General features: G+C 69.0%; 35 protein-coding genes and 2 pseudogenes. 28 read left to right on the top strand and 9 right to left on the bottom strand.

Going from position 1 to position 41,043, the window contains the following annotated elements; translation table 11 throughout:
• The first annotated feature begins 246 nt into the window (after nt 1–246).
• The 13 genes from HZB86_03365 (at nt 247) to HZB86_03305 (ending at nt 14,764) form a co-directional block, all read left to right on the top strand.
• The gene (locus HZB86_03365; protein MBI5904577.1) at nt 247–585 is read left to right on the top strand and encodes a phage holin family protein; all 339 of its coding nucleotides are present in this window, start codon (nt 247–249) and stop codon (nt 583–585) included.
• On the top strand, nt 582–1,982 hold the full coding sequence (locus tag HZB86_03360; protein MBI5904576.1) for an MBL fold metallo-hydrolase: 1,401 nt from the start codon (nt 582–584) through the stop codon (nt 1,980–1,982). Before HZB86_03365 ends, HZB86_03360 begins: the two co-directional genes overlap by 4 nt.
• Nucleotides 1,979–2,797, top strand: a complete 819-nt coding sequence (locus HZB86_03355; GenBank protein ID MBI5904575.1) for an SCO family protein — start codon at nt 1,979–1,981, stop codon at nt 2,795–2,797. Before HZB86_03360 ends, HZB86_03355 begins: the two co-directional genes overlap by 4 nt.
• Nucleotides 2,794–3,735 carry a cytochrome c oxidase subunit II gene (gene coxB / locus HZB86_03350; protein ID MBI5904574.1) on the top strand — a complete coding sequence of 314 codons (942 nt, stop codon included), beginning with the start codon at nt 2,794–2,796 and terminating at the stop codon, nt 3,733–3,735. The genes HZB86_03355 and coxB overlap by 4 nt, the downstream gene beginning before the upstream one ends.
• A 13-nt stretch (nt 3,736–3,748) precedes the next feature.
• Nucleotides 3,749–5,338, top strand: coding sequence for a cytochrome c oxidase subunit I (ctaD, locus tag HZB86_03345; protein ID MBI5904573.1), 1,590 nt, complete (start codon nt 3,749–3,751; stop codon nt 5,336–5,338).
• An 11-nt stretch (nt 5,339–5,349) separates the two neighbouring features.
• On the top strand, nt 5,350–5,943 hold the full coding sequence (locus tag HZB86_03340; GenBank protein ID MBI5904572.1) for a cytochrome c oxidase subunit 3 family protein: 594 nt from the start codon (nt 5,350–5,352) through the stop codon (nt 5,941–5,943).
• Nucleotides 5,944–5,951: 8 nt separating this feature from the next.
• Nucleotides 5,952–6,230 (top strand): cytochrome C oxidase subunit IV family protein, encoded by a 279-nt coding sequence (locus tag HZB86_03335; protein MBI5904571.1) that lies wholly within the window; start codon nt 5,952–5,954, stop codon nt 6,228–6,230.
• A gap of 57 nt (nt 6,231–6,287) precedes the next feature.
• Entirely contained in the window at nt 6,288–7,163 is an 876-nt protein-coding gene (locus HZB86_03330; GenBank protein MBI5904570.1) for a heme A synthase, read from the top strand.
• Nucleotides 7,109–8,017, top strand: coding sequence for a protoheme IX farnesyltransferase (gene cyoE, locus HZB86_03325; GenBank protein MBI5904569.1), 909 nt, complete (start codon nt 7,109–7,111; stop codon nt 8,015–8,017). Before HZB86_03330 ends, cyoE begins: the two co-directional genes overlap by 55 nt.
• A 28-nt stretch (nt 8,018–8,045) precedes the next feature.
• A complete protein-coding gene (gene msrA / locus HZB86_03320; GenBank protein ID MBI5904568.1) occupies nt 8,046–8,669 on the top strand; it encodes a peptide-methionine (S)-S-oxide reductase MsrA in 624 nt (207 codons plus the stop codon).
• 67 nt (nt 8,670–8,736) lie between these two features.
• Nucleotides 8,737–9,648, top strand: coding sequence for a sugar kinase (locus tag HZB86_03315; GenBank protein ID MBI5904567.1), 912 nt, complete (start codon nt 8,737–8,739; stop codon nt 9,646–9,648).
• Between the two features lie 2 nt (nt 9,649–9,650).
• Nucleotides 9,651–12,032 carry an ATP-dependent Clp protease ATP-binding subunit gene (locus tag HZB86_03310; GenBank protein ID MBI5904566.1) on the top strand — a complete coding sequence of 794 codons (2,382 nt, stop codon included), beginning with the start codon at nt 9,651–9,653 and terminating at the stop codon, nt 12,030–12,032.
• 128 nt (nt 12,033–12,160) lie between these two features.
• Nucleotides 12,161–14,764 carry a response regulator gene (locus HZB86_03305; GenBank protein ID MBI5904565.1) on the top strand — a complete coding sequence of 868 codons (2,604 nt, stop codon included), beginning with the start codon at nt 12,161–12,163 and terminating at the stop codon, nt 14,762–14,764.
• A 3-nt stretch (nt 14,765–14,767) separates the two neighbouring features.
• Here the strand turns inward: HZB86_03305 and HZB86_03300 are convergent, their stop codons facing one another.
• Complete coding sequence (locus HZB86_03300) at nt 14,768–15,682, bottom strand: crotonase/enoyl-CoA hydratase family protein (protein MBI5904564.1); 915 nt, start codon at nt 15,680–15,682, stop codon at nt 14,768–14,770.
• 216 nt (nt 15,683–15,898) lie between these two features.
• Here HZB86_03300 and HZB86_03295 point away from each other — a divergent pair, with 216 nt between their 5' ends.
• From HZB86_03295 to HZB86_03280, 4 genes and pseudogenes are all read left to right on the top strand, one after another.
• Entirely contained in the window at nt 15,899–16,318 is a 420-nt protein-coding gene (locus HZB86_03295) for a thioesterase family protein (protein ID MBI5904563.1), read from the top strand.
• A 108-nt stretch (nt 16,319–16,426) separates the two neighbouring features.
• Entirely contained in the window at nt 16,427–17,068 is a 642-nt protein-coding gene (locus HZB86_03290; protein MBI5904562.1) for a TetR/AcrR family transcriptional regulator, read from the top strand.
• Nucleotides 17,065–18,222 carry an efflux RND transporter periplasmic adaptor subunit gene (locus HZB86_03285; GenBank protein MBI5904561.1) on the top strand — a complete coding sequence of 386 codons (1,158 nt, stop codon included), beginning with the start codon at nt 17,065–17,067 and terminating at the stop codon, nt 18,220–18,222. The genes HZB86_03290 and HZB86_03285 overlap by 4 nt, the downstream gene beginning before the upstream one ends.
• Before the next feature lie 3 nt (nt 18,223–18,225).
• Nucleotides 18,226–22,702 (top strand): annotated as a pseudogene (locus HZB86_03280) (efflux RND transporter permease subunit).
• A 13-nt stretch (nt 22,703–22,715) separates the two neighbouring features.
• On the opposite strand, the gene HZB86_03275 reads toward HZB86_03280, so the two are convergent.
• The 4 genes from HZB86_03275 to HZB86_03260 all read right to left on the bottom strand — a co-directional run bounded on the left by HZB86_03275 (nt 22,716) and on the right by HZB86_03260 (nt 26,642).
• On the bottom strand, nt 22,716–23,009 hold the full coding sequence (locus HZB86_03275) for a hypothetical protein (protein MBI5904560.1): 294 nt from the start codon (nt 23,007–23,009) through the stop codon (nt 22,716–22,718).
• Between the two features lie 51 nt (nt 23,010–23,060).
• Nucleotides 23,061–23,843: a FliA/WhiG family RNA polymerase sigma factor gene (locus tag HZB86_03270; GenBank protein ID MBI5904559.1), complete on the bottom strand. Its 783-nt coding sequence runs from the start codon at nt 23,841–23,843 to the stop codon at nt 23,061–23,063.
• 166 nt (nt 23,844–24,009) lie between these two features.
• Entirely contained in the window at nt 24,010–25,239 is a 1,230-nt protein-coding gene (locus HZB86_03265) for a response regulator (GenBank protein ID MBI5904558.1), read from the bottom strand.
• 5 nt (nt 25,240–25,244) lie between these two features.
• Nucleotides 25,245–26,642, bottom strand: a complete 1,398-nt coding sequence (locus HZB86_03260) for a sigma-54-dependent Fis family transcriptional regulator (GenBank protein MBI5904557.1) — start codon at nt 26,640–26,642, stop codon at nt 25,245–25,247.
• 116 nt (nt 26,643–26,758) lie between these two features.
• Between HZB86_03260 and HZB86_03255 the strand changes: the two genes are divergently transcribed.
• From HZB86_03255 to HZB86_03235, 5 genes are all read left to right on the top strand, one after another.
• Nucleotides 26,759–26,962 (top strand): flagellar biosynthesis anti-sigma factor FlgM, encoded by a 204-nt coding sequence (locus HZB86_03255; GenBank protein ID MBI5904556.1) that lies wholly within the window; start codon nt 26,759–26,761, stop codon nt 26,960–26,962.
• Nucleotides 26,963–27,048: 86 nt separating this feature from the next.
• Entirely contained in the window at nt 27,049–27,669 is a 621-nt protein-coding gene (locus tag HZB86_03250; GenBank protein MBI5904555.1) for a hypothetical protein, read from the top strand.
• Nucleotides 27,666–28,844, top strand: a complete 1,179-nt coding sequence (locus HZB86_03245) for a hypothetical protein (protein MBI5904554.1) — start codon at nt 27,666–27,668, stop codon at nt 28,842–28,844. The genes HZB86_03250 and HZB86_03245 overlap by 4 nt, the downstream gene beginning before the upstream one ends.
• Nucleotides 28,845–28,853: 9 nt before the next feature.
• On the top strand, nt 28,854–29,222 hold the full coding sequence (locus HZB86_03240) for a metallopeptidase family protein (protein ID MBI5904553.1): 369 nt from the start codon (nt 28,854–28,856) through the stop codon (nt 29,220–29,222).
• Between the two features lie 31 nt (nt 29,223–29,253).
• On the top strand, nt 29,254–30,102 hold the full coding sequence (locus tag HZB86_03235; GenBank protein ID MBI5904552.1) for a hypothetical protein: 849 nt from the start codon (nt 29,254–29,256) through the stop codon (nt 30,100–30,102).
• On the opposite strand, the pseudogene HZB86_03230 reads toward HZB86_03235, so the two are convergent.
• A pseudogene (locus HZB86_03230) lies at nt 30,099–30,970 on the bottom strand (aminotransferase class I/II-fold pyridoxal phosphate-dependent enzyme). The gene HZB86_03235 and the pseudogene HZB86_03230 sit on opposite strands and share 4 nt — an antisense overlap.
• A complete protein-coding gene (locus HZB86_03225; protein MBI5904551.1) occupies nt 30,967–32,163 on the bottom strand; it encodes a pyridoxal phosphate-dependent aminotransferase in 1,197 nt (398 codons plus the stop codon). Before HZB86_03225 ends, HZB86_03230 begins: the two are co-directional and overlap by 4 nt.
• 189 nt (nt 32,164–32,352) lie before the next feature.
• Here HZB86_03225 and HZB86_03220 point away from each other — a divergent pair, with 189 nt between their 5' ends.
• The 5 genes from HZB86_03220 to HZB86_03200 are packed head-to-tail and all read left to right on the top strand — an operon-like array spanning nt 32,353 to nt 38,747.
• Entirely contained in the window at nt 32,353–33,006 is a 654-nt protein-coding gene (locus HZB86_03220; GenBank protein ID MBI5904550.1) for a hypothetical protein, read from the top strand.
• Nucleotides 33,003–34,733 (top strand): PhnD/SsuA/transferrin family substrate-binding protein, encoded by a 1,731-nt coding sequence (locus tag HZB86_03215; GenBank protein ID MBI5904549.1) that lies wholly within the window; start codon nt 33,003–33,005, stop codon nt 34,731–34,733. The genes HZB86_03220 and HZB86_03215 overlap by 4 nt, the downstream gene beginning before the upstream one ends.
• Nucleotides 34,730–36,589: a HAMP domain-containing protein gene (locus HZB86_03210; protein MBI5904548.1), complete on the top strand. Its 1,860-nt coding sequence runs from the start codon at nt 34,730–34,732 to the stop codon at nt 36,587–36,589. Before HZB86_03215 ends, HZB86_03210 begins: the two co-directional genes overlap by 4 nt.
• The gene (locus HZB86_03205) at nt 36,586–37,572 is read left to right on the top strand and encodes a GNAT family N-acetyltransferase (GenBank protein ID MBI5904547.1); all 987 of its coding nucleotides are present in this window, start codon (nt 36,586–36,588) and stop codon (nt 37,570–37,572) included. Before HZB86_03210 ends, HZB86_03205 begins: the two co-directional genes overlap by 4 nt.
• Nucleotides 37,569–38,747 carry a glycosyltransferase gene (locus tag HZB86_03200; protein ID MBI5904546.1) on the top strand — a complete coding sequence of 393 codons (1,179 nt, stop codon included), beginning with the start codon at nt 37,569–37,571 and terminating at the stop codon, nt 38,745–38,747. Before HZB86_03205 ends, HZB86_03200 begins: the two co-directional genes overlap by 4 nt.
• Here the strand turns inward: HZB86_03200 and HZB86_03195 are convergent.
• Together HZB86_03195 and HZB86_03190 are read right to left on the bottom strand one after the other, a co-directional pair.
• Nucleotides 38,674–39,828, bottom strand: a complete 1,155-nt coding sequence (locus tag HZB86_03195; protein MBI5904545.1) for an inositol-3-phosphate synthase — start codon at nt 39,826–39,828, stop codon at nt 38,674–38,676. The two genes, HZB86_03200 and HZB86_03195, sit on opposite strands and share 74 nt — an antisense overlap.
• 36 nt (nt 39,829–39,864) lie before the next feature.
• Complete coding sequence (locus tag HZB86_03190; GenBank protein MBI5904544.1) at nt 39,865–40,047, bottom strand: hypothetical protein; 183 nt, start codon at nt 40,045–40,047, stop codon at nt 39,865–39,867.
• 66 nt (nt 40,048–40,113) lie between these two features.
• On the opposite strand from HZB86_03190, the gene HZB86_03185 reads away from it, so the two are divergent.
• The coding region (locus tag HZB86_03185; GenBank protein ID MBI5904543.1) for an NAD-dependent malic enzyme at nt 40,114–41,043 on the top strand (930 nt) is incomplete at its 3' end.

Below are 41,043 nucleotides of genomic sequence, written 5' to 3'. Positions count from 1 at the left end.
GACAAGGCGGACGTGTCGGTCCGCCGCGGGGGGGAGGAGAAGTCGCTGCCGCTCACCTTCTTCCGCATGCCGAAACCGAAGGCGCATTGAATACCCGACACCAGCCACAGAGGGATCTTTGCTGCGTATAGTACGGCAGGAGCAGGTCCCTGCAGGGTGCAGGCGCTTTCAGGGGACATACTTGGTGTAAACTCGGGATGCAGGGAAAGTGTGTCCCCTGCCCACCCACGGTTCAAGGGGGCCTTCGTGCCGTTCCTCGTGAGGATGGTGGCGAACGCGATCGCGATCCTGCTGATCGGGTACCTGCTGCCGCAGGTCGTGTCCGCGGACGGGGTGATGGCCGCCCTCGCCGCCGCGTTCGTCCTCGGCCTGGTCAACGCGGTCGTCCGGCCGCTCTTCGTCCTCCTCACCCTTCCCGTCACCGTCTTCACCCTCGGGCTCTTCCTGCTGGTCATCAACGGGCTGCTCCTCTGGCTGGTCACGGCGGTCGTTCCCGGCTTCCACGTGAACGGCTTCCTCGGCGCGGTGGCCGGCTCCGTCCTCCTCTCGGCGGTCTCCTGGATCCTCACGAGGGTGGTGACGTGAGCGTCACGGTGACGTTCCACGGCGGGGCCCGGGAGGTGACCGGGTCGTGCATCCACGTCCAGGCGGGGAAGGCGCGGTTCCTCGTCGACTGCGGGATGTTCCAGGGCGGGGGGGAGAGCGACCGGAAGAACGCCCGGAGGATGCCGGTCCCTCCCGGCTCGGTCGACTTCGTCCTCTCCACCCACGCGCACATCGACCACTCGGGGCTGCTGCCGAAGCTGGTGCGGGACGGGTTCCGCGGACCGGTCCACTGCACGGCCGCGACGGCGGACCTGCTGAAGGTGATGCTGCCGGACTCCGGGAACATCCAGGAGCGGGAGGCGGAGTGGGAGAACCGGAAGCGCGGGCGCTCCGGAAAGCGGGGCGTGACGCCGCTCTACACGGAGGCCGACGCGCTCGCGGTCCTTCCGCGCCTTCGGCCGCGCGGGTACGACGAGCCGTTCTCCCCGGCGGCCGGGGTGTCGGTCCGCTTCGTCGACGCGGGGCACATCCTGGGCTCCGCGATCGTGATCGTGGACCTCGCGGACGAGGGACGCCCGAGGCGGCTCGTGTTCTCTGGCGACCTGGGGCACGCGGGGCTTCCGATCGTGCGGGACCCTTCGCCGGTTTCCGGGGCGGACGCCGTGGTGATCGAGTCCACGTACGGGAACCGGGTCCACAAGGGGATGGGCGAGACGGTCGAAGAGTTCGTTCACGCGGTGAACGACACGCTCCGGCGGAAGGGGGGGAACGTGATCATCCCTTCGTTCGCGGTCGGCCGCGCGCAGGACATCCTCTACCTTCTCGCGGAGCTGACGCGAAAGGGGCGCATCGGGGGGGTCACCGTCTACATCGACTCGCCGCTGGCGGCGGAGGCGACGCGGATCACCCGCCGCCACCCCGAATGCTTCGACGAGGAGGCGAAGGAGCTCTTCGCGTGGCAGGACGCCCACCCCGACGCGCTGAAGGTCGTGGTGGTGAAGGACGTCGAGGGGTCGATGGCGCTCAATTCGCTTCGCGGCGGGGCGGTCATCATGGCCGGCAGCGGGATGTGCAACGCGGGCAGGATCAAGCACCACCTGAAGCACAACCTGTGGCGGAAGGAGTGCAGCGTGGTGATCGTCGGGTTCCAGGCCCGGGGGACGCTGGGCCGGCGGATCGTCGACGGGGAGAAACGGGTGAAGGTGCTGGGGGAGGACGTCGTGGTGGCGGCGGACATCTACACCATCGGCGGCCTGTCGGCCCACGCCGACCGCGAGGACCTGCTGTCGTGGGCCGGCCGCTTCGAGTCTCCCCCGGGGGTGGCGCTGGTCGCCCACGGAGAGGAGTCGGTCTCCCTCGAGTTCGCCGGGGTGCTCCGGTCGAAGCTCGGCTGGAACGCGGAGGTTCCCACCCCCGGGACTCCCATCCCGCTATGATCCCGCTTCTCCTCGCCCTCCTCTCCCTCCTTGCCGATCCCGCCCGCGCCGAGGACCCGCAGGACCGGATGCTGCGGGAGGCGGGGGTCGACGAGCGTCTCGGCGCGAAGGTCCCCGCGGAACTGCCGTTCACGGACGCCGCCGGCAGGGAGGTCCGCCTCGGGGAGTACCTCGGCGCCGGCCCGGTGATCCTCACGCTCAACTACTACACCTGCCCGATGCTCTGCCCCCTGACGTTCCGGAGCCTCGCCGCGACGATGGACGGGATCCAGGGGCTCTCCCTCGCGAAGGATTACCGCGTGGTGACCGTCAGCATCGATCCGGGGGAGATCCCCGAGATCGTCCGCGCGAAGGCGAACGAGACGCACGCCCTCGTGCCGGGAGTTCCGGAACCCGACGCGCGATGGCCCTTCCTGTACGGAAACCCGGAGTCGATCCGGCGGCTGACGGAGGCGGTGGGATTCCGGTACCGGAAGGTGGGGTCGGAGTTCGCGCACCCCTCCGCGGCAGTTGTCCTCTCCCCGTCGGGCGCCGTTTCCAGGTACCTGTACGGGATCGAGATTCCGCCCCGGGACCTGAAACTCGCCCTGATCGAGGCGGCGGACGGGAAAATCGGCGCATCGTCGGCGGGAAACACGCTTCTAATGTACTGCTTCCGGTACGATCCGGCGGGAAGGAAGTACATCCTGTACGCCCGGAACGTGATGCGGATCGCCGGGGCCGCCACGGCGATCCTCCTCGCGGGGCTGCTGGTCTTCCTGTGGAGGCGGCACGGGACGGGAGCGGGTCCGGGGGGAGGCGAAGGGGACCGATGAACAGCATACAGTCGTTCGGGGCGGCGTCCGGCGAGGCCGGGAAGGTGGACGCCGTCTTCCTGCTGATCGCGGTCATCTGCGGTTTCTTCTTCCTCCTCACCCAGGGGCTGCTGGTGTACTTCGCCGTCCGGTATCGCAGGCGCGCCGCCGGCCGCGACAACGAGACGCCGCGGATCACCGGGAACCATCTCCTCGAGATCGTGTGGATCCTCGTTCCGACGATCGTCGTCATGGCGATCTTCTACTACGGCTGGAAGGTGTATTCCGACATGAGGATCCCCCGACCGGGGGCCGCCGAGGTCCACGTCACGGGGAAGCAGTGGATGTGGGAGATCCGGTACCCGGGGGGGCGGACGGCGATCAACGAAATCCGGGTGCAAAGGGGCAAGCCGGTCAAATTCCTCCTGTCCTCCTCGGACGTCATCCACGGGTTCTACCTGCCGGAATTCCGGGTGAAGATGGACGCGATCCCCGGCCGGATCACGTCGCTGTGGCTCTCGCCCGACCGCGCGGGGACGTTCGCGATCCACTGCACGGTCTACTGCGGGGACGGGCACTCCAACATGAACGGCTCCCTGATCGTGATGGAGCCGGCGGAGTACGCGGCGTGGGAGCGGGGCGCCGCGGAGGCGGGAAGGGCGGACGAGCCGCTGCCGAAGCGGGGCGAACGGCTGGTCGGCGCCTCCGGGTGCCTCAACTGCCACGCCGTCTCGGGGAAGGAGAAGATCGGGCCGAACTTCTCCGGGCTGTTCGGGTCGAAGGTCCCGCTGGAGGGGGGGACGACGGTCTCCGCGGACGAGGAGTACCTCCGGGAGTCGATCGTCGATCCGGGGGCGAAGGTCGTGAAGGGGTACCCCAACGTGATGCCCACCTACAAGACGTCGATGAAGGCCGAAGAGGTGCGCGCCGTGGTCGAGTACCTGAAGACGCTCCGGTGAGGCGGGGGACGGGATGAGCGCGGGAGACGGAAAAGGGTACCTTTCGGAGCGCGGATGGCGCTCCTGGGCGTTCACCCTCGACCACAAGCGGATCGGCGTGATGTACCTCTGCACCACCATCTTCTTCTTCCTGCTGGGCGGGGTCTTCGCGCTGCTCCTGCGGCTGGAGCTGCTCTCCCCGCAGGCGAGATATTTCAGCAACCACGCCTACAACGTCTTCTTCACGCTCCACGGGGCGATGATGATCTTCCTCTTCATCATCCCGGCGATCCCTTCGGGGCTGGGGAACTTCCTGATCCCGCTCCACCTGGGGGCGCGCGACGTGGCGTTCCCCCGTCTCAACCTGGCGAGCTACTGGGTCTTCGTCGCCGGGTTCCTGGTCATCGTCGGATCGCTGGTGGCGCCGATGGACACCGGATGGACCTTCTACACGCCGTACTCGGCGAAGACGGGAGCGGCGGTCACGACCCTCTCCCTGGGCGTCTTCCTGATCGGGATGTCGTCCATCCTCACCGGGCTGAACTTCATCGTCACGATCCACAAGCTCCGCGCGCCGGGGATGTCGTTCCTGCGGATGCCGCTGTTCCTGTGGTCGATGTACGCCACGAGCATCATCCAGGTGGTGGCCACCCCCGTGGTCGGCGTCACCTTCCTGCTGCTGGCGGCGGAACGGGTCCTCGGGGTCGGCTTCTTCGACCCGGCGAAGGGGGGAGACCCGGTGCTGTTCCAGCACTTCTTCTGGTTCTACTCCCACCCGGTGGTGTACGTGATGATCCTCCCGGCGATGGGGATCGTCTCCGAGGTGATCCCGGTCTTCTCCCGGAAACCGATCTTCGGGTACAAGGCCATCGCGTACTCGTCGCTGGCGATCGCCTTTCTCGGCTTCCTCGTGTGGGCGCACCACATGTTCACCTCGGGGATGTCCCCCCTCGCGAACGCGATCTTCTCCTTCATGACGTTCTTCGTCGCGGTGCCCACCGCGGTGAAGGTGTTCAACTGGATCGCGACCCTCTACCGGGGCTCCATCACCTTCGAGGCCCCCATGCTCTACGCCCTCACCTTCATCTTCCTCTTCATCATCGGGGGGCTCACCGGGCCGTTCCTCGGCGCGCTGGCCACGAACGTCCAGCTGCACGACACCTACTTCGTCGTGGCCCACTTCCACTACACGATGATGGGGGGGACGGTGATGGGGTTCTTCGCCGGGCTCCACTACTGGTTCCCGAAGATCACCGGCAGGATGCTGAACGAGAAGGCGGCGCGCGCGTCGTGGGCGCTGATCTTCCTCGGGTTCAACGTGACCTTCTTCACCATGTTCTTCCTCGGGGTGCGCGGGATGCCGCGGCGGTACGCCGAGTACCTCCCCAAGTACCATTCCGAGAACGTGGTCGCGACGATCGGTTCGGTGATCCTGACCCTGGGGATCCTGGCGATGGTGTGGAATTTCGTCCAGGGTCTCCGGAGCGGGACGCCCGCGCCCGGGAATCCGTGGCGCGCGCTCTCCCTCGAGTGGCAGACCCCGTCTCCGCCGGAGACGGAGAACTTCCACGAGATCCCGCTGGTGACCGACTGGCCGTACGGCTACGGCACGAAGAAGGCGTGAGGTCGCGACTGATGGGCGACGCGCACCCGGCGGAGCGGCACGATCCCGCGGTCGCCTTCGAGTCGGCGAAGCTCGGGGTCTGGACGTTCCTCGCCACCGAGGTGCTCCTCTTCGGCGCCCTGTTCACGGCGTACGCGGTGTTCCGGCTGAAATTCCCGGCGTTGTTCCACGCGGAGCACGAGAAGCTCGACCGGGTCCTGGGCGCCGCGAACACGGTGGTGCTGATCACGAGCAGCCTCACCGTGGTCCTGGGCGTCGACGCCGCGCGGAGGGGGAGGATGCGGCTCCTCCAGGCGTACTACGGCGCGACCATCCTGCTGGCGGCCGTCTTCCTCGGCGTGAAATACGTCGAGTACGGCGAGAAGTTCCACCACGGCCTCCACCCCGGGACCAACATCTTCTTCTCCCTGTACTTCATGCTGACGGGGCTGCACGGGATCCACGTCCTCCTCGGGATGGGGGTGCTCGCGTACGTCCTGGTCATGGCAGGTCGGGGGCGGTATTCGGAGGAGTACCGCACCCCGGTCGAGATGTCGGGGCTCTACTGGCATTTCGTGGACCTCGTGTGGATCTACCTGTTCCCGCTGCTGTACCTCGCCGGGTGAGGGGAGAGATGGGAAGCGGCGCGCACGGAGGAATCCGGAAGTACCTGGCGGTGTTCGGGGCTCTCCTCTGCCTGACCGTCGCCACCGTGCTCGTGTCGTACGCGGACCTGGGGATCCTGAACGTCGTCGTGGCGCTCCTGATCGCGTCCCTCAAGGCGTCGCTGGTGGCGCTCTACTTCATGCACCTTCGGGGAGAGAGCCGCCTCGTGTGGGGGTTCGCCCTCGCGCCGATCGCGTTCCTCCTCCTCATCCTCTTCGGCACCCTCGTCGACACGCAGTTGCGCTGATCCCTCCGTGCGGGGATAATCCACGTATCCGGACGGAAACGGGGAGGGGGTGCGCCGATGCTCGGCCGCGCGACCGTGGGGCTGCTGTTCCTGCTGCTGGTGTGGGGAAACCTGGTGGCGGGGCTGAAGGCCGGGCTCGCGTGCCCGGACTGGCCGCTGTGCCACGGAAAGGTCCTCCCTCCCCTGCGGTGGGACATCTACATGGAGTTCCTCCACCGGGTGATCGCCGGGATCGCCTCGATCTTCCTGGTCGCGCTTTCCCTCCGCCGCTACCGGCGGTACGACGGCGCGGCGAGGCTGATCCCCGTCATGGCCCTGCTCCTCCTGCTCGCCGAGGTCGCGATGGGGGGGGCGGTCGTTCTCCTCGAGATCCCGGTGCAGCTCACCACGGTCCACTTCATGACCGGGCTCCTCGTCTTCCTCCTGGCGTTCTGCATGATGACCTTCGACGGCGAGTACCGGCGCGTCTCGCTCCCGTTCCGCGGGTCGGCCGCGGTCTTCCTGTGCCTGGCCGCGCTGGTCTACTCCCAGGCGTCCCTGGGCGCGTACGTCCGGCACCTCGGGGCGGGTCTCGCCTGTCCCGACTTTCCGACCTGCCTGGGGCGATGGATCCCGCCGCTTTTCTCCTGGCCCGTGCTGGCGCACTTCTCCCACCGGCTGGTCGCCGGCCTGATCCTGCTGACCGCGGTGTCGCTCTACCTCTTCGTCCGGAAGGACGCGCGCCAGCGCGGGAACCGCGGGCTGGCCCTTTCGTTCCTGCTCCTGTCGGTCGTCCAGATCGCGGTCGGGGCGACGGTGGTCCTCACGCGGCTCCATTTCGCCGCCGCGGCGCTTCACCTGGCCGTGGCGCTCGGGATGCTCGTGGTCCTCGGCCACCTGTGGGTGAACGCCGTGCGGGCGGAAGGTTCGGCCTTATCCCTTCCTCCCCTCTGAAACCGTCCGCCGCCCTGCTGGCCAAGCCGGGGATCGTCGCCGCGGTGACCCTGGCCGGGTTCGCCGGGATGGTCCTCGCCCGGAGGGGCCTCCCCGACGCCCGCGTCGCCGCCCTGACGCTGTCCTGCATCCTCGGGGCCGCGGGGGGATCCGCGGCGCTGAACACGGTCCTGGACGAGGAGATGGACCGGAAGATGCCCCGCCTCTCCGGTCGCGTCCGGGCGCTCCGTTCGGTCGGCCGCGCGACGACCGCCGGCGTGGCGATCGCCGCGGTCGTCGCCTCGGTCGGAGCCTCCGCCGTCTTTCTCAACCCGACGGTCTCCGTCCTGCTGGCGGCCGCCGCCGTCGGCTACGTCGTCCTGTACACGCTGGTGTGGAAGCGACGGTCGCCGTACGGGACCATCCCCGGCGCGGTCCCCGGCGCGCTGCCGGTCCTGATCGGGTACGCCGCCGTCCGACCCTCCCTCGGGATCGACGGAGTCCTCCTCTTCCTCTTCCTCGTCCTGTGGCAGCCGCCCCATTTCTGGGCGCTCGCGCTGCGGCACGGGGAGGAGTACCGGGCCGCGGGCGTGCCGGTGCTCCCGGTGGCGTTCGGCGAGACGTACACCAAGGTGCTGATCTTCCTCTACGCCGCGGCGCTGCCGCCCGTGTCGCTTTCCCTCTGGGCGCTCGGGGGACTGTCCGGCCGGTTCGGCTGGGCGGCGGCGATCCTGGGCGCCGGTTTCCTCGCCGTCTTCTACCGGGACACCGTTTCCACCCGCCGGTACGGACGCGCGTTCGCCGCCTCGATCGCCTACCTCGTCCTCGTCCTGGCGTCCCTGCTCGCGGATCTCCTCCTCCCCGCCGCCATCTAAGGAGGAAACGCGCGGAGGAGAGAACGACATGAAACCGCATTGGCACTGGATCCTGGCGCTGATTCCGCCTCTGGCAATCGTCCTCGCGGCCGCTTCCCCCGCGGCGGAAGCCCGGGCCGCGGACGGAAAACTCGAGAAGGCCACCTTCGCGGGAGGGTGCTTCTGGTGCATGGAACATCCGTTCGACGAGTTGGCGGGGGTGGTCTCGGTGACTTCCGGCTACACGGGCGGTTGGAAGAAGAGTCCGACCTACGAGGAGGTTTCGTCCGGGGGCACCGGCCACGCGGAGGCCGTGCAGGTGGTGTTCGATCCGGCGAAGATCCCGTACGCGAAGCTGCTCGAGGTGTTCTGGCGCAACATCGACCCGACCACGTCCGATCGCCAGTTCTGCGACGTGGGGAACCAGTACCGGTCGGGGATCTTCTTCCACGGGGAGGAACAGCGGCGTGCGGCGGAGGAGTCGCTGCGCGATCTGGAGAAAAGGAAGCCGTTCCCCGAAAAGGTGGTGACCGGGATCTCCCCGTCGGGCGAGTTCTGGCCCGCGGAGGAGTACCACCAGCATTACTACCGGAAGAACCCGATCCGGTACCGGTACTACCGTGCGGCGTGCGGGAGGGACGCCCGGCTGAAGCAGCTCTGGGGTTCCAAGTGACCGGGCCCCCCGTCCTGCGCTATCATGTGGGGGTCGTTTTATAATCGCCTTCGTCCGGGAGCCCGGGATGAGCCTTCTCGTCGTTGGATCGATGGCGTTCGACAGCATCAAGTCCCCGTTCGGGGAGGTCGAGCGCGTGATCGGGGGGTCCGCCACCTACTTTTCGCTGGCGGCCAGCTACCTCGCGCCCGTTCGGCTGGTCTCCGTGGTGGGGCGAGATTTCCCGAAGGAGACGATCGGCATGCTCTCCGCGCGCGGGATCGACCTTTCGGGGCTGAAGGTCGCCGACGGCGAGACGTTCCACTGGAAGGGGTATTACGAGTTCGACCTGAACACCGCGCACACGGTGCGGACCGACCTGAACGTGTTCCGGGATTTCGCGCCGGTCCTTCCGGCGGGGTGGCGGGACACGCCGTACGTGTTCCTCGGGAACATCGATCCGCGCCTCCAGCTCGACATCCTCGCCCAGGTGCGCGACCCGAAGATCGTCGCCCTCGACACGATGAACTTCTGGATCGGCAAGAGCCCCCAGCTGCTCCGCGAAGTGATCCGGAACGTCCACATCGTGGTGATCAACGAGGCGGAGATCCGGGAGCTCACCGGGGAGTTCAACCTGGTCAAGGCCGCCCGGAAGGTGATGCACATGGGGCCGGGGCGCGTGGTCATCAAGCGGGGGGAGTACGGGGTCCTGCACCTGTCCGACGGCGAGCTGTTCGCCGCCCCGGCGTATCCGCTGGAGACCATCTTCGACCCCACGGGGGCGGGCGACAGCTTCGCCGGCGGGTTCATGGGGTACCTCGCGTCGAGGGACGGGGCGCCGCTCACGGAGATGGATTACCGCCTGGCCACGATGTACGGCAGCGCGATCGCCTCGTTCACGGTGGAGGCGTTCAGCACCGGACGCCTCGAGGAGCTGTCGCAGGAGGACATCGCACTGCGCGTCTCCGCGTTCCGCTCCCTCACCGAATTCAGGGTCTGATCATGACCAGGGTGACCAAGGCCGCGCGGATGGCATGGGAGATCGGGGCGTCTGAGGCCGCCCGGGTGCGGCACCCGTTCATCGAGCGGGAGCACCTGCTGATCGGCCTGTGCAGCCTCCGGAAGGTCCTCGACTACCTCAAGTACACCCGCGTCGAGTCGATTCCCGTGGAGGCGATCCGGGACGAGGGGGATTCGATCGAGCGGGCGCTGGTCCCGCTCGGCCTCACGGGAGCGACGTTCCGGCGCGGGGTCCGTTCTCGGCTGCGCCCGGGAAACGCGGTCCACGTGGAGCCGGTGGTGCACCGCAGCGACGAGTGCAAGGCGTTCTTCCGCCGCGCGAAAGAGATCGCCGGACCGGACGCGGAGGTCACGGCGAGGCACCTCCTGGCCGCCGTCATGGAGGATCCGGGCCCCGTGATCTCGGCGGTGCTGATCGGGGCGGGGGTCGCCCCGGAGCTGCTGCGCCGGGAGCTCCTCGGGAACCGGGAGCCGCGAAGGGGGCAGGCCCCCGTGCGCGAGGAGGCGGGAATCGCCTCCCAGGGCGAGGGGGAGGAGGAGCCGCCGTCCTCCGACACGCCCCTGCTCGACCGGTACGGCAGGGACATCACCCGGGCCGCCCGGGAAGGACGGCTGCTGCCGTTCGTGGACTCCGACCGGACGCGCAACGCCCTGCGCCAGCTCATCAAGGTCCTGATGATGCCCACGAAGAACAACCCGGTCCTGATCGGCGAGGCGGGGGTCGGCAAGACCGCGGTCGTCGAGGCGCTGGCGGAACGGATCGCCCTGGGGCGGGACCGGAAGGTGCTCCCGGGGCGCCGGCTGGTCGAGCTGTCGATGGGGGAGCTGGTCGCGGGGACGAAGTACCGCGGCGAATTCGAGGAGCGGCTGACCCGCCTGATCGAGGAGGTGCGGTCGCACCCGGAGGTGATCCTCTTCATCGACGAGTTCCACACGGTGGCGGGAGCGGGACGGGCCGAGGGCGCTCCGATGGACGCCGGGAACATCATGAAGCCGGCGCTGGCCCGCGGGGAGCTCCGGTGCATCGGCGCGACCACGATCACGGAGTACCGACGCAGCGTCGAGAAGGACCCGGCGCTGGAGCGCCGCTTCCAGGCGATCCAGGTCGTCGAGCCGGGGCGGGAGGAGACGCTCGAGATCCTGCAGGGAGTGCGGGCGCACCGCGAGCGCCACTTCGGGGTGACGATCACAGACGAGGCGATGGAGGCGACCGTCGACCTGGCGATCCGGTTCGAGCCGACGCGGTTCCTTCCCGACAAGGCGATCGACCTGCTCGACCGGGCGTGCGCGGAGTGCAGGGTTCCGATGCTCACCGTCGCCGCGCACCCGGATTGGCACGAACCGGCGGGGGTCGCGGTGGTCACGCCCGAATACGTCGCGCGGGTGGTCGCGGAGAAGACCGGGGTCCCGCTGGAGGTGGCGCGGGGCGGGCTGGGGGGGATCGCGGAGTCCCGCGTCCGGGGCCTCGAGGATTTCCTCAACCGGCACATCGTCGGCCAGGAGCAGGCCGTGTCGCGGGTGTGCCGCCGCCTGGTCCTCTCCCACGCGGGGCTGGGCGACCGGCGCCGCCCGATGGGCGTGTTCCTGTTCCTCGGCCCCTCCGGGGTGGGAAAGACGGAAGTCGCCCGGCGGATCGCGCAGTACCTGTTCGCGGACGACCGCGCCTTCATCCGGCTCGACATGTCCGAGTACCAGGAGGAGGTCAGCGTTTCCCGCCTCATCGGGGCCGCGCCGGGGTACGTGGGGTACGAAGAGGGTGGGCAGCTCGTCTCGCGCCTCCGCACCACGCCGTACTCCGTGGTCCTCCTCGACGAGGTGGAGAAGGCGTCGCCGCGCGTCTTCGACCTCTTCCTCCAGCTGTTCGACGAGGGGAAGATCACCGACGCGCAGGGGCACACCGCGGACGCGCGCCACGCCGTCTTCATCATGACGGGGAACATCCGGGTCCGGAAGGAGTTGGGATTCGGGGCCGGCGATCCGTCCGTCGCCGAGGCCGGGGCGCTCTCGGAGGCGCGGCGCCGGTTCCGGCCCGAGTTCCTGAACCGGGTGGACGAGCAGATCGTGTTCCGGGCGCTGGATCCCGCGGACGTCCGGAAGGTCCTGGCGGCCCGGCTCGGGGACCTTTCCGAAAGCCTGTTCGCGGACCACGGGGTCTCCCTCGACGTGTCCGAGGACGCCGCTTCGTTCCTCGCCTCCGAGGGGTACCGTCCGGAGTACGGCGTCCGGGAGCTCGCCCGGGCGATCGACCGGTGGGTGGGAAGCGCCATCGGCGCGATGAGCGCGTCGGGAGAGCTGACGCGCAAGGCGGCGGCCGGCGCCCCGGTCAGGGTCCGGATCGCCGACGAAGGGGTGGTCGTGGAGTAACCCCCGCCGCGTTTTATTTTCCGCCGGCCCGCTCTCCCGCAATCAACATTTTCCGGTAAACTTTTCCGTTTTTCCATCCGATGAAATACCCCGTGGATTCCCGTCAGCGGAGCCCGCGGGGGTAGGGGTTGCGGTTCTGGCGCCTGATACTGGCCGGCAGGTTCAAGACGGCGTGGGGACACCTGTCCCGCCGTCCGGACTCGGAGCACGAGCAGGCGCTGATCCGCGTCGTCATCACGGGGATCGTCTTCATCTACCTGTGTGTGTACTGGGAGGTCACGCACGGCGGCCGGATCACCCCGGAAGAGCAGCGCGTCCTCTGGACCTCGGCGTTCTACCACGTTTTCTCCGTAGGCCTCTTCTTCCTGATCACCATCGAACCGGGGATCTCCCCCTCCCGCCGGTACCTCGGGATCGTGGGGGACCTGAGCCTTCCGGCCTACGGCGTGTCGGTCGTCGGGGGGGCGAGCGCCCCCCTCTACGTGATCATGCTCTGGGTGATCTTCGGCAACGGGTTCCGGTACGGGAGGAGGTACCTGTTCGTCTCCGCGGTCATCGGGACGATCGGGTTCGGCGTGGCCGTCTCCCTGAACGAATTCTGGCGGGACAAGCACCTCATGGGGGGCGGGCTGCTGATCGGTCTGATCGTGCTGCCGGTGTACGTTTCCGCGCTTCTCAAGAAGCTCACGGCCGCCGGCCAGCGGGCCGAAGACGCCAACAAGGCCAAGAACCGGTTCCTCGCCAACATGAGCCACGAGATGCGGACGCCGCTGAACGGGATCATCGGGCTGATCGACCTGCTGAAGGGGACGCCGCTCACCGCGGAGCAGGAGGAGCTCACCAAGACGGTCGACGCCTCCGCCCGCACCCTCCTCTTCCTGATGCAGGACGTCCTCGACCTCTCGAAGATCGAGTCCGGGAAGGTATCCGTGCAGGTGTCCGACTTCGACCTCCACGGGCTCGTGAAGAACACCGTCGCCATCATGGAGCCGCAGGCCCGGGCCAAGGGGCTCGACCTGTTCCGCCACGTTCCGGCCAACGTCCCGTTCCTCCTCCGCGGGGATCCGCTCCTGCTTCGGCAGGTGCTCCTCAACCTCCTCGGGAACGCGGTGAAGTTCACCGAAAAGGGGGAGGTGGGCGTGCGCGTGGCGCTGGAGTCGGAGTCGCACGGGCACGCGACGGTGCGTTTCGAGGTGGTCGACACCGGCATCGGGATCGCCCCGGAGGCGCAGCGGAGGATCTTCGAGCGGTTCGCCCAGGCGGACGACTCGATCACGCGCCGGTACGGCGGGACCGGGCTGGGCACGACGATCTCCAAGGAGATCGTGGAGCTGATGGGGGGGAGCATCGGGCTTCGCAGTGTCCCCGGGCAGGGGAGCACCTTCTGGTTCACGGTCGAGATGCAGAAGCAGCGGGTCGAACAGGCGGAGGCCGCGGCGGTCGCGGCGCTGTCGGAGCGCAGGTCGCTGATCGTCTCCTCCGACCCGGACATCACCGAGTCGGTCCGGGACCACCTCGCCACGTGGGGCGTCCGGGCGGTGTCCGTGGACCGGTCCGCACAGGCGTTCGCGCAGATGGTGTCGGCGGCGAACGTGGGGGTCCCGTTCGACTTCGTCGTCGTCGCGGAGCTGGGGCTCGACATGGCTCTGGAAGGGTTCGCGCGCGGCATCCGGTCGGATCCCACCCTGCAGCAGACCCAGCTCGTGCTGGTGACGGAAGGGTGGAAGGACGCCGACGAATTCGCGAGGATCGGGTACGGCGCCGTCCTGCCGGCGCCGGTGAACCGGACGATGCTCTTCAACGCGCTCCACCTGTCCCGCCCGGACGCGGCGGCCGGAGACCCCTCGGTCGGGAACATCTCGGAGCGGTACCGCCAGCGGCAGTCGGAGGGGAGGAAGCTGCGCGTTTTGGTGGCGGAGGACAACCGGACGAACCAGATGGTGATCTCCAAGATCCTGGAACGGGCCGGCCACGAGGTGACGCTGGCCGGCGACGGCGAACAGGCGCTCGAGGCGCTGAAGACCCGTTCCTTCGACATCACGCTCATGGACCTTCACATGCCGACGATGGGCGGGGTCGAGGCGGCGAAGCTGTACCGTTTCATGAGCCGGGGGGGGCACAGGATGCCGATCGTGGCGCTCACCGCGGACGCCACCCCCGAGGCGCGGGCGGAGTGCGAGGAGGCCGGGATGGAGGCGTGCCTCACCAAGCCGATCGACACGCGGAAGCTGTTCGAGCTGCTGGAGGAGCTCGTCCCCGGGGCCCTGCGTCACCCGCAGGAGGTCGGCGTCCCGGAAGGGGAATCGCGCCGGCCGGACGGGGAGGCGGGAAGCGCGGAGCGCCGTGCGGGAGTCAAGGCCCCGGAGGCCGCGCCGTGCCTGGATCCGAAGATCCTGCGGGAGCTGGCGGAGCTGGGCGGAAACAGCGACTTCGTGGTCCGGCTCGTGTGGACCTACCTGAAAGGGGCGCGGGAGCGGACGCGGGACCTCGAGAAAGCGGTCGCGGAATGCGACGTGGAGAAGGCGAGGACGGTCGCCCACGCCCTGAAGGGGAACTCCGGGCAGATCGGCGCCTACGCGCTGATGGAGGCGTGCGACCGGTTCTCGGGGATCGGCGCTTCGGAGCTGGAACGGAGCGGGTGGGAGTACCTCGAAGCGGTTCGGGAGGAGCTCGGCCGGGCCCGCGTCGCCCTGGATCGCTTCCTGAGCGGGAAGAATTCCGCGGTTTCGTGACGGTCAGGCGTCCGGAACGGGAGAGACGACCCCCCGGGGTCCGATCGGCGACGGCGCCTTGAGGGCCACGCGTTCCTGGGACCGGGCCAGCCGCTCCATCAGCCGCACTTCCCGGGGGCCGATCCGCATGGCGGTGTCGACCCAGATTTCAGTCACGTCCTGGAGCTGCTCGAAGCTGACTCCGAACAGCCGGCGGCGGACCTTCCTCACCGCCTCGTGCGCGTTCTGCCGCCCCGCGTTCCGGACGATGTATTCGTACACCGCGTTTTCCCCCCGACCGGCCTCCGCCAGGATGTCGACCACCCCTTCCGCGTGCAATTCCTCCGCGCGGTACAGTTTGCCGTTCAGCAGCATCCTCTCGGTCCTCTGGATCCCGATCCGCCGGTGGAGCAGGTTGTACGCCCCCATTCCGGGGAACAGGTTGAACATCACTTCGGGGAACCCCATCTGGGCGCCGTGCTCGGCGACGAGGACGTCCCCGCCCAGGGCCAGCTCGAAGCCGCCTCCCATCGCATCCCCCTGCACGAGGGATATGGTGAGGATCGGGAGGCGGAAGGCCACGACGTACTGATAGAGCGTATCGATGCAGGCGTGGGCGTACTTCCGCAATGTCTCCTCGTCCCTCTCCGTCACGCAGCGGGCGAACAGGGCGAGGTCTCCCCCGAGATTGAACACCCCGGGGGTTTTCGACGCGACGACGAAGTAACGGATATTCCGCCGCACGTCTTCCGGTTCGGCGGCCATGCGCTCCACGTCCGCCGCGAAGCTGCGCAGCTCCGTCAGGACTTCGAACGTGAAACAGGCGCGCGGCTTCGGATCGAGGAAGCACCACAGTGCGCCGTACTGCGAATCGAAACGAGTCGAAATGTGCTTATACGAGGGCTTGCTCGGGAAGATGTAAGGTGATACCGCACTCACGACGTATAACCCTCCCACATCCCCATGGATTTATACCAATATAACGACGTATTGTACTATGCAAACGGAAAATGGCAATCGAGAAGGATTCACGTTGTAGATTGGCGGGGTGATCGCCTGCCCGTGATTGTGTCGGCGAGGGGAAAGCGGTATCCTTCGAACGTCGACGCGAACTCAAGGTTTCCCCCCACGGAAAGAACCCGAAGGAGGTATCCCGTGAAAGACACGTTGAAGGTCGGCCAGGAGCACATCCACACGTACCGCGTCCCCGAGAACAAGACGGTGCCGCACCTCTACCCCGAGTCGAAGCTGTTCCAGGAGATGCCGAAGGTGTTCGCCACCGGCTACATGGTCGGTTTGATGGAGTGGGCGTGCATCGAGGCGCTGGCGCCGCACATGGAACCGGGGGAGGGGAGCGTCGGCACGATGATCAACGTGACGCACACCGCGGCGACGCCGCCGGGGATGACCGTCACCGTCCGCGTCCGCTGCACGCTCGTCGACGGCCGCCGGACCGGATGGGAGATCACGGCCGCGGACGACGTCGAGGTCATCGGGAAGGGGACCCACGAGCGGTTCGCGGTCGACTTCGCGAAGTTCAACGCCCGCGTGGCGAAAAAGGCCGCGGGCGCGTAACCCTCCCCCGAATCCTACCGATCGGTAAATTTCCTGTTGACACGGTTGCGCCCGTCCATATACTTACCGGTAGGTAAATTTCGGTCCGGAGTTCGGCGGGAGGGCGGAATGGCGAAAAGGGAGCGAAAGGAGGTCGAGCCGGGCGGCGAGGTGCGGGAGCGCCTCCTGTCCGGCGCGACCGCGCTGTTCGCCTCGAAGGGGTACGCGGCCACCACCGTCCGCGAAATCGTCTCGAAGGCGGGAGTGACCAAGCCGGTCCTCTACTACTACTTCCGCAGCAAGGAGGGGATCTACCTCGATCTCATGCGGGAGCCGTTCGGCAGGTTCGCAGCGCAGATCGAGGAGACGCTCCGCAAGCCCGGCTCGTCGAGGGAGCGGCTGTTCCGGCTCTGCCTCATGGCGTACGGCATCTTCATCGAGAACGTCGACGCGGCGAGGGTGATGTACTCCATCTACTACGGGCCCCCGCAGGGCGCGCCGTTCATCGACTTCGACGCATACCACCGCAAATTCCAGGAGGCGGTCCTCCAGGTCCTCCGGGAGGGGATCCGGGACCGGGAGTTCCGGCGGGTGAACCCGCACGACGCGATGTGGGCCGTCATCGGGGCGCTCAACATCGCGATGGAAGCGGAGCTGTGCCAGCCCCCCCAGAGCATCGGCCGGGACGGCGTACGGCGCGTCCTCGAGCTCGTTCTCGAGGGGATCGCGGCGGCAAGGAAGGCAAAAGGGGAACAGGGGAGGAAGTCATGAGTCGGAGATTCGACCTGGGGGCCGTCGTTCTCGCCGCGTTGCTGGCGGCGGCGGGGTGCTCCGGAAACGGAAACGCGAAGCCGGCGAAGGAGGCGGCCGCCGGGAAACCGCCCGTCGCCGTGGACGCCGCGAAGGCGTCGCTCGGGGACGTCACCGAGGAGATCCCGGTGGTCGGAACGCTCGCCCCGAAGTTCCAGGCGGAGATCAAGTCGGAGTACGGCGGAGTGGTCAGCGAGGTCTACGTGAACGAGTGGACCCGCGTTCGGAAGGGGGACCCGCTCCTCAAGGTGGACACGCGCGAAGGCGAGGTGATCCTGCTGAAGGCGAAGGCCTCCCTCGAGATGGCGAAGGCGTCCCTGCTCGAGGCGGAGGCGGCGGGCGTGCGCGCCGACCGGGAGCTCGCGCGGGCGTCGAACCTGTTCGAATCGGGGCTCGTCACCCGGCAGGGGCGAGACGACGCCCTCACGCAGAAGGATGCCGCCTCCGCGCGGGTCGAGGCGGCGCGGGCGCAGGTCGCGGCCGCGCGGGAGGACGTCTCGCACGCCGCCACGAGGATGTCGAAGGCGGTCATCCGCTCCCCGTTCGACGGGGCGGTGGCGGAGCGCCTGGTGAACGCCGGGGACCTGGTCGGGGAGATGCAGAAGGTGGTCTTCCGGCTGGTGGACAACCGCCTGCTCGAGCTGACGGCGAGCGTCCCGTCGGCGGAGATGGCCGCCGTCCGGGCGGGGCAGCCGCTCCTCTTCACGACGGACGCGTTCCCGGGAAAGGAGTTCGCGGGCAAGGTCACGTACATCAACCCGGGCGTCAACCCGGCGGACCGGTCGGTCCGGGTGGTCGCCGAGGTGCGCAACGTCCCCGAGCTGCTCAAAGGGGGGCTCTTCGTCAAGGGAAGGATCGTGACCGGCGCCCGGAAAGGGGTCGTCCTGATCCCCAGGGAGTCCCTTCTCTCCTGGGACGTCTCCGGGCGCAGGGGAGAGGTGTTCCTCGTCGACAACGGGGTCGCCCGGCGCAGGGCGGTGGCCACGGGGGCGGTCCAGGGAGGCGCCGTGGAGATCCCCTCGGGTCTTCCCCCCGGAGCCCCGGTGATCACGCGGGGCGGGTTCCTCCTTTCCGACGGCGACGCCGTGAAGGTCGCGGGAAACGGGGGGAGGTAGCCGATGTTCCTCTCCGACCTCTCCATCCGTCGCCCCATCTTCGCCGCCGTCATGATGCTGGCGCTGGTGACGCTGGGAGCCTTCGGACATGTTCCCCGACGTCGAGATCCCGGTGGTCACGATCGTGACGAAGTTCCCCGGCGCCTCTCCCGAGAGCGTCGAGCGGGAGGTGAGCAAGAAGATCGAGGAGGCGGTCAACCCGATCGCCGGGGTGAAGAAGGTCCTCTCGATCTCCCGGGAGAGCGTCTCCACGGTCATGGTCCAGTTCCAGCTCGAGGTGAAGCTGAACGACGGCGCCCAGGAGGCGCGCGCGAAGATCGCCTCCATCCGGGGGGAGCTCCCCCAGGGGATCGAGGAGCCGATCATCCGGAAGCTGGATTTCGCGGCGGCTCCGATCGTGTCGCTGGCGGTCCGCTCCGACGCGCTCTCCCCGCGGGACCTCACCACCCTCATCGAAAAGAAGGTGAAACGCCGCTTCGAGAACATCCCCGGCGTCGGGAAGGTCGACCTCGTCGGTTCGTCGAAACGGGAAGTCAACGTCGACGTCGATCCGTCGCGCCTCGAGGCGCTCGGAATGGGCGTGGACGAGGTGATCGCGGGGCTTTCGGCGGAGAACGTCAATACCCCGCTCGGGCGGATGACGCGCGGCGGGGCGGAATTTCCCCTGCGGGTCTCGGGGAAGCCGGACGCGGTTCCCCGCTTCCGGACGATGGTGATCGGGCAGCGGGGCGGCCGGCCGGTGACGCTGGGGGAGGTGGCCGCCGTGACGGACGGGATCGAGGAGCAGCGGTCCCTGGCGCTCGTGAACGGCGTCCCCGCCGTGGCGCTGGACATCCAGAAGCAGTCGGGCGCCAACACGGTCTCCGTGGTGGACGCGGTGAAGAGGGAGATCGCGAGGCTTTCGCCGGAGCTCCCCCCGGGGACGAGGATCGAGATGGTGCGGGACGCGTCGATCATGATCCGCGACTCGGTCCACGACGTGCAGACCACGCTGGTCCTCGGCGGCCTGCTCACGGTCTTCATCGTGTTCTGCTTCCTCAACTCCTGGCGGTCCACGGTGATCACGGGATTGACCCTTCCGATCTCGGTCATCTCCTCGTTCATCGTCATGAACTTCATGGGGATGACGCTGAACGTGATGACGCTGATGGCGCTTTCGCTGGCCATCGGCCTGCTGATCGACGACGCGATCGTGGTCCGGGAGAACATCGTCCGCCACCTCGAGCACGGGAAGGACCACTTCGAGGCGGCCCGGTTCGGGACCTCGGAGATCGGCCTCGCGGTGCTGGCCACCACGTTCTCCATCGTGGCCGTCTTCGTCCCCGTCGCGTTCATGAAGGGGATCGTCGGCCGGTTCTTCTTCCAGTTCGGCATCACCGTGGCGTTCGCGGTGCTGGTCTCCCTGTTCGTGTCGTTCACCCTGGACCCGATGCTCTCGTCCCGGTGGCACGACCCGGATATCGACCGGACCGGGAGGAGGCACCGGATCGCGCGGATCCTCGACCGGTTCAACGACTGGTTCGACCGCACGGCGGACCGGTACCGGGGGATGATCGCCTGGGCCCTCGGCCACCGGCTGGCGGTGGTCGGCATCGCGGCGGCGGCGTTCGCCGGCGGCATCTTCGCCTTCGCGTCGCTCAAGACCGAGTTCTTCACGCCGGTGGACCGGGCGGAGTTCCAGATCGACTTCAAGACCGCCCCGGACGCTTCGCTCGAGGAGACGCGCCGGCGCGTGGAGGCGGTCCTTTCCCAGGTGCGGAGCCTGCCCGAGGTGCGCAGCACCTTCGCCACCGTCGGCGCGGGCGACGCCGGGACGGTGCGCGACGGGATGGTGTACGTCAAGCTCTCGGAAAAGAAGGAGCGGGCGCGCCGGCAGGACGAGATCCAGCAGCAGGTGCGGGACCGGCTGGCCGCGATCCCCGGGATCCAGCCCGCGATCGTCGAGGTCGGCAGGATCACCGGGGAGAAGCCGTTCAACGTGGCGGTGCGGGGAGAGGACATCCAGCTCCTGAAGAAGTACGCCGCGCAGCTCAAGGCCGAGGTCTACCGGATCCCCGGGATCGTCGACCTCGAGGTCACGCTGGAGCAGGACATCCCGGAGTACCGGCTGACGGTGGACCGGGAGCGGGCGGCGGACCTCGGGGTCACCACCGGCAACGTGGTCCGGACCGTGGGCGCGATGGTGGGGGGCCAGGCGGTCACCACGTACGAGGATTCGGACGGGGACGCGGTGGACGTGCGCGTCCGGCTGCCGGCGTCGCTGCGGGAGAACCCGTCCCAGGTCGAGCGGCTGCGGTTCGCCGTGAACCGCGGACCGGAAGGGGCGGCGCTCGTCCCGATGCGCGAGGTGGCCCGGTACGCGATGAGCAACACCCCGTCCGAGATCAACCGGCAGGCGCTCACGCGGGAGGTCGTCCTCTCCGCCAACCTCGACGGGCTTCCCCTGGGGGAGGCGATGAAGAAGGTCAAGGCCGTGACGGACCGGATGACGATGGCGCCGGGGTACCACGTCGTGTTCACGGGGGAAGGGGAGGACATGGTCGAGTCGTTCGGCTACATGGCCGAGTCGCTTCTGCTTGCCGTCATCTTCGTGTACCTCATCCTGGCCGCGCAGTTCGAGTCGTTCCTCGAGCCGTTCTCCATCATGCTCTCCCTTCCGCTGTCGGTGGTGGGGATGGCCGGGATGCTCCTGCTCACGGGGGACACGGTGAACATCATGTCGCTGATCGGGCTCATCATGCTGATGGGCCTTGTGACCAAGAACGCGATCCTCCTGGTCGACTACGCGAAGGTCCTGCAGGCGGGGGGGATGGGACGGACGGAGGCGGTGATCGCCGCCGGGCGGACGCGGCTTCGGCCCATCCTGATGACGACGCTCGCGATGATCTTCGGAATGCTCCCGCTGGCCCTGGCGATCGGCGCGGGGGCGGAGGAGCGGGCGCCGATGGCGCGGGCGGTCATCGGGGGCCTCATCACCTCCACCTTCCTGACGCTGCTCGTGGTGCCGGTCGTCTACACGCTGCTCGACGACCTCGGGATCCGGCTGCGCCGCCGATGGGAGGGAAAGACGGCGCCGGCGGGCGCGGTGGCGGCCGTCGCGATCGTGCTGGCCGGCGCGGCGGCGTTCGCTCCCGCCGCGCGCGCCGCGGAGCCGGAGCCGGGGGTCGAGATGCTGACGCTCGACGACGCGTACCGGATCGCGCTCGAGAGCCACCGGGACATCCGGAGGGCGCTGGAGCTCCGGAACCGCCTGGAGGGGAAGTACGTCGAGGAGCGGGCGGCCGCCCTGCCGCAGCTGTTCGGATCGGCGGAGGGTTTCCGGAGCTGGGACGCGACGCAGGAGGTGTTCGGCGTTCCCCCGTCGTCCGCGACCGCGGACGCGCAGCTGGGAGTGTCCCAGCCGCTCTACACCGGGGGGCAGGTGACGGCGGCGATCCGGGCGGCGCGCGTCGGCCTGGCCACCGCGGACGACCAGGTGCGGATCGCCCGGCAGTCGGCGCTTCTCGACGTGTCGACCGCGTTCCACGACATCCTGCTGGCCCGCGAAACGGAGGCGATCGCCGTCCAGAGCCGGGACCAGAAGACCCGGTTCCTCGAGGAGACGAGGAAGCGGAACGCGGCCGGGACCGCCACCGAGTACGACGTGCTCGTGGCGAAGGTCGACCTGGAGAACGCGCAGCCGGCGATCGTCCGGTCGCGGAACCAGGTGGTGACGCTTCGGGAGCGCCTCCGGTTCCTCCTCGGCGCGGGCGGCCGCCCGGTCGACGTCCGCGGGGAGCTCGCCGCGGAGATCGCGCCGTGGCCGGAGTACGAGGGCGAGCTGGCGAAGGCGGTGGAAAACCGCCCGGAACTTTCCGACCTGCGCCACCGGATCGGCGTTTCCGAGCAGCTGGTCGAGATCGCACGGTCGGGAAGCATGCCGCGCGTGGAGGCCCGGGCCGGGGCCGGCTGGAAGGATTTCCGCCAGGGGGAGGCGGGGGCGGACGGAAAGACGTGGTCCGCGGGGCTGTTCGCCACGTGGCCGCTGTTCGACGGGATGCGCACGAGGGGCCGGGTGGCCCAGGCGGTGAGCGACCGGAACACGCTGCGGATCGAGGAGGCGCAGCTGCTGGACGCGATCGCGCTCCAGGTCCGCGACGCGGTGAACGCGGTCCGGGAGGCGGGGGAGGTCGTCGGGGCGATCGCGGACACCGTCGTCCAGGCGGAACGGTTGCTGTCTCTCGCCGAGAAGGGGTACGAATACGGCGTGAAGACGAAGCTGGAAGTCGACGACGCGCAGCTGAACCTGAGCCGGGCGAAAGGGAACCTCGCCCGCTCGCGGAGGGACTACCGGGTCGCCGGCGCGGCGCTCCTCCGCGCGACCGGCACTCTGGGGGGGGACAGGGTGGCGTCGTACGACGCGAAGCAGCCGTTCAAGCCCGCGGCGTCGCCCGTCGGGATCGTCCGGGAAGTGCTCACGGGAAAACCGGCGCTTCGCTGACGATCCGGGGCGCCTACCCCTTGGCGGGCTTCCGCTTTCCTTTTCTCGCGGCTTCCTCGGCCTGCTGACGCGCCTCGGCAACCCGCTCCTCGGCCTTCCGGCGATCGAGCTGCGCCCCGAACCAGCAGATTCCGGCGATCGACACGACGATGGCGGCGGCGAAGAGGAGGGTGGTCCGCGGGGGGGCCGCGATGGCCGAGTCCAGCCCCCCCTGCAGGTAGCCGATGAGGCCGTAGGCCGTGATGCCGGTGAAGACGGCGATCGAGACGCTCAGTCCCTGGATCGCGATCCGCTTGGAGAGCTGCAAGGGCGAACCCCTCGGAAAACCCGGGAATTCGCCCATCGTATCACGGAACGCCTACTTGAAGTGCCGGGCAAGCTTCCCCTTCAGCCGAAGGACCGCCTGCGAGTGGAGCTGGCAGATCCGGGGCTCGCCGAGGTTGAAGATCCGGCTGATCTCCCGCAGCGTCAGGTCCTCGTGGTAGTAGAGCGCGATCAGCTGCTTCTCCCGCTCGGGGAGCATGTCGATCGCCTTCCCGAGGAGGTCCTTGAGCTCCATCGTGAGCTCCGCCTCGCGCGTCTCGTCCATCGCCGCGTCGGCCAGCACGTGCCGCAGCCCCGCGCCCCCTTCCTCGTCCTCGTCCTGGATCGCGTCGAGGGAGAACACCGTCATCCCGGTGAACATGGCCAGCTGCTTCCGCAGGTCGTCGATCGTGATGCCGAGCTCCTGCGCCACCTCTTCCTCCTCCGGAGGGCGGCCGAGGATGTTCTCGAGCCGGTTGTAGGCGTACTGCAGCCGGGAGGAGTGCTGCCGGGCCGACCGCGGGAACCAGTCCATCTCCCGCAGGTAGTCGAGCATCGCCCCGCGGATGCGGAACTCGGCGTAGGTCTTGAACTTGATCCCCCTGGAGGCGTCGTACCGGTCCAGCGCGTCGAGGAGGCCGACCACGCCGGAACTCACGAGGTCGTCGGTCTCGATGTGCGGGGGCAGGCGCAGCTTCATCCGCATCGCGTGGATGCGGATGCCGGGGAGAAACTCCTCCACGACCGTTTCACGGCTGGGTTTCCGGGCCTTCCGGGGAGGGGATGCCTTGCGGGGCTTCGTTCTGCCGTGGGATAGCACTGCCTGGCCTCGCATCATGGCGTTTTTCCTCGCTTGTCAGGGGCTGGGGGATAGCCTGCTGCCCGTACAATATGGCAAGCGTCGTGCCATGAAAGGCCGAAGTACAACTTATCGATATTTAGTGCTTTTTTGTTTAGCGGGTGGAACAGGAGGAAGAATTTCCGTCAAAGGACCGTTAAGGCCGTCAAATCCTTGACGGTTTGGCGTCGAGAATCGAGCGGACCTTCCGGGCCAGGGTTCCCCTCTCGTAAGGCTTCTGAAGGTAGTCGTCGAACTCGTGCGACGCCCGGCCGGCGGCCGTCCCCTCCGCGGTGTATCCCGAGCAGAGGATCGAACGGAGGCCCGGACGGATCTCGCGGAGCCGGCGCATCGTCTCGATCCCGTCCATCCCCGGCATGATCTTGTCGAGGATCACGAGGTCCACCTTCTCCGGGGCGGAGCGGAGGATCTCGATTCCCTCCTCCCCGGAGGGGGCGGGCAGCGGCGTGTATCCGAGGGACCGTAGCAGGTCGCAGAGGAGGTGGAGCGGTATGTCCTCGTCGTCGATGACGAGGACCGTCTCCCGGCCCATCGGCGCGCTGGCCGAAGGGAGGGAGGGCTCCTCCTGCCGATCCGAATCCTCCGAGACCGGGAGGAGGATCTGGAAGGTGGTGCCGACCCGCTCCCGGCTCTCCATGCGGAGGAATCCCCCGTGGGACCGGACGCACGTGTAGACCATCGAGAGGCCGAGCCCGGTCCCCTCACCCGGCGCCTTCGTCGTGAAGAACGGCGCGAACACCTGCATCCGGATCGACTCGGGGATCCCGCACCCGGTGTCGGAGACGAGGATCGACACGTACCGGCCCTCGGGAACCAGGACGTCGTTGAAGTAGACGTTCCCGTCCGAGTGGAACGAACCGGTCGAAAACGCCAGCAGCCCCCCGGAAGGCATGGCGTCGTTCGCGTTCACGCCGAGGTTCAACATGGCCTGCACCAGGGTTCCCGGGTCCCCGAGGACCGGCTCGGGCGGAGCGTCGAAGTCGGTGCGGAGCTCCACGTTCTTGTTGACGGAACGCGACAGGATCTCGATCGCCTCCCCGATGACCCGGTGGATGTCGAGGGACCGGAACTTCGGGGACTCCCGGCGCGAATAGGCGAGCAGCTGCCGGGTCAGCTCCGAGGCGCGGCGGGCCGAACGCTCGATGTAGGCGGCAGCGCCGTACCCCTCGCCGTCCTCCGGGATGACGGTCTTCAGGAGGGAGGCGTACCCGAGGATTCCGGTCAGGAGGTTGTTGAAGTCGTGGGCGATCCCTCCGGTCAGCCGGCCGATGACCTCCATCTTCTGGGCCTGGGCGAGCTGCTCCTCCGTGTGGCGGAGGCGGGAGGACAGCTCCTCGATCCGGGATCGGAGGGAAGCGACGAGATCGGGGTCCAATGGGGTCAGCTCGAGGGGCCGGGGGCTTCCGCGGCGTCGAGGTTCTTCCGCTTCAGCATCTCGACGAAGGTCGTTCGCTTGAGGCCCAGCAGGGTGGCCGCGCGGTTCTTGTTCCCTCCGGCGAGATGCAGCGCCTGCCGGATGAGCGCGTTCTCGAAATCCTCCGTGGCGCTCTTCATGTCGAGGCCGCTGTCGCCCAGGACCGGGATGGCGGATTTCAGGAACCCGTCGGCGCGGAGGATCTTCCCGGGGATGTCCGACGCCTCGATCCACCCGCTCCCTTTCAGGACCACGACCCGCTCGACCAGGTTCTCGAGCTCCCGGACGTTCCCCGGCCAGGGGTACCGGAGCAGCGCCTCGAGGGCGTCCGGACGGATCCCCTCGAGGGCGCGTCCCTTCTCCCGGTCGTACCGCGCGATGAAGTGGGACACGAGCACGGGGATGTCGTCCCGGCGCTCGCGCAGCGGGGGGATCCGGATCGGGATCACGTTCAGGCGGTAGAACAGGTCGGACCGGAAGCGTCCCTCGGAGACCTCCTCGTCGAGGTCCTTGTTGGTGGCGGCGATGACGCGGGCGTCCACCGGGACGGCCCGGTTGCCGCCCACGGGGGTGACCGACTTCTCCTGCAGCACCCGGAGGAGCTTGGTCTGCAGGTTCGGGCTCATCTCCCCGATCTCGTCCAGGAAGATCGTCCCGTTGTGGGCCGCCTCGAACTTTCCCGCCCGCGCGGCGTGGGCCCCGGTGAACGCCCCCTTGACGTGGCCGAACAGCTCGCTCTCGAGGAGCTCTCCCGGGATGGCGGAGCAGTTGATCGGCACGAGCATCCGGTCGGCCCGGGGGGCGAGGTAGTGGACGGCCCGCGCGACGAGCTCCTTCCCGGTGCCGCTCTCCCCGGTGATCAGCACGGTCGAGTCGGTGTCGGCGACCTTCCGCACGAGGGAGAGGACTTCCTGGATCGGCTCGCTCACGCCGATGATGTTCTCCAGCCCGTACCGCCCCCGCGCCTGCGACCGGAGATTCGCGTTCTCCTTCCGCACGCTCGTGAGCTCCAGGACGCGCTCCACGAGGTGGACCACCTCGTCGACGCTGAACGGCTTGGTGATGTAGTGGAAGGCCCCCATCTTCATCGCGCTCACGGCGGACTCCACCGTCGCGTGGCCGGTCATCAGGATGACCTCCGCCCCGGGGCGCACCTTCCGGGCGTGCGCCAGCACGGCGAGCCCGTCGGGCCCCGGCATCTTGAGGTCGGTCAGGATGACGTCGACCGGCTGCTGGTCGATCGCCTGGAGGGCTTCCGTTCCGGTCCGCACCTCGTGGACCAGGAGGTCGGGACGACGGAACACGGAGCGGAGCAGGCCGAGGGTCGTCTCGTCGTCCTCGGCGATCAGCAGCGTTTTTCTCATCGCGTCAAGTGTACCCAAAGCCGGTCCCCGGGTAAAGTTTCCCGCCGGTGCGGTCGATAACACCAGTGTGGGCGGCGTCGCCGCCGCCACGGCGCGGGGGAACAGGAGGGGGCGTTGTGAAGGCATCCGACAACCGGGGGTGGGGGGCGCTGTTCGCCGAAGCGGGGCGGGCGGTGGAGATCCTCTCCCCGGTCCGTCTGCGCCGGATCGAGGAGATCCGGGTCGCGCTCCGCGAAGGGAGCTACCGGGTCGACGGCCGCCAGGTCGCCGAAAAGATGGTGTCCGACGCCGTCCGCGAGCTCCGGGAACGCCCCCGCTGACCGCCGTCCCGCCGGCGCGGCGGGATCCGGCTCCGCGACGCACAAATCTGTTGCCTCTTCTCGCGCCGATGGCGTATCTTCCACCCATGCGGTTGGTGATCGACGGGAACGAGGTCCGCCTGGACGCCTCAACGCCTGAAACCCTCGGCGCCGTCGTCGCGGAGGCCGGCAGATTGGCGGCGGCCCGGGGTCGGGTGGCCCACCGGATCGAGGTGGACGGGCGGGAGATCTCCACCCGGGAAGAGCGGGAGATGTCCTCGCGCCCCGCGGCGGAGCTCGGCCTGGTCCGCGTGCAGACCACCACGCCGGCGGCGCTCCTCCGGGAGGCGCTCGACGGCGCCCTCGATCTCTCCGCGGCGATCCGGCGGGACGCGAAGGAGGTTTCCTCTTCCCTCCGCTCCGGCGACGTCCCGTCGGCGAAATCCCTCTACGTCTCCTGCATCGAATCCCTCGGCACGTTCTTCCAGCTCGCCGGCGCGGTCTTCAACGGCGTCCGGAGCGGGGCGTTTCCCCTCCCGGTCGCTGCCGACGGGGAAAAGGAGGAGCTTCCCGGTCCGCCCGGCTCCACCGCGGACATCCTGCAGCGGCTCCTAGCGGCGCAGAAGGAGGAGGACTGGCGCCGGATGGCGGAACTCCTCGACCGGGAGGTGACTCCCAACCTCGAGGAATGGTCCGCCTTCTTCTCCGCCATGCGGGGCCGGGGATGACGCCGGGTCGGCGGGGCCGCGGTTCGACCGGGATCGGTCCGATCGTCGCCCTCCTCCTGCCGTTTTTTGCCGCGCCGTGGGCCTTCGCGGACGACCTCGCCGTCCGGGTGGAAGGCCGGATCCTCCGGAAGGCCGCCGGGAAGCTCGTCTTCTCCCTTTCCTCGTTCGATCTCGGCGGGGAGAAGGAGGTGCGGCTCCGGAACCGGAAGACGGGAGAGGCCCGCGCGGTGAAGGTTTCGGCGGCATACGACGACATCAGCTACTCCGAACCGCTTGCCGACGCGGATCTCGCGGCGATCGCCGAGGCCGACTGGATCGCCTGGGTCGACTGGCGCGTTCCGCGAACCGGGGAAGCGCTGAACCGCCGGCTGTACCGGGTCCACCAGGAGCAGAACCGCCTGCGGCGGGAGCTGGGGAGCGCCTTGACGGAGGGCGGCGACCCGTCGGTGAAGGTGAGCTCCCGCATCACCTTGAACAAGCTCGAGAGGTTCCACCGGGTCGGGACCGTGCTCGCAAGGGAGATCCTGCGGATCAACGGCGGGAACCTCGAGGTCAACCCGTTCGAATCTCCCGTGCGCGTGGAGATCGGGTTCAACCCGTTCGGCGGCGGATCGCCGGCGGCGAGGGTCGACCCGACGGCGCAGGCGAAGGAAGTCGTGTACTGGGAGATCCACCGGATCCTCACGCAGCAGTACGGGGTGGGGGAATCGGAGGTCGACTTCGTCTACGACTCCCCCGCCACGGTGCGCGAGATCGTCCCCCCCCCGGGAATCGACGACGCCGCGAGGAGCGGATTCGTCCCGTCCGTCACCCTTTCCCCGATCGCCGTGGACACCGCGGTGTACCTCACCCACCAGGGGATCGGGGCCGAGGCGCAGAAGTACGTGCGGATGAGGATGTACCGGACCCCCTTCATCACGGACCGGGTGCTGCTGGACGCCTTCGTGAACACGGGAAGCGTGGTGTACGTTTCGGGGGCGGAAACGGCCCTCTCGTTCGTCCCTCCCTTCGCGAGGCCGGGCGACGTCTTCCACATCGACCCGGAGGACGGGAAGGGGGAGATCCCCGTGGCCGTCGCATCCGTGCGGGACACGGAGGGCGTCTCGGTCTCGGCGCCCCTTCCTCCGGAGCAGATCTCCCGCGTCAAGCCGGGGATGGTCGTCCGCAGGAAGTAGGAGGGGAACGTGGGCCGTGGCGATTTCGACCGGGCGTTGCGGAAGGCGCTCGCCGAGCTGCCTCCCGTCTTCCGCGACGCCCTGGCCAACGTCGCCGTCGTCGTGGAGGAGTGGCCTCCCGACTGGCTCCTCGACGAGCTGGGCGTGCCGCCGGACGAAACGTTGTACGGCTTCTACCACGGCGTGCCGCTGCCGGAGCGGTCGTTCCAGGACTCCGGGAACCTTCCGGACAAGATCTCGCTCTACCGGGGGCCGCTCGAGGAGGATTTCCCGGGAAGGGATGAGCTGGCCCGGGAGATCCGGATCACGCTGCTGCACGAGATCGGCCACTACTTCGGGATGGACGAGGAGGAGCTCTCCCGGCTCGGATACAGGTGAAGCCTCGCCACAAGACGAAGGGAGGTTCGGGATGTTCCTTCTGAGACGGGAATTCCACGACGGCGCCGAACGCCCGGAGATCGTTTACCTGCACGCGGAAGTCGCCCCGGAGGGCGGGGCCGCGGGGACGGCGGAGCGGACGACCCTCGTCGTCGCGCCGGCCGGAAGGCCCGGAAGGAGGGAAGCGTGCATCCGGGTTCCCGAACCGGGAGGCACCGGACGGTTCGTCGTGCGGTACCGGTTTTCCGTGGTCCGGGGAGGGGAGGAGCGGTGCTCGCCGTTCTTCGAAGTCGCCGTTCCATCCGACGACGTGCTTCCCGACCTCTTTCGGATCCCCGAGGACGGGGAGGGGAATCTCCGCCCGGCGCCGGGCAGGGGATATTTCCGGATGGTCCTGCCCCTCGCGGAAGGGGAACGGGCGGGCGGCGTGTTCCGGTACGGCTTCGGCGCGATGCGGAAGAAGCCGTCGCCCTCCCTGTGCAGGGCCTCGGTCGACGCGGGGAACGGTCCCGCGCCGGTCGTCTGGGTCCCCGAGTCGCTCTCGGTGCTCAAGGGGCGCCCCATGCCGTATTACCTGTACCATCTGTCCGAAGGCGGCGAATTGCGGGCGGACAAGATCGCCTGCGCGCGCGTCGTCCTGCGGGACCCGGAGGGGGAGATCGTGTCGGCGCGTCTCGTGTGGGGCGATTCCTCCTGGCGGGCTTCCAACGTGACGGCGATGGAGGCGAAGCGGCCGGGGATTTTCGAAGGGTACGTGTTCGGTCCGTCCGGAGGCGGCGTGGAGTACTGTTTCCAGCAACTCTCCCGGAGGAAGTCCGGAGCGAACGAGGCGGGGTGGAGAAACCGGGAAGGCGGGGGGAACTGGGAGGTGACGCTCTAACCGGGGCGCCTCGCGCGGATCGCCTTCATCGCCGCAAGCAACGCCCCGACCTCCTCGTCGGTCCCGACCGAGATCCGGAGGCACCCGTCGAGCCGCGGGGTGTCGAAGTGGCGGACCAGGATCCCGCGGCGCTTCAGGGCGTCGTAGACGGGACGTGCCGATCCCCCGCCGGCGCGTCGCGCCAGCACGAAGTTGCTCCGGGACGGGAACGGGAGGAACCCCGTTCCGGGGAGCCCGGCGATCAACGCTTCCCGCGTCCTCCGGACCTTCGCGGCGTTCCGCTCCATCCACTCGATGTCCGCGAGCGCGGCCGCCCCCGCCGCGATCGACAGGCGGTTCAGGTTGTAGGAATCCCGTACCTTGTTCAGCCCCTCCACGATCCGCGGGTGGGCGAATCCCAGGCCGATCCGCAGTCCCGCGAGGGAGAACGACTTCGAGAACGTCCGCAGCACGATCACGTTCTCCATCTCCCGGGCGAGGGAGAGGGCGTTCGCGTCGGAGAAGTCCGCGTACGCCTCGTCGATCACGAGAACCCCGGGTACGGCTTTGGCGAGCGCCGCGCGTCCCCCTCCCCGAGGAACACCTTCGCGATCATGGCCAGCAGGTCGTCCGAACCGTTCCCCGCGACGATCCGCGAAAGGTCGAATCCGTACGTCATCGCGGCCTGCCGCCGCAGGGCGGTCGCCTCGGGGTCCGGGTCGAGCCGCAGGGGATCTCCCAGTTCCGCGAGGATCGCCTTCCGGACCTGCGGAGACGGCGGGTACGGGTTCTCGTTCGTGTTCAGCTTGATCACGCCCGGCTCCCGCGGCTGTTCCCCGGGGACGTACCCTTCCATCCGCGCGATGTTGCGCCGGAACGTGACGCTCATCCCTTCCCCCGAGCCCGGATCTTCTCCCCGAGCCGCAGCCAGGCGGGAACCGAGCGGCGCACGGCGTCCGGCGACAGGCAGTACGCGACCCGGAAGTGGCCGCTCCGGCCGAAGCCGGCTCCCGGCACCACGAGGATCCCCTCTTCCCGCGCGGCGGCGACGAACGCCATCTCGTCCGGAAGCGGGGACTTCGGGAAAAGATAGAACGCGCCGCCGGGCGGCACGACGTCGATTCCCGCCCGGGAGAGCGCGTCGAGGAGCACGTTCCGGTTCTCCCGGTACACCGAGACGTCGGCCGGCAGCTCCTGGAACTTCGCCACGGCGCGCTGCAGGATCGCCGGCGCGTTCACGAATCCGAGCACCCGGTTGCAGAAGACGCACGCCTCCGCCACCTCGGCGGCGTCCGCCGCGCGGGGGGACACGGCGAGGTATCCGATCCTCTCGCCGGGCAGGTTCAGGTCCTTGGAGTGGGAGTACGCCACGAGGGCGTTCCGGAGCGAGGCCGCGGGCGGGACGAAACGCGTTCCCTCGAAGACGATCTTCCGGTACGGCTCGTCGGAGATCGCGTAGATCGTGGTCCCGAACCGTTTCTCCGCCGCCGCCAGCACCCCGTCGAGCGCGGCAAGGTCGTCCCCCGGGTAGACCGCGCCGGTGGGATTGTTCGGCGTGTTGAGGAGGATCGCGCGGGTCTTCGGCGAAAGCGACCGCCCGATCGAATCGAGGTCGAGCTGGAACCGCGAATCGGTCTCCGCCGTGACCGGGACCCCCCCCGCGTTGCGGATGTAGAAATTGTATTCGACGAAATAGGGGGCCAGGATCACGACCTCGTCGCCGGGGGAGAGGAGGGCGCGCAGGGCCACGTTCAGCGCTCCCGCGGCCCCGACGCTCATGACGACCAGCTCTTCCCGGAACGGCAGGCCCGTCGCGCCGGACAGCGATTCCGCCGCCGCGCGGCGCACCTCCGGGAATCCGGCGTTGGGCATGTATTTGTGGAGGCCCGGCGGCGGATTCGAGGCCAGCCGGGCGAGCTCCGCCGCCAGCGCCGCCGGCGGATCCCCGTACGGGTTCCCCAGGGTGAAGTCGAAGACGTTCTCCGCCCCGAGCCTTCCTTTGAGCACCGCCCCTTCCTCGAACATCTTCCGGATCCACGATCCGTTCCGGATCGCCTCGCGGATCTCCGGCGCAACGGGCATTCCCGGTCCCCCGATCGCGGCGCGACAGGCCGATGGTGACGACGGAACACGATACGCCACTTTCCGGCGTCGCCGCAAGGCCCGGAAATCGGGCGCCATCCGGCGGTTGAATCCTTTCCGCTCATGGAATAAAGTGGTCGGGACAGCGGACGGACGTCCCAGCCGACTTCAACCGCTTCGTGGGGGTAGATGGTGACGCGCACCTTCCGTGGATCCTTTACCGTCCTGGTCCCGCTCCTGTTCCTCGCCGCCTGCGCGCCGGGGAACAAGCTCCACGTCCCCGGCGAGCTTTCCCGCCCGCCCCGGCCCGGGGGCCCTCCCGCGGGGGCGCCGGTCGCCGCGGTCGCCGATTTCTCCTACGCCTCGGACTCTCCCGGCGTCATCGGCCGCGACTACGACCGGGTTCGGCAGATCGTCTGGAAGGGGGAGCCCGGCAAGGCGATGGCGGACCTCGTGGCCGGCGCGCTGACCGACGGCGGTTCACCGGCGGTCCGCGTACCGGCGGACGCTCCCGCGCCCGCGGACGTCCCGGTCCGGATCTCGGGATCGGTCCGCCGGTTCGAGGTGAACGCCCGTCGGAGCGGCGTCCTGAACGTCCTGACGGAGGCCACCGTCACCCTGGTGATCACCGCCTCCGGCCCGGGCGTGCCCCCGTCCTGGGAGAGCACGGTCACCAGCGGCACCACCTTGACGGACATGTTCCCCACGCCGGACGACCTGCGGGAAGCGCTGTTGTCGGCCGCGAACTCGGCGGCGGAGGAAGCCGCCCGGCGGCTTCTCGAGGGGCGCGTGATCCCCGCCCCGTCCGCGGTGGACAAGGGGGGGGGCGGAACCTCCCGATGACCGGTCCCGGCCGTCGGTCCGCCGCCTGGGCGCTGCTGCTCGCCGCGGTTCTCTTCGCCGCGGGGTGCGACTCCCGGAAGCACAAGGTCGAGATCCTCGAATCCCCCATCCCGTCCGGAGATCCCCCCGTCAAGATCGCCTCCTCGGACGAAGCCGCCCCGTTCTTCCGCAAGGTGGCGGACGCGTACGCGTCGCGGAAACGGATCCGGCTCGATCTGTTCGAGACGCAGTCGAGGAACATCCCGGAGCTGCTCCTCTCCGGGTCCGTCGACATCGGGGTGACATCCGGCGGGATCCCGGCGGAGGCGGCGGGGAAGAACCTGAGCTACGTGCCGTTCGCGCACGACGCCATCGCCTTCATCGCTTCCCCCGACGCGGGCGTGCGCTCCCTCACGTCCTCGCAGATCCGCAGGATCCTGTCCGGGGAGATCGACGACTGGAGGGAGGTGGGCGGGAAGGCGGGGCACATCAACGTCGTGGACCGCCCCCCGACATCCGTGACGCGGGTCTCCCTGGGGAAGGCGCTCTTCGGCGGAAAGTTCCCCCCGGCGGGTCACGCGGTGGTGGCGGAGACGAGCGAACTCGCCATTCAGGCCATGCGGAGGCTTCCCGGGTATTTCGGGTTCGGCCCGCTGTCCCGGCTCACGGTCGAGCAGATTCCGGGCGTGCTCGTCGCGGTGGACGGGATGCCCGCGCTGGCGCCTTCCGCCCCGGGCAACGGATACCCGGCGCGCGTGGAGTACGGGATCATGTTCCGGAAGGACGCCCCCGAGACGGTCAAGGAGCTGGCGGGGTTCTTCCTCACTCCGGAGGGCGGACACGAGCTGGCCACACTCGGTTTGACGCCGTCCGCCAAGGGGCTATCCATGGCGGCGTGCCACTGCCGGAAGCAGGAGGGGATCTTCCTCCCCGCCGGGAAGAAGTCGGTCCTCGCCGGGACCTTCACTCTCGCCGTCGTGCCGGAGCTCGGGGCGATCACGCAGGAGAACCGGTATTCCGGGGTGCTCCAGCGGATCGCCGACGGCATGGGGGTCCGCACCCGGCTCATGCACCTGTCCTCCTACGACCAGGTGATCGAGGAGTTCCACGAGGGGAGGATCGACGCCGCCTTCGTCGGCAGCCTGATGTACGGAAAGCTGCGCCAGAGGGCCGGTGTCATCCCGCTGGCCCGCCCCGAAAAGCAGGGGAAGTCGATGTACCACGGCCTGATCCTGGTGCGGAAGGCCGACCGCATCGCCGCCTTCGCGGATCTGCGCGGAAAACGTCTCGCGTACGTCCCGAACACCTCGGCGGGGGAGCTGTTCGCGAAGTCCAAGGTGTCCGAAGCGGGGGGGGAGTGGCCCGGTTACTTCGGCAGGACGGTCAGGGCGTCCTCGCACGAGACGGCGGTGGAGCTTCTCCTCTCCGGCGAGGCGGACGTCGCGGCGGTGAAGGACCTGGTGCTCGACCGGATGGCGGCGTCCCGCCCCGCGCTCCGGAAAGCGTTCACCGTGCTGTCGTTCTCCACGACGTTTCCGGAGAACGCGCTGGTCGTCTCCCAGCACCTCGGGGAGACGGACCGCGCCAGCCTCCGAAGGATCCTCCTTTCCCTCCATGAGATCCCGGGGGGGTTGGACGCCCTCCGGAGCCTCGGGGCCGACCGGATGGTTCCGACGTCGGACCAGGACTACGCGGGCATGTACGGTCTCGCCCGGAAGGTCGGGTACCGCCTGGACGGCGGTGGATGATCCCGCTTCGGTTTCCCCGGACGCTCGGCGCCCGCATCGCGGGACTCTTCGCTTTCCTTCTCGTCGTGGTCACGATCGCGGTCTCCGTGGTGATCCGGGAGTTCGTCCGGCGCGACCTGGAGAAGGGCACCCGCGACAGCCTCCTCAACATGCAGGACCGGATGGCGGACTCGCTCGAGCGGAACCGCCGGGAGGCGTCCCTCTTCGCGGAGCTCGGGGCGCAGGCGGAGCGTTCCGAGCAGAACGCGGCCGACCGCGGGAGCGCCATGTTCCAGGTCACGCTGGTCGAGGAGACCCGTCTCCGCGGGATCCGGCTCGAGTCGGTCGCCGCCGGGGATTCCCGGGAGCTCCAGGCGACGGTGCTCCAGCGGGGGTTCGCGGGAATGCCGACGGTGGATTACGTCCTGGTGAAGGGCGGGGCGGGCCGCGTCCACCTGGTGGCCGCCTCGCCGGTCGGGGGGATCGAGAAGGACCGCCGGGTCGTCACGGCGACCCTCCCGCTCGGGCGGGAGTTCCTTCGGAAGGAGAGCCGCGCCATCGGCGGGGAGGTGACCCTTCTGCAGCGGGGGGACATGCTGGCCACCTCGTCGTCCTGTTTCGGCTGCACCGCGTGCCTGCGGCAGGTCATGAGCTCCGCGGAGCAGTGGCGCCGGATGGAGGAGGGGCGCCCGATCTACTTCACCTTCGAATGCAATCCGGAGCCGCAGGCGGTGGTCGCCGTCCCGCTGCGCACCTTCGACGGGCAGACGGTGGCGCTTGCGCTGTCGCGCTCCCGGCTGAACGAACGGAACGCGCTGCGGAACGCGACCATCGCGGTGGCCGGCATCGGCGCCTCGATCACGGTCGCGCTGGTGTGCATCTTCCTCTTCCTCGTCTCCCGGGTCGTCCGCCCCCTTCGGGAGCTGACCCGCGCCGCCTCCGCGATCGCGGAGGGGCGGTACGGGGAGACGGTGCCGGTGCGCGGCGACGACGAGGTGGCGGTGCTGTCCGGCACGTTCAACCGGATGAGCGTCTCCATGGACAACGCGATGCGGGAGATCTCCGACTGGAACCGGCTGCTCGAGACCCGGGTCGAGGAGAAGAAGCGCGAGCTCGAGGAGGTGCACCTCCGGATGATCGAGGTGGAGAGGCTCGCCGCGATGGGGCAGGTGGCCGCCGGGATCGCGCACGAGCTGAACAACCCGCTGAGCGGGATGATGGGGTACTCCGAGCTGGGCATCGAGCTGTTCCGAGACCGGGACCCCGGGAGCTTCACGCCCCAGGAGCTGGCCCGGATGCGCGGCTACTTCGACAACATCTGCGGGTTGACGCGGCGGTGCAGGGACATCATCCTCGACATGCTGAAGTTCGCCCGCCAGCCCACGGAGGAGTTCTCGCTGCAGTCGCTGAACGACCTGGTCGGGGAGACGCTCGCCTTCCTCGAGAACCAGCTCCGCCAGGGAAACGTGACGTTCCGGACGGAGTACTCCCCGGCCCTCCCGCCGTTCCAGGGGAACGCGCTCCAGATGCAGCAGGTGTTCACGAACCTCGTCATGAACGCGGCCCAGGCCATGCCGGGGGGCGGCGTGGTGTTCGTGCGGACGCGGCGGTCGGGGGAGCGGCTGGAGGCCGAAATCTCGGACACGGGTTCGGGGATCCCTCCCGAGGTCCTCCGCCGCATATTCGACCCCTTCTTCACGACGAAGCCGGTGGGCGAGGGGACGGGGCTGGGGCTGTCCGTCAGCCGGAGCATCGTGATGCGGCACGGGGGGGAGATCTCCGTGTCGAGCGCCGTCGGCAAGGGGTCGACGTTCACCGTCGTCCTGCCGGTCTCCCACGGGAACTCCGCCGCGCCGGACGGCAAGGAGAAGGCGTGACCGTTGCGTTCGCCGGGGCCCTCGGGGATATCCCGGCCGACCGGTGGGATTCCCTGCTGGCCGCGCAGCCCCGCCCTTCCCCGTTCCTCTCCCGCCGGTTCCTGGTCCCCTGGCACCGTTCGTTCGGCGCGGATTGCGACGTCCGGGTCGCGCGGTGGTCGCGCGGATCCGGTGCCGACGAGGGGCTCCTTTTCCTGTGCCGGCGCGGAGAGGGGTGGGGGTTCCTCGGGAGCGGGCAGGTGGCGGATTACCTCGACGCCCTCGTCGTTCCCGGGAGGGAGGAGCCGTTCTGGCGGGAGTTCCTCGAAGACGGACTCCCGGCGATCGGCGGCGGGACGCTCACGCTTCCGGGGCTGGTGGAGGGGGCGGCCTCGCTGTCGGTCCTGCCCGGCGTCTGCCGGGAGATGGGGATCGCCTGCGCCGTCGAGGAGATGGACCGCGCGCCGTACGTGACCCTTTCCGGCTCCTTCGACGATTACCTCGGGCGGCTCGGGAAGAAGGAGCGGCACGAGCTTCGCCGGAAGATGCGACGCTCGGAGGAGCTGCTGCCCGGCGTCGCGTACCGCGTGACCGGCACCCCGGAAGAGCTCGGCCGGGACCTGCCGTCCTTCATCGACCTCCACCGGAGGAGCGATCCGAAGAAGGGGATGTTCATGGACGACCGGATGGCGGGATTCTTCCGGGAGGTGGCGGAGGGGTTCCTCTCCTCGGGGGAGCTTCGACTGGCGTTCCTCTCGGGCGGCGGCGGGGACGTCGCCTCCGTGTTCCAGTTCCGGACCGGCGGTTCGCTCCTCCTGTACAACTCGGGGTACGACCCGTCGTGGCGCGCCGCCAACCCCGGCCTCGTCCTGATCGCGCGGTGCATCGAGCGCGCGGCGGCCGAGGGGGCGCCGGAGTACGACTTCCTGCGGGGGACGGAACGGTACAAGTACGACCTCGGCGGAACGGACCGGGTGGTGTACCGGATCACGGTGACCCGTTGACGCGCCACCTCCTCGTCTCCTACCACACCTGCCCGATGGAGGAGCCCGGGGAGGGGCTGTCGGGGGGCATGAACATCTTCCTTCGCGGCCTGCTCCGGACCCTCGGCCGGCGCGGAATCTCCACCGACGTCCTGACGCGCGCCGCGGGGGATACCGTGGAGGTCACCGAACCGTTCCCCGGCGTGCGGATCTTCCACGTCCCGTGCGTCTTCCCGGATCCCCCCACGCGCGCGGGAGCGTGGGAGTCGGTGGACGCCTTCGTCGGGAACGCCCGGCTGCTCCTGCGGGGGGAAGGGGTGGCGCCCGCCGCGGTGTCCGCGCACTACTGGATGTCGGGGGTGGCGGCCCGCCGGATCGTCGACGCCCCGATGGTCTTTTCCTACCACACCGTGGAGGCGCGCAAGGCGCCGGCGGCCGGCGCGGAGGAGGCGCCGCTGTCCGCCGTCCGGAGGCGGGAGGAGGCGAACCTTTCCCGGGCGGCCGACCGCGTGGTCTGCTTCACGGAGCACGACCTCGCGGAGAACGTCCGGATCCTTCCGGACCTCGCCGGCAAGGGGGTCGTCATCCCGCCGGGGGTGGAAGGGCGCTTCCGCCGCCTGATCCCGCGGGAAGTCGCCCGCTCGTACGCGGGGCTCCCCGGGTCGGGGGCGATCTTCCTGCTCGCCGCGCGCGACGACGCGGGGAAGAACGCCGGTGCCGCGATGCGGGCGTTCGAGGCGGTCCGGGAACGGTGGAAGGGGAAGGTGACGCTCCTGGTCGCGGGCGGGGCGGGGGAGGCGTCGGATCCCTCCGCCGGGGTCATCGGCCTGGGCCCCGTCCCCCACGAGGGGATGCCGGTCCTCTTCGCCTCCGCGGACGTCGTGGTCTGCCCCTCGCTCTACGAATCGTTCGGCATGGTGCCCCTGGAGGCGCTGGCGGGGGGGATCCCGGTGCTGGTGCCGGAGGGGACGTACTGGGGGGAGAAGGTGCGCGAGGAGGGCGGCGGGCTCGCCTACCGGCCGGACGATCCGGAAGGGCTCTCCGGGGCGATGCTGTCGCTGCTCGCGGACCCGTCGCTGCGCGCCCGGCTGTCGGTGGCCGGGCCCTCGGTCGCGGCGCCGTTCACGTGGGAGAGGTGCACGGATTCCTGGGAGCGGCTGCTCGCTTCCGTTTCCACGATTCGAACGAGGCCATGATCTCCTCGAGTTCCTGGCGGGCGGCGTCGTCCCCGTACTGCATCGGCGGGTGCTTCATGAAGTAGGCCGAGGGGGCGAGCATCGGGCCGGACAGCCCCATGTCCCTCCCGAGGCGGCAGAAGCGGATCGCGTCGATCCCCACCCCGGCGCTGTTCGGCGAATCGGTGACGGAGAGCCGCAGCTCGATCTCGATCGGCAGCCCGCCGAACCCTTCCCCCTCGATCCGAAGGAAGCAGAGCTTGTTGTCCTTCTGCCACGGCACGTAGTCCGAAGGGCCGATGTGGACGTCGTCCGCGTCGATGTCGTGCGACAGCGCGCTGGTCACGGCCTCCGTCTTGGAGATCTTCTTCGATTCCAGCCGCGATCGGGAAAGCATGTTCAGGAAGTCGGTGTTCCCGCCGGTGTTCAGCTGGTACGTCCTCCGCAGCCGGATGCCGCGGTCGGAGAAGAGGCGGGCGAGCCCCCGGTGGACGATCGTCGCCCCGAGCTGCGACTTCACGTCGTCGCCCACCAGCGGGATCCCGGCGCGGCGGAACCGGTCGGCCCACTCCGGGTCCGACGCGAGGAAGACGGGGATGCAGTTCACCAGGCTTACCCCCGCGCGAAGGCACGCCTCCGCGTAGAAGCGGGTCGCCGCCTCGGAGCCGACGGGGAGGTAGTTCACCAGGATCTCGGCGCGCGAATCGCGCAGGACCCGTTCCACGTCGCAGGGGGCCTCGGGCGCCGGCAGGAACGTCCGGTCGTCGGGGTAATCGGCCATGTGCGGGGCCACGCCGTCCAGCACCGGCCCCATCCGGACGGTCGGGCCGCCGGCCGGCATCCGGTCGACGAAGCGCTTGGTGCAGTTGGGCGGCGAGAAGATCGCCTCGAACACCGGGCGGCCGACCTTCCGCCGGTCGATGTCGAACGCGGCGACGATCTCGATGTCGCCCGGAAGGTACCCGCCGATGTCGCGGTTCATGAGCCCCGGGATGAATTCGCCGGGAGGCGACACCGGAGCGTCCCTGTAGAATTCGATCCCCTGGAGCAGCGCGCTGGCGCAGTTCCCGACGCCCGCCACCGCGATCCGGATCTTTCCCATGTCGACCGCCCCCGTTCCGATTGTCCGTGGATGTGCCTACTCCGCGCTCCCGTTGGATTCCGACGGCTTCGGATCGGTTTCGCCGTCCGTCGCCGCCTCCCCCCCGGGGAGGGGAAGCTCCCGGCCGCACTCCCAGCAGCGGGGCGGGGCCTCCCGGACCTGGAGACGCTCCGGGGACACGAAATTCTGCGCGGAGCAGGCGCCGCAGTAGACGATCATCGGGGGCGATTGTATACCGTACCCCCTTGTTTGACAAAGAAGAACGCGGAAGCATATCATTGCGCCATGCAGATCGAAAAAGGGATCGACAAGCTCGTCAAGACCGTCCGCGTGATGATCCTCGACAAGCCGGGCTACTTCGGGAAGGTCGCCACCGCCATCGGAAACGCGGGGGGGAACATCGGCGACATCAAGCTCGTGGGCTTCGGGCTGGAGTACAACACCCGGGACGTCACGATCTTCGTGGACAGCGAGCCGCAGCTCCAGGGGGTGCTCGAGGAGCTGGGCAAGGTCGAGGGCGTCATCATCTCCGACATCATCGACCCGGTGCTCGAGATGCACCGGGGCGGGAAGATCTCCGTCAAGTCGCGGATCCCCGTCGACAGCATCTCGACGATCCGGAAGATCTACACGCCCGGCGTCGCCAAGGTGTGCAAGCTGATCCAGCGGAAGCCGGAGCTGGCGTACGACTACACGGTGATCCCGAACTCGGTCGCGATCGTCACCAACGGCACCGCCATCCTGGGGCTGGGGGACATCGGCGCGGTCCCCGGCATGCCGGTGATGGAGGGGAAGGCGGCCCTCTTCGACGCCCTGGTCGGGATCAACGGGATCCCGATCCTCATCCAGAGCAAGGACACCGAGGAGATCATCCGGACGGTCGCCTCGATCGCCCCCACCTTCGGCGCGATCAAGATCGAGGACATCAAGGCGCCGGAGTGCTTCGAGATCGAGGACCGGCTGAGCGAGATGCTCGACATCCCGGTGATGCACGACGACCAGCACGGGACCGCCGTCGTGGTCCTGGCGGCGCTGCTGAACGCCAGCAAGTACGTCGGGATGCAGGTGAAGAACGACACGGTGGGGATGGTCGGCCTGGGCGCGGCCGGGATGGGCATCTCGAAGCTCCTGATGGCGTACGGCGTCCGGAAGATGCTGGGGGGGGACATCAACCCGGTGGCGCAGGAGATTTTCGCGAAGGCGGGCGGTAAACCG

This window comes from Deltaproteobacteria bacterium (assembly GCA_016234845.1).
Lineage (GTDB): Bacteria > Desulfobacterota > Deferrimicrobia > Deferrimicrobiales > Deferrimicrobiaceae > JACRNP01.
This window is presented reverse-complemented; position numbering and strand designations above follow the sequence as displayed.

Excerpts from the sequence above, each read along its gene's own strand:
- HZB86_03355 (MBI5904575.1), top strand. The coding sequence starts at position 1,979 with ATGATCCCGCTTCTCCTCGCCCTCCTCTCCCTCCTTGCCGATCCCGCC.
- coxB (MBI5904574.1), top strand. The coding sequence starts at position 2,794 with ATGAACAGCATACAGTCGTTCGGGGCGGCGTCCGGCGAGGCCGGGAAG.
- ctaD (MBI5904573.1), top strand. The coding sequence starts at position 3,749 with ATGAGCGCGGGAGACGGAAAAGGGTACCTTTCGGAGCGCGGATGGCGC.
- HZB86_03340 (MBI5904572.1), top strand. The coding sequence starts at position 5,350 with ATGGGCGACGCGCACCCGGCGGAGCGGCACGATCCCGCGGTCGCCTTC.
- HZB86_03335 (MBI5904571.1), top strand. The coding sequence starts at position 5,952 with ATGGGAAGCGGCGCGCACGGAGGAATCCGGAAGTACCTGGCGGTGTTC.
- HZB86_03330 (MBI5904570.1), top strand. The coding sequence starts at position 6,288 with ATGCTCGGCCGCGCGACCGTGGGGCTGCTGTTCCTGCTGCTGGTGTGG.
- msrA (MBI5904568.1), top strand. The coding sequence starts at position 8,046 with ATGAAACCGCATTGGCACTGGATCCTGGCGCTGATTCCGCCTCTGGCA.
- HZB86_03315 (MBI5904567.1), top strand. The coding sequence starts at position 8,737 with ATGAGCCTTCTCGTCGTTGGATCGATGGCGTTCGACAGCATCAAGTCC.
- HZB86_03310 (MBI5904566.1), top strand. The coding sequence starts at position 9,651 with ATGACCAGGGTGACCAAGGCCGCGCGGATGGCATGGGAGATCGGGGCG.
- HZB86_03290 (MBI5904562.1), top strand. The coding sequence starts at position 16,427 with ATGGCGAAAAGGGAGCGAAAGGAGGTCGAGCCGGGCGGCGAGGTGCGG.
- HZB86_03285 (MBI5904561.1), top strand. The coding sequence starts at position 17,065 with ATGAGTCGGAGATTCGACCTGGGGGCCGTCGTTCTCGCCGCGTTGCTG.
- HZB86_03270 (MBI5904559.1), bottom strand. The coding sequence starts at position 23,843 with ATGATGCGAGGCCAGGCAGTGCTATCCCACGGCAGAACGAAGCCCCGC.
- HZB86_03260 (MBI5904557.1), bottom strand. The coding sequence starts at position 26,642 with ATGAGAAAAACGCTGCTGATCGCCGAGGACGACGAGACGACCCTCGGC.
- HZB86_03250 (MBI5904555.1), top strand. The coding sequence starts at position 27,049 with ATGCGGTTGGTGATCGACGGGAACGAGGTCCGCCTGGACGCCTCAACG.
- HZB86_03245 (MBI5904554.1), top strand. The coding sequence starts at position 27,666 with ATGACGCCGGGTCGGCGGGGCCGCGGTTCGACCGGGATCGGTCCGATC.
- HZB86_03235 (MBI5904552.1), top strand. The coding sequence starts at position 29,254 with ATGTTCCTTCTGAGACGGGAATTCCACGACGGCGCCGAACGCCCGGAG.
- HZB86_03225 (MBI5904551.1), bottom strand. The coding sequence starts at position 32,163 with ATGCCCGTTGCGCCGGAGATCCGCGAGGCGATCCGGAACGGATCGTGG.
- HZB86_03220 (MBI5904550.1), top strand. The coding sequence starts at position 32,353 with ATGGTGACGCGCACCTTCCGTGGATCCTTTACCGTCCTGGTCCCGCTC.
- HZB86_03215 (MBI5904549.1), top strand. The coding sequence starts at position 33,003 with ATGACCGGTCCCGGCCGTCGGTCCGCCGCCTGGGCGCTGCTGCTCGCC.
- HZB86_03210 (MBI5904548.1), top strand. The coding sequence starts at position 34,730 with ATGATCCCGCTTCGGTTTCCCCGGACGCTCGGCGCCCGCATCGCGGGA.
- HZB86_03195 (MBI5904545.1), bottom strand. The coding sequence starts at position 39,828 with ATGGGAAAGATCCGGATCGCGGTGGCGGGCGTCGGGAACTGCGCCAGC.
- HZB86_03190 (MBI5904544.1), bottom strand. The coding sequence starts at position 40,047 with ATGATCGTCTACTGCGGCGCCTGCTCCGCGCAGAATTTCGTGTCCCCG.